This window comes from Nostoc sp., assembly GCF_036917375.1.
GTDB lineage: Bacteria > Cyanobacteriota > Cyanobacteriia > Cyanobacteriales > Nostocaceae > Nostoc.
This window is the reverse complement of sequence record NZ_JBALDN010000105.1, coordinates 172,357-230,027: the sequence shown is the minus strand read 5'-3', so window position 1 is coordinate 230,027 and position 57,671 is coordinate 172,357. Positions and strand designations below refer to the sequence as shown.

Annotated in this window: 25 protein-coding genes and 1 pseudogene (2 of these 26 only partly in view); 3 read left to right on the top strand and 23 right to left on the bottom strand. The window is 42.2% G+C overall.

Going from position 1 to position 57,671, the window contains the following annotated elements:
• Window positions 1-268: the 5' portion of a YtxH domain-containing protein gene (locus V7K45_RS29205; RefSeq protein WP_335008884.1), read on the bottom strand. Its footprint begins 83 nt before the window's first position; 268 of the gene's 351 nt are visible here — the first part of the coding sequence; it begins with the start codon at window positions 266-268; its stop codon lies beyond the left edge, outside the window.
• A 407-nt stretch (window positions 269-675) separates the two neighbouring features.
• Window positions 676-1,011, bottom strand: a complete 336-nt coding sequence (locus V7K45_RS29200) for a hypothetical protein (protein WP_335008882.1) — start codon at window positions 1,009-1,011, stop codon at window positions 676-678.
• A 772-nt stretch (window positions 1,012-1,783) separates the two neighbouring features.
• Between V7K45_RS29200 and V7K45_RS29195 the strand changes: the two genes are divergently transcribed.
• Window positions 1,784-2,776 carry a metal ABC transporter solute-binding protein, Zn/Mn family gene (locus tag V7K45_RS29195; protein WP_335008880.1) on the top strand — a complete coding sequence of 331 codons (993 nt, stop codon included), beginning with the start codon at window positions 1,784-1,786 and terminating at the stop codon, window positions 2,774-2,776.
• Between the two features lie 198 nt (window positions 2,777-2,974).
• Here V7K45_RS29195 and V7K45_RS29190 read toward each other — a convergent pair whose 3' ends face one another.
• The 3 genes from V7K45_RS29190 to V7K45_RS29180 form a co-directional block, all read right to left on the bottom strand.
• Entirely contained in the window at window positions 2,975-3,472 is a 498-nt protein-coding gene (locus V7K45_RS29190; protein ID WP_335009021.1) for a DUF427 domain-containing protein, read from the bottom strand.
• A 109-nt stretch (window positions 3,473-3,581) separates the two neighbouring features.
• On the bottom strand, window positions 3,582-5,165 hold the full coding sequence (locus V7K45_RS29185; RefSeq protein WP_335008878.1) for an HlyD family efflux transporter periplasmic adaptor subunit: 1,584 nt from the start codon (window positions 5,163-5,165) through the stop codon (window positions 3,582-3,584).
• A 113-nt stretch (window positions 5,166-5,278) separates the two neighbouring features.
• Window positions 5,279-8,290 (bottom strand): peptidase domain-containing ABC transporter, encoded by a 3,012-nt coding sequence (locus V7K45_RS29180; protein ID WP_335008876.1) that lies wholly within the window; start codon window positions 8,288-8,290, stop codon window positions 5,279-5,281.
• 828 nt (window positions 8,291-9,118) lie between these two features.
• Between V7K45_RS29180 and V7K45_RS29175 the strand changes: the two genes are divergently transcribed.
• Window positions 9,119-10,182 (top strand): ISKra4 family transposase gene (locus V7K45_RS29175; protein ID WP_335008874.1). Its coding sequence is split into 2 segments (ribosomal slippage): window positions 9,119-9,275 and window positions 9,275-10,182, totalling 1,065 coding nucleotides; the frame shifts between segments, so codons are not numbered across the junction.
• Window positions 10,183-10,279: 97 nt separating this feature from the next.
• On the opposite strand, the gene V7K45_RS29170 is transcribed toward V7K45_RS29175, so the two are convergent.
• The 16 genes and pseudogenes from V7K45_RS29170 to psb34 (V7K45_RS29095) form a co-directional block, all read right to left on the bottom strand.
• On the bottom strand, window positions 10,280-12,748 hold the full coding sequence (locus tag V7K45_RS29170; RefSeq protein WP_335008872.1) for a putative Ig domain-containing protein: 2,469 nt from the start codon (window positions 12,746-12,748) through the stop codon (window positions 10,280-10,282).
• Window positions 12,749-13,199: 451 nt separating this feature from the next.
• Entirely contained in the window at window positions 13,200-15,638 is a 2,439-nt protein-coding gene (locus tag V7K45_RS29165) for a beta-propeller fold lactonase family protein (RefSeq protein ID WP_335008870.1), read from the bottom strand.
• Between the two features lie 257 nt (window positions 15,639-15,895).
• Window positions 15,896-20,191, bottom strand: coding sequence for an amino acid adenylation domain-containing protein (locus V7K45_RS29160; RefSeq protein ID WP_335008868.1), 4,296 nt, complete (start codon window positions 20,189-20,191; stop codon window positions 15,896-15,898).
• Window positions 20,191-23,457 (bottom strand): annotated as a pseudogene (locus V7K45_RS29155) (non-ribosomal peptide synthetase); the annotation flags it as partial. The pseudogene V7K45_RS29155 and the gene V7K45_RS29160, both read right to left, overlap by 1 nt.
• 66 nt (window positions 23,458-23,523) lie before the next feature.
• Entirely contained in the window at window positions 23,524-24,672 is a 1,149-nt protein-coding gene (locus V7K45_RS29150) for an acyltransferase family protein (protein ID WP_335008864.1), read from the bottom strand.
• Window positions 24,673-24,910: 238 nt separating this feature from the next.
• Window positions 24,911-25,909 carry a cupin-like domain-containing protein gene (locus V7K45_RS29145; protein WP_335008862.1) on the bottom strand — a complete coding sequence of 333 codons (999 nt, stop codon included), beginning with the start codon at window positions 25,907-25,909 and terminating at the stop codon, window positions 24,911-24,913.
• Between the two features lie 82 nt (window positions 25,910-25,991).
• Window positions 25,992-30,923 (bottom strand): aminotransferase class III-fold pyridoxal phosphate-dependent enzyme, encoded by a 4,932-nt coding sequence (locus V7K45_RS29140; RefSeq protein WP_335008860.1) that lies wholly within the window; start codon window positions 30,921-30,923, stop codon window positions 25,992-25,994.
• Window positions 30,924-30,935: 12 nt separating this feature from the next.
• Window positions 30,936-32,963: a non-ribosomal peptide synthetase gene (locus V7K45_RS29135; RefSeq protein WP_335008859.1), complete on the bottom strand. Its 2,028-nt coding sequence runs from the start codon at window positions 32,961-32,963 to the stop codon at window positions 30,936-30,938.
• A 736-nt stretch (window positions 32,964-33,699) separates the two neighbouring features.
• The gene (locus V7K45_RS29130) at window positions 33,700-36,375 is read right to left on the bottom strand and encodes an alkaline phosphatase family protein (RefSeq protein WP_335008857.1); all 2,676 of its coding nucleotides are present in this window, start codon (window positions 36,373-36,375) and stop codon (window positions 33,700-33,702) included.
• 392 nt (window positions 36,376-36,767) lie between these two features.
• Window positions 36,768-41,537: an esterase-like activity of phytase family protein gene (locus tag V7K45_RS29125; RefSeq protein ID WP_335008855.1), complete on the bottom strand. Its 4,770-nt coding sequence runs from the start codon at window positions 41,535-41,537 to the stop codon at window positions 36,768-36,770.
• Between the two features lie 461 nt (window positions 41,538-41,998).
• Window positions 41,999-47,461 carry a phytase gene (locus tag V7K45_RS29120; protein ID WP_335008853.1) on the bottom strand — a complete coding sequence of 1,821 codons (5,463 nt, stop codon included), beginning with the start codon at window positions 47,459-47,461 and terminating at the stop codon, window positions 41,999-42,001.
• Window positions 47,462-47,570: 109 nt separating this feature from the next.
• A complete protein-coding gene (locus tag V7K45_RS29115; protein ID WP_335008851.1) occupies window positions 47,571-51,734 on the bottom strand; it encodes a choice-of-anchor I family protein in 4,164 nt (1,387 codons plus the stop codon).
• A 391-nt stretch (window positions 51,735-52,125) separates the two neighbouring features.
• The gene (locus tag V7K45_RS29110) at window positions 52,126-52,908 is read right to left on the bottom strand and encodes a COP23 domain-containing protein (RefSeq protein ID WP_335008849.1); all 783 of its coding nucleotides are present in this window, start codon (window positions 52,906-52,908) and stop codon (window positions 52,126-52,128) included.
• 238 nt (window positions 52,909-53,146) lie between these two features.
• Window positions 53,147-53,872: a Uma2 family endonuclease gene (locus V7K45_RS29105; RefSeq protein ID WP_335008847.1), complete on the bottom strand. Its 726-nt coding sequence runs from the start codon at window positions 53,870-53,872 to the stop codon at window positions 53,147-53,149.
• Window positions 53,873-54,081: 209 nt separating this feature from the next.
• The gene (gene psb34 / locus V7K45_RS29100; protein WP_335008845.1) at window positions 54,082-54,252 is read right to left on the bottom strand and encodes a photosystem II assembly protein Psb34; all 171 of its coding nucleotides are present in this window, start codon (window positions 54,250-54,252) and stop codon (window positions 54,082-54,084) included.
• Window positions 54,253-54,484: 232 nt separating this feature from the next.
• Complete coding sequence (psb34, locus tag V7K45_RS29095; protein WP_289798921.1) at window positions 54,485-54,655, bottom strand: photosystem II assembly protein Psb34; 171 nt, start codon at window positions 54,653-54,655, stop codon at window positions 54,485-54,487.
• A gap of 162 nt (window positions 54,656-54,817) precedes the next feature.
• Here psb34 (V7K45_RS29095) and V7K45_RS29090 point away from each other — a divergent pair, with 162 nt between their 5' ends.
• Window positions 54,818-54,964, top strand: coding sequence for a hypothetical protein (locus tag V7K45_RS29090; protein ID WP_335008843.1), 147 nt, complete (start codon window positions 54,818-54,820; stop codon window positions 54,962-54,964).
• A 64-nt stretch (window positions 54,965-55,028) separates the two neighbouring features.
• Here V7K45_RS29090 and V7K45_RS29085 read toward each other — a convergent pair whose 3' ends face one another.
• Together V7K45_RS29085 and V7K45_RS29080 are read right to left on the bottom strand one after the other, a co-directional pair.
• Window positions 55,029-56,657 carry a mucoidy inhibitor MuiA family protein gene (locus tag V7K45_RS29085; protein ID WP_335008841.1) on the bottom strand — a complete coding sequence of 543 codons (1,629 nt, stop codon included), beginning with the start codon at window positions 56,655-56,657 and terminating at the stop codon, window positions 55,029-55,031.
• 121 nt (window positions 56,658-56,778) lie between these two features.
• Window positions 56,779-57,671, bottom strand: the 3' portion of a protein-coding gene (locus V7K45_RS29080; RefSeq protein ID WP_335008839.1) for a LysR family transcriptional regulator. Its footprint extends 49 nt past the window's final position; 893 of the gene's 942 nt are visible here — the last part of the coding sequence; its start codon lies off the right edge, out of view; its stop codon occupies window positions 56,779-56,781.

Genomic DNA, 57,671 nt, shown 5'->3' with positions numbered 1-57,671 from the left:
TGGCATCAACACCTGCTGCGATCGCTTCCCGTAATCGATCTAAAGTCTCATCCCAGTTTCGCAGTGCGCTAGCAGAGAGACGATCTGCCTGAATTTGCACACTCATTGATAAATCTTCTGCCAATTCTGGGATAGCATTGGCAGATTTTTTCAAAATTTTACGCGTTTCGCGCCCTGTGCGTGGAGCTACGAGTAAACCGGTCAAAGCACCGATGGTAGCTCCCAGCATCAAACCGCCAAAAAATACTCCAGAACGGTTATTAGACATCTTATTGTTTCTCTCCTTACACCCATTTTAGGTGGGTTTTCTCCCCTTGTAAGACTCAACCGATTTTATTCAGTTAATCTATGGTGACAAAATATCAGCCAGAAAAGTTGCTTTTATTCATTAATACTAAAAGCATTAATTACTTGTAATTCAAAACTCCCCGTATCTCTCAACGTTTTGATACCTTTAGTGGGCGTCTCTTGGTGTTATGTCTTGGGTAGTTCCGTACCCTTCTGCTGAGGGAGACGCTCTTAATAAAAAGCTTTGAAATGGAAAGAGGAAGCGATGCCTGCGGCGGGCTATGCCTACGCTAGAAGCTAATGCAGCCTATGGAATCTTACTACGGATCTTTCTGTGTGTTCTCCCGTCATCCTTAATCATAAATGTTCATCTGAACCAGACATAACTCATTTTGCAACTGTTCTTTTCCCAGATATTAACTCTAGCTTCAGAAAATAACGCTGCCAGATTTGCCGTCCTAGCAGAAGTAGACTGATAATTTGCCGCACTTGTTGAATTTGTATTTGTAGCGTTTGATTTCTCTGCCGTAAGTTATAAATATTCTGTTGGCTGAGATAAATATTTTCGGGTGCTTTATTCAGTGCTGCATTAGTACAACTTTCATAGGTGGTTAACCTATCTGCTATATATGCTAGCTGCTGCTTAAGTTGCCACATCCGCCAAGCCACATAGAGTAGTATCAGTGAAATCAGGGTGTTAATTATGACAACTAAAATTACCATTGTTTATCTTGACCAATAGTTAGCTTTGAGGAATTGTTCTATATACTTGATTTGGCTCTTATTGAATGATGAAAAAACTAGAGGATAAAATTTATGCCACAGAGTACATCCTGGATTCTGGCAGTAAAAAGTAGTTAGATAATGCTATAAGCGATATTGAGAGGCTTTACTAAGTGAAAATTAGTGTAACAAAGGCTGATGGCTAAAAAATCACCAATTTGCCAATTTTGTAACAATGATATGTCCACACCTCGCAAAACCACAGCTACAATTGCCTTAGATTCACCACTCGGTTTGCGAAATCAACCCGTATGCTCCATAAGCCCCATCATCACTACCTCTCACTTCTTAACTTGATAATCCTAGTCAATTTGGAGCTTTGTGGGATGTAAGCACAATGGTATAGACCCTTCAACAGATGGTGAGAGAACTACACTACCCTCCTTCGATACTCTCCAGCATTGCTTTTATTATTGTGCTTCTACCTCTACCAGTTTTCCAGTTTGTCGTGTGCAGTTAACTAATATTTTGCCTGCAAAAACCTCACTAGTGGTTCACCAACCAAAAATTGCTGGGTGTGGACTTGGGAAACAAATAAGTGATAGAGGACAAAGTCTCTTAATTCCTCTTCCGTTAATCTTTACCCCTTTCTTTGCCGAAGGCTTCCCTCTCAGCGCTTAATCTCTTCTTTGCTGAAGACTTTACCCTGGTATTTTACTAATACTTTACCAATAATGATTATCTTTTTTTATACATCCAGTAGGAGTTGAGGATGTCAAAAAAATCACCATTGAATAATTTCTTCCCAGTTATTCTTGCTGCCTTGACAATTGGATTTGTTGGATGTAGAAATCAAGCTGTAAGCACTACATTCACTCAGACTAACACCCAGGTAAATGAGAATCTTCCCCAAGTTGTAGCGACTACAAGCGTATTGTGTGACTTAACTAGGCAGGTTGCCGGAAATACAGTTAACCTTACCTGCTTAATTTCCCCTACCGCCGACCCCCAATTTTATAAACCAAAACCGGAAGATCGTAAAGCCATTGAACAAGCTAATCTTATTCTTTATAATGGTTACAATTTTGAACCAAATCTGATCAAGTTAATTAAAGCGACTAAAAACCCTACACCAAAAATAGCCGTCGCTCAACTGGCAGTACCTAAGCCACAAAAATTTCAGGCAGATGGTAAGAATATAACCGATCCTCATGTTTGGCACAATACCAAAAATGCTATCAGAATGGTGGAGGTAATTAATAGTAATTTAAGAAAATTGCAATCTAGTGATGCAGAGGCTTATAGCAGTAATACTAAAAAAATTACCAATGAACTCACTCAACTAGATAGCTGGATTAAGTCAACAATTGCCAGTATTCCTACCAAAGAACGTAAGTTAGTTACAACCTCTGATGCACTGAGTTATTACGCCAAAGCATACCGTATTTCATTGACAGGAGGATTGCAAAGTATTAGTACTAATGAAAATCTGACAACCGAACGAGTCAAAAATTTGGCTACAAACATTAAACGGGCTAAAGTCTCAACAATTTTTGCTGAGGTGGAAATTAATCCTAATTTGATTCAATCTGTAGCCAAAGAAGCTGAAGCGAACATTTCTGACAGAAAGCTGTATGCTGAAGGACTAGGTGAACCAGGAAGCGACGCGGACACTTATCAGAAAATGATGATTGCCAATACACGCACAATTGTAGAAGGGCTAGGAGGGACGTATTTGATGTTTGAAAGAAAAGCTGCTAGGTAGCCATAACATCAATTTAGTAATCCTAAAAACTCAGTTTATTAGTAGCAAGTTGGGTTGAGGAACCAAACCCAACATTTAATCCTTGTTTATGTTGGGTTTTACTGCCGTTCAACCCAACCTACATTGATAGATTTTATTATTCAAAATTTAAAATCGTTAGACTGAAAATTCACGACAAGTCCAAAATCCAAAATTGGCTCACCATCCCCAAGTACCAGGAGCGCCTTTAAATGGCCCAACAATATCACTGGTTATCCAACCGCCGTAAAAGTTACCTGGTTGTGGTTGCACCTCTTCGCCATTAACGTAGCATTTATCCATTAAATGAGCATAAAAAGCTACATAGTCCTTCATAGATTCGAAGGCTGGTGTGGGTTTGGGGTAGAACCAGGCAGCATTATGGACTTGTTTCTCACCAACTCGGATTGTGTAGTAACCAGCATTTCCCTTCCACTCACAAAAGCTAGATTGCGGAGTCATCTGTAGATATTCCATTTTGATATCCGCTGGGGGAATGTAGTAAGAAGGAGGATGACTAGTTTCTAAAACACGTTTGGCGCTGTGAGTATCTACAATTACTACTCCGTTAAAGACTATTTGGATATGTTTGGTTGTGTCCTCCAAAAGAGGAGGACGGGGATAATCCCAAACTGATTCTTGTCCGGGAGCGGGTTCGATGCGTTGAAAATTAACCATCATCAAGAGTGTTGAGTGCTGAGAGAGGAAAAAGTACTCAGTACTAATGTACTTAGTGAAGCAGCAACTCTCCTTGTGGAGTGACTGCGGTCTTTTAACTCAACCCTCTTTATCGTACCTGTTTAAGAGCATCAACTTGCTTGGTAAACAACTCCGTGAATAAACTCAGCACAGTCCGTTCTTCGCGCACTTTTATATTGGCACTGATGGACATACCTGATTGCAAGTTAACTTTTTTGCCCTTAATCACTAGGGATTGTTTATCTAATGAGACTTTTGCCGGAAATCTGTAAAACTGATGGGTTTGGTCTGGCGGTAATGCGTCTGAACCTATCTCATCCACTTTTCCCTTAATATCGCCAAACTCGCTGTAAGGAAAGGAGTCAATTCTGACATCTACTTTCATCCCTTTTCGCACAAACCCAATATCTTTGTTAGTGATGAAAACTTCAGCAATATAGTTTTCTTTGGGGACAATTTGCAACAGTTTTGTCGTTGGAGTTGCGACAAATCCAGGATTTTTTGCTTGCAAGTCGAAAACTGTTCCAGCTACAGGTGCGCGGAGTTCTTGATATTTAACGTTTAACTGTGATTGAGATATTTTACTATTGACATCTGCCAAACGCTGCTCATTCTCCAGCACAACTTTCATGAATTGGCTATCAATTGTGGCAATCTGCTGTTTGTTCTGGGCTATCTTATCCAAAATGTTTTTATCAGAAACAGCCACTGTATTGCTTAACTCTTGTTGTCCTTTTTCTATATCAAACTGGAGACGTTTCAGTTCCTCACCTAGTTGCGCTACTTCTGCCGTGCGGTTTTGAACTTCTTGTTGCTGGTTGAGATACTGAAGTTGAGAAATTCCACCTTCTTCTGCTAATATCTTCAGCTTATTTAAAATCCCCTCTTGAATAGCTAAACTTGATTTACTATCTTCTAGTTTAATTTGATTTTGAACCAGTTGTTTTTTGGTTTTTTCTACTTCTAATCGTGCTGCGGAAGACCGAGAGTCTAATTCTTGTTTGGCAACTCGTAGAAGTTGTTGTTCATCAATTCCTACTCCAGAATCTTGACCAGAATTTCTTAATTGAGTGCGGAATAATTCATTTTCTGCTACTAATGCTGCCCGACTTTTCAACAGAAAAGCAGTTTCTTGTGGTAAGTTACCGCGTAAATATAATAGTTCAGATCCATTGGCAGTACTTGCATTCATCAATCGGCGATAAATCTGGTTTTCTTTCATTAATGCAAGGCGAATTTTATTCAAAGAATTTAATTCGGCAACAGAGGCTATGGAATCAAAAGTTAGCAGTAAATCACCTGGCTTTACTTCTTGTCCATCTTTTACATTAACTGTTTTCACCACTCCACTCACAGGAGCCTGAACTTCTTTGACTGTTCCTTGGGGTTTTAATTGCCCGGTTGCTGGTACTACTTGTTCAATTTTTGCAAAATAAGTCCAAGCAATACCAAAGCAGGCTAGCCCCACTAGTGTAATCATGATTGTACGCGACCAAATTGGAGATTGGCGCAAGACAATAGATTGCTCAAATTCCAGATTGTTTAAGTTAGTTAAAGACTCTTGAGCAGCTTTTTGTTGTTTTGTCAGTACCTGTGAATCGTGCTTTACTCCATTTTTGTGATTGCCGTTTTTGTGATTGCCGTTGAGATGATTCCCATTAAGTTGAGTCATAACGATTTTGGGTTTTGGACTTGTCGTGAGCGTTCAGTCGAACGATTTTGAATTTTTAGTAGGTTGGGCAATGTTTCCCGATGCCAAAAACCTTTGCCCTCAAGAATGACTAATTACAAGTTTACATCTTGTTGCTGATACAGGTAATAATAATGACCCTTAGTAGCCATTAATTCTTGATGGCTACCTTGTTCTATAACCCTGCTGTTATCCATCACAACAATCATATCTGCATTACTGACGGTATTCAGTCGATGGGTAATAAAAAATACTGTATCGCCCTTGAATGCTTTGGCTAAATTGAGACATATTTGCCGTTCTGTGGGATAGTCTAATGCGCTAGTTGCTTCGTCTAAAACTAATAATTTTGGTCGTTGTAAAACTGAACGAGCGATCGCAATTCTTTGTCGTTGTCCACCTGAAAGTGCAGAACCCCGTTCTCCCACCCGCGTGTTGTAACCGTTGGGTAAGTTCATGATAAACTCGTGGGCGCACGCAACTTGAGCCGCTTCGATAATTTCTTCGGTTGTAGCATCGGGATTGGTTAGGGCAATATTTTCCTGAACGCTACCGTCAAACAATAATGTCTCTTGGGGAACTACGCCAATTTGTCGTCGCAACGAATAAAGTTCCACTTTGGCAATATCATAACCATCAATCAAAATTCTGCCAGACTCAGTTTCGTAGAGTCTCAGCAGTAATTTCATCATCGTACTTTTCCCAGATCCACTTTGTCCGACAATGCCAACAAATTTCCCTGGCTCAAATTCTAGGTTGACATTAGAAAGTTGCAGAGGGCCACTTGTGCCAAAACGAAAGGAAACATTTTCATATTTCACTGCTCCCTTAATCGTCGGTAAAGGTATATTGTAGCGGTCTGTTTCTCCTTCTTGTGGGGTATCAACAATATCGCTTAAACGCTCTAGAGACAAGGCAGTTTCTTGGAAGCTTTGCCAGAGTTGAGCTAAACGTAATATTGGGCTGGTGACATAACCCGATATAATCCTAAAAGCAATTAATTCGCCTAAAGTTAATTGTTGTTGCAGTACTAAATAAGCTCCTACCCACAGAACTAGTAAGCTGCTGAGTTTGTTGAGAAAGTTGCTGGTAGAATTGGCGAGGGTAGAAGTTACAACTGTTTTAAAACCAGCGGCGACAAATCGAGCATAACGCTCTTGCCAGGAAAAGCGCGATCGCAATTCAATATTTTGCGCTTTTACTGTTTGAATGCCTGACATCACCTCCACTAAATAAGATTGAGTTTCGGCGTTGCGTTCGGCTTTGGCACGTAACTGTCTGCTAATGGTGGGAGAAGCAACTAAGGTGATAATCACAAATATTGGAATTGTGCTTAAGCCGACTAACGTGAGTTGCCAACTGTAAATCAGCATCACACCGATATAAACCAGCGAAAACAAAGCATCTAATCCCACTGTTAAAGCAGTACCAGTCAAGAATTGGCGGATATTTTCTAGTTCGTTAATGCGAGTAGAAAGTTCACCCACCGGTCGGCGTTCAAAATAGCGTAGCGGTAGACGTAGTAAATGGTCAATGATTTGCGACCCTAAACCCATATCGATCCGGTTCGTGGTATCGACAAATAAGTAGGTTCGTAAAGTAGTCAAGACTGCTTCAAATAGCCCGACTACTAATAGCAAAACACCCAAAATATGTAGTGTGCCAATGCTATTTTGAGTGATAACTTTGTCGATAATTAACTGAACGACTAGCGGATTTGCCAACGCTGCCAACTGCACGAAAAAGGAAGCGATAAAGACCTCTATCAGGACTCGACGGTGCTTTGACAAGTAGGGCAGAAACCACCGTAAACTAAAGCGTTCTTGAGGTGTTTGGTTGGTAGCAGTCAGCAGTAATACCCGAACTTTGGGCGGAAAGTCAGTTGGATCGACATCTAATTGTTCAACCAATTGAGCGGGTTTGCAGCGCACAATTCCTCTGGATGGAACACCTACAACCACGGTATTGGCATCTACTTCATATAAAACGGCAAAATTATCACCGTAGCGAATCAGCGCTGGTGTCGGAATGCGCGTTACTGAAGCGACTGGTAACTCTATCAACTGCGCCTTAAGTCCGATTAATTCTGCTAGGTAAGCAGTAACTTGAAACGATATAGTTCCCTGACGTTTGATTTGCTCAGTTAAAATGCGGCGAACCACCTCTCGACGAAACGGCATTTCTAGGTGCTTCGCGATCATTTGGAAGCAGGCGAAGGCTGTATTTAGTTCTCCTTTCCCGCCAAAAAATGGGTATTTTTGTTTCGACGAATTTTTGGAGTTTTGAGGGGCTGTCTGTGGAACTATTTCGTCTGATGCGTAGGGAATAATATCTAGGTCGTCAGCGCTATCTCTATCTACTCTAGTTTCAGTTACCGCAAGTTCTATCTCATGACTATCTTCTAAAATCAAATCTGACGGATGTATACTAAGCAAGCGTGCGGGGTTTTGACCAATGACCTGGATCTTGTCTCTGTCATCTTCCGCTTCTAGGCGATCGCCAGGTGAGAAATTGGTGACTGTACCACCGCCACTTACAAACCAAACGCTTTTGCTATCCAGTTGGTTGAAGGGAGTTTTTCCGGAAGGGAGATAATGTATTTTCGCCTGTGGTAAGGCTTTTTCTGCCAGTTCTCTGAGATTTAAAGTGGCGATCGCTTGCTTTTGCCAATAAGAACCGAGAATATCGAAAACTTCTACCAAATAACTGCGGTTCTTGCGAGCTTCGGCAAAGGCTGGGTATAAAGCCAGAAAGCTAAAATATGCTGATGCACTCAAGGTTAAACATACTACTTCGGTGGAAGCGATCGCTGTTTCACAGGGGACATCGCGCAACAAACCAATTTCGCCGATAATTTCCCCCGGTTGTAATAATTTTAGGGTAATTGGCATTTGCGTCTGGGGGTCGTATCCCAACAGGCGCACTTGTCCCTCATAAATGATGGTGATCCGTTCTGGGAGACTTTCTTTACCGATGATTTTTTGACCTATACGATAGCGCCAGGCTTGGAGTTGTTCTGATAGATTAGCGATCGCTCCATCTGGCAACTGCTCAAACCCCTCTAGGGTGGTGAGAAATTCGGGAAAAGTGTTCTTAATATAAGTCATATAAAACTAGTTAAAGTGAGGAATTAAGTCGAAAATATTAGGGAGTATCTCTTTTACTAACAGTGGCAGTGTTTGGTTTTATGCCAGCAATGACAAGACTTCTGTGGTATTAAGGTGTTCAAATATGTAAAATCACAGAGGGCAAGCTCGTCTAATTGCAGACCTGTATTTATATCACACGGTGACGATTGTTATACGTTTTTCAAAATAAAGCATACTCTAAATAGATCGAGGACAAGTTATCACTTGGTTAACGCTACATAATTTATACAAAATTAAAATTAACATCTTAGTATTGCAACTATGCAAGATGGATACTCATCACCAAACCAAAACACATAAACGTGGTTGTTAAATTTAGCGCTGCATATTTTACTTTATGATAGTCAACATGAAAATATCACAGATGCTTTCCTAAGTAAATATCCTAGTTAAGAATTATGTAATAAAAAAAACTTTAAATTTCTGAATTATTTTTGACAAATTCTTGAATACAGGGATTAACAATATCACTAATGGCGAAAAACAGGAGCTTTTCTCGTTAAACATCACCTATACGCTAATTATGAAATAATTCTCCATCACTTTTTTGCTAGCTTAATTTAATAAAATTTAACTTGAAAAGTAAAGCGGAAGATTTTTTCACCCTAGAGGAGTCAACTATTAAATTTATGAAGGAAAGACAATAAGTGCCTTCAGTAAATTTACTAATTTAATTAATAGCTAGTCCATCTCATCACTATGCACAAAACGGGAGCATCCCTTTTTGGCAGATATACCAGTTGTTGGGAGAATGTAGGAGAATACCTAAACCGCCCATCGAAAAACATGACACCCGAAAAACAAGCACGTCTAGAAGCCTGCTTAAAAGAACTAGCAACCCTGTTGTATGAACAGACGGACAAGAGTAAACTAACTAACCTTGAAAGCATTGAAAAAACAGTGCGAACTCAGATGTTGGAACTAGTGAGTCCCGAAATCGCCCTTTTTTTATTGAACAAACAACAGGAACCAAAATAGGTAAACTCCGAAGAGTGAAAAGTTGTGTGGGGGTGCTGAAGTTGAAAGCGAAACAAGCACAACGATTAGGATTGAAGCCACGTAGTCAACTCAGTCCTTTATTGGAAAAATGTTGCTTACGACTGTCTGCAAACGAGTCATATCAAAATGCCGAAGCCGAGATAGAGGCGTTGACGGGGGTAGCCGTGGGTCACTCAACTCAGCGCATACTAGTGCTACGGCAAGATTTGCAATTGCCACAAGCACTTCAACCCGTCTCAGAAGTGAGTGTGGATGGAGGAAAAATTCGACTGCGGGGAAAGCCAAAAGAAGGTTGTTACTGGCGAGACTATAAAACTGTGCGTTTACAAGGCATATACTATGGTGCGTTTTTTGACTCGAATCAATCATTAATCGATTACGTCAACAGTCAACCCTTGATCAACCCGCTTGTATGTTTAGGAGATGGTCATGAAGGAGTATGGAATTTAGTTCGGGAGTTTGCGATCGCCAACCAAAGATGGGAAATTTTAGATTGGTTTCATCTCAAAGAAAATCTCTATAAAGTTGGTGGTTCCTTAAAGCGGCTTAAAAAAGCTGAAGTGCTGTTGTGGCAAGGGCAGGTGGAAGCAACACAGGCTTTGTTTATCAATTGTAAAGGTAAGCAGGTACAGAATTTCTCTGCTTATCTAGAGCGCCATCGCCAAAGAATTGTTAACTACAGCTATTGCCAAGCTGAACAAGTCTGTTCTGTGGGTTCTGGAGCAGTGGAATCTGCTATTAAGCTTCTTGGTACAAGGATTAAAATTTCTGGAGCGCAGTGGAAAGTTGACAACGTTAATTCAATACTTTCTGTTCGTTGTGCTTATCTCAACGGAACACTCGCCATTTGATGTTTTCGCCAAAGAGGGATGCTCCCCACAAAACAACCTCACCCTACAACCAGGATGAGGTTGCCCGATTTTGCTAAGTAATTACTCGTGTTTGATACTAAGCAAGATTAACACTCAAATTGACCTGCACAATCACATCGTTGTAATCTTTATCACCACCATTGGCTAAATCTTCAAAACCAAAGGTGTTATTTCCCAATAATCGAATGTGATCTACCTTATCTGAATTAGCACCCAAGAATGTGAAGTAAACATTTTTATTGGCATTACCATTGAGAATTGCATCGGGTTTGCCATCCACAATAATAAATGGTGCAAATAAAGAATTCGGCCCGAAAGTGCCAGTGTAATTTGCAGTGCTTTGGTTGCCCACTGCCAAGTCAATGCCTGCAACACGCCCGCGCACAGCGGCTTCGGTGTAACCAGCCTGACCAACAAGAATATCTGCTGTACCATCACCGTTGGTGTCAATACCACCATTTTCATCAGCCACCTGATAGAAGCCGACAAAGTTATTGTAAGCTGCCTCTCTGTTGACTGCAAACTCAGCTGTTACCGATTGCGTCACACTCCCTAAATCAATCAGTTCGCCTTGATATTCGCCTTGCAGACCAGTACCTAAAGATACTTCTTGATTGGTTGGCTGAATATTCACTACCAAATTCTGAAAATTAAGAGAAAACCCTTGACCTTCTATGTCGTTATTTGTAGCTGAGGAAAAAAGCACACTTGAGAAGGGGGTTTTTCCAGACAGCACAGACTGAGTAGTACTGTTGGATACCAGATAAAATCTGAGTTTGGTATCAGAGTCGAATTCTAATATGCTTTTCAGGTCGGCAAGATTAAAACCATTAGGCAGATTGGCAAGAGCGGAGAAAACCACCTTTGAACGCAAAAGAGCCGCTTGCGTATAGCCTTCTGCACCAGGGGCTATGCCGTTAATCCTACCTTGTTCATCGTCAACAGTAAATACATTTAGTTCGTTCACCTCTTTAGAAGTGTTGTTTCTAATCTTGATTGAGAGTTTTCCTTTATCACCTTTAATGTTCAGCTTAGTCTTGACACTAAAGATATCACCTGTAATTTGTGTCACTACAGCGGTATCGTCAGTAACCGCAAGTTTAAACACATCACTGGCTTTCTCTCCAGCAACATCCTTAGCTATGACTTTGATGTTCAAACTACCTACATCTTTATTCTTAGGATTACCACTGAAGGTGAGGGTAGTAGGATTAAAGTTTAACCAAGTAGGTAGTAGGTTATCATTTTCTAAGGTTGCAGTGTAGGTGAGGATGTCTCCAACATCCGGATCGGTAAAAGTGTCATCTGGGATGGTGAAATTGAAGAGTGTGTCTTCAGTAACTTGTTGGTCTGCAATTTCTTTTACCAAGACTGGAGGATCGTTGACATTATTAATCGTGATTTTAAACACATCACTGGCTTGCTCTCCAGCAACATCTTGAGCAGTAACTTTGATATTTATACTACCTACATCCTGATTCTCAGGAGTGCCACTGAAAGTCTTGGTAGCAGCATTGAACTTCAACCCATTTGGCAGAGGCTTATCGTTGTCCAGAGTTGCAGTATAGGTAAAGCTATCTCCGACATCTGGATCAGTGAAAGTGTCATCTGGTACAGTGAAACTGAAGAAAATACCTTGGGTTGCTTGTTGGTCTGCGATCGCCTTGGACAAGACTGGAGGAGTATCAACAGTAAGTTTAAACACATCACTGGCTGTTTCTCCACCAACATCCTTAGCGGTAACTTTGATGTTTAGACTACCTACGTCCCCATTACCGGGAGTACCACTGAAAGTCTTGGTAGCAGCATTGAACTTCAACCCATTCGGCAAAGGCGTATCATTGTCCAGAGTTGCAGTGTAGGTAAGGCTATCTCCGACATCTGGATCGGTGAAAATGTCATCTGGTACAGTGAAGCTGAAGAGAATACCTGGGGTGGCTTTTTGGTCTGCGATTTCTTTTCCCAAGACTGGAGCAGTTAGTACTGAAGCGTAGGCTGCCATTACTTCTGGCTGAAACGCCAAAGTAGGAACAATTGCCCCCGTAGAAACTTTTAGTTTCCAGTTACCACCTAATGCAGTACTCCCCGTTAAGTCATCAGACGCCGCTACTACTGCACCTGTCAATTCACTCAGGCGCTGTACAAATGCTTTACCTTGCTCTGTTTGCCCGACTTCGCAACCATACAATAGTAATTGTGCATCGGCACTCAAAACATTTGCCCAGTCCATGAGTTGCCAAGCATAATGGTTGAGGGTTTCGTAGCTGAGTTGACTGTTTCCCAGATAAACTTGCCCTGGTGCGCCGTGAGAAACAATGTGTAGGCTGTTGATTTCCCGATGAGTTGCCAGGACTTGGCTAATTTGTTCAATGCCATTCTGGTCAGGGTCTAAGACTACAACAGAGGTGTTAGGCAGTACACCTGCTACCAGACTTTGGTAGTTCTCAACCTGTGAGTCGATGAAAACTAAGTGAGTAGCAGGTATTTGCTCATACAAATCTTGAGTTGGCTCTTTTGCGATCGCTATCGGGATGGTGTCTGACATAATTACTCTTATTAATTAATGGTTTTTTCGTGACAGCCATTACGTTCCATATCCTGTAAACACGTAGAAACAGGATTTTTTTGGTATCGTAAAGGAGTCAATTATTAAACTTATATAAAAGGCTAATAGTCAACTCCAGTAAATTTACTGCCTAAACCTGCGGATCAATATTACCATTGCCATCGCAAATAGCATCATATTTGCCATCAACAATAATAAATGGCGCAAACAGCGAAGCAGCTTTGAAAGTCGCAGTATAATTTGCTGTCCTTATTCACCGTAAAAAAATGCCTGTAACATGCCTATACATAGCTTTAGACTGATGCAAAGACTGTATTTGCGATCGCATTTATACATACATGAGTCCATGTAATCGCTATGCAGAAAACAACCTCACCCCGCAAACGGAATGAGGTTGTATTATTTTTCTAAGTAATTACTCGCCTTTCATCTAGGCAAGATTGACACTCAAATTTAGCTGTACAATCATATCGTTGTAATCTTTATCACCACCATTGGCTAAATCTTCAAAACCAAAGGTGTTATTTCCCAACAGTCGAATGTGATCTACCTTATCTGAGTTAGCACCCAAAAATGAGAAGTAAATCTTCGGATCGTTATTAGCATTATTATCGAGAAACTTATCTGCTTTACCATTGATAATAATAAAGGGTGCAAATAACGAATCAGTTCCGAAAGTGCTGGTAGATGTTGCCGAACCTTGATTGCTCACCGTCAAGTCAACGCCTGTAACACGCCCACGCACAGCGGCTTCAGCATAACCTGCTTGTCCAACGAGAATATCTGCTTTACCATCGCTATTGGTGTCAATGCCACCATTTTCATCAGCCACCCGATAAAAACCGACAAAGTTGTTCAGTGCAGCTTCTCTATAAACCTTGAAGTCAGCTTTTACCGATTGTCCTACACCCCGTAAATCAATCAGTTCGCCTTCCTTTTTGCCTTGCAAATTTGTACCCAAAGATATTTCTTGATTTGTTGCCTGAACCGTTACAGCAAAATTTTGGAAGTTAAGAGAAAAGCCTTCCTCTCCTATGTTAGTATTTGTGGCTGAGGAAAAAACGACACTTGAAAAAGATGCTTTTCCAGACAGTACAGCCTGAGTAGTACTGTTGGATACGCTATAGAATCGGAGTTTGGTATCAGAGTCAAATTCTAAGACGTTATTCACATCGTCATGCTTGAAACCCTTGGGCATATTAGCAAGGGAAAAGAAAATCACCTTGGAGCGTAAAAGAGCAGCTTGTGTATAGCCTTCTGCACCAGGGGCTATGCCATCAATCTTACCTTCATCATCATCAACATTAAATACACACAGCTCATTCACCTCTTTAAAAGTGCTGGTTTTAATTTTGATGGAGATTTTTGCTTTATTGCCTTTAGTCTTCAGCTTAGTCTTGACACTAAAGATATCGCCTGTAATTAATGTGAATAGAGTAGTAGGAGTATTTTTATCGGCAACCCCAAGCGTAAATATATCACTAGCCTCCTCTCCAGCAATATCTTTAGCAGTGACTTTGATGTTTAGATTACCTACATCCTTATTTGTGGGAGTCCCACTGAAGGTAAGAGTAGCAGGATCGAACTTCAACCAAGTAGGCAGTAGGTCATCGTTTTCTAGAGTTGCAGTGTAAGTCAGGGTATCTTCAACATCTGCATCGCTAAAGGTGTCAACTGGAAGGGTGAATTTGAAGACACTATCTTCGGTGGTTTCTTGATCGAGAATTTCATTTTCCACCTCTGGCGCATGATTGAAAGGCGCACCAAACACCGCCACTGCCGAGTCATCAGACCCAGCAGTATAAAGGTATTTGCCATCGGAGCTGAGAGTTACAGAAACCGCACCACCAAGTCCATCGACACCATCTGTATCATCTTTTTGAACTTCCACAAAACTCAGTTTGCCTGTGGTTGTATCCCGCTCAAACACAGCTACAGCCGAGTCATCATATCCAGCAGCATAGAGGTATTTTCCATCGGGACTGACGGTGAGGGATTCAGCACCACCAAGCCCATCGACACTACTGATACCATCTTTTTGAACTTCCACAAAACTTAGTTTGCCTGTGGTTGTATCCCGCTCAAACACAGCTACAGCCGAGTCACTATATCCAGCAGCATAGAGGTATTTTCCATCGGGGCTGACTGTGAGGGATTTAGCACCAGCAAGTCCATCGACACCATTTGTATCATCTTTTTGAAATTCTACAAAACTCAGTGCGCCTGTGGTTGTATCCCGCTCAAATACCGCTATCGCCGAGTCACTATATCCAGCAGCATAGAGGAATTTTCCATCGGGGCTGACAGTGAGAAATTCAGCACCACCAAGCCCATCAACACCATTTGTATCATCTTGTTGAACTTCTACAAAACTCAGTGCGCCTATGGTTGTATCCCGCTCAAATACCGCTACAGCCGAGTCACTATATCCAGCAGCATAGAGGAATTTTCCATCGGGGCTGACGATGAGGGATTTAGCACCACCAAGCCCATCGACACCATTTGTATCATCTTTTTGAACTTCTACAAAACTCAGTGCGCCTGTGGTTGTATCCCGCTCAAATACCGCTACAGCCGAGTCATTATATCCAGCAGCATAAAGGAATTTTCCATCGGGGCTGACTGTGAGAGATTCAGCACCACCAAGCCCATCGACACCATTTGTATCATCTTTTTGAACTTCTACAAAACTCAGTGCGCCTGTGGTTGTATCCCGCTCAAATACTGCTACAGCCGAGCCACTATATCCAGATGCATAGAGGAATTTTCCATCGGGGCTGACGGTGAGGGATTTAGCACCAGCAAGTCCATCGACTCCATTTGTATTATCTTTTTGAACTTCTACAAAATTCAGGATTTTCTGTGTCATATTTCCCTTGAGATTGCAAAATAGTTTGTAAAAGTAATCTTCTTTTCTAGCAAAGTGAAGAATGTACTATATAGCTTATTGTCTGATTTTTATTCAAGCCTCAGTAGATATACTATGTATTTTCCAGCTTATAACTGATGCAAGGGCTTTAGTGGCGCTCAAATTTATACATACATAGTTAAAGTTATTACCCACAAATAAAACAACCCCATCCCGCAAGCGAGATGAGGTTGAAAGCTATAACTATTTCTGTAAATTTAGATGTCTACAATAGCTCGATCTATACAAGCCCTCATCTTTTCAGATAGAGTTCGGACATTGGGTTCTCTAAAAATAGAGTCGTGGTTTCCTGGAACATTTTGAATATCCAAACCTCCTAAGACCATTTCACTCCAACCCATTTGGGGGTCAACCTTGCGTTTTTCCAATGCAACGCGCTCTTCTGCTCGGAATACAGTGACTCGACCTGGATAAGCTTTTAGAACGTATTCTCTGGCTGCCTGTTTATTGGCCTCTTCGATTGTTAATTTCCGGTAGTTATAAGGTACAGTCCGCCAAATTATTAAGGAAAATTTAAAGATCAATTTTCGGAACTTTTCTTGAAGTTTATACTTCAGCCAAGAGCTTTTGTTCCTGATTTGCTCAAGCACGTAATTAGTCCCAAGTTTTGTCAGGTTGTCCCAATGCTGAGAAACTCGCTTTTCTAATGGCGCTTGTTTAATATAATTTGGACCAGTAGTATCAAATAAAGCTAACAGAGCTACTTTTTGACCTTGTTTTACGAGTTGTTGAGCCATTTCCCAAGCTACTAGTCCACCAAAGGAGGAACCACCCAAAAAATAAGGGCCTTCAGGTTGAATAGTTTGTATCTCTTTGATGTAATGAGCCGCCATTTCTGTAAGCTTGGTAAAGGGAGCTTCTTTCCCATTTAATCCTCGTGCTTGTAGGGCATAAAATGGCTGATTTTCACCTAAATGAAGTGATAAATCTCGGTAGTAGAGGACACTTAAACCAATTGCATGGATGCAAAAGAGCGGTGGCTTGGAACCGTTGGGCTGCATTGGTACTAGTGATGACCAAGGCATCGGTTTTTCTGAATTGATACTAGTATTACTCTCAATCTGATTATGGCTTTCTGGCAAAAACCCTTGCTGGCGAATAAAATTAGTTAATTGCTCAATGGTTGAAGATTGCAAGAGAATAGCTAAGGGCAGATTTAAACCAAATGTCTTTTCAATCTGAGAAAACAGGTGTACTGCAAGTAGTGAGTTTCCACCCAAATCAAAAAAGTTGTCTTTTATGCCAATGGGATGAATACCTAAAAGGTTTTCCCAGATTTTAGTTAACTGAAGTTGTAATGGATCTTCTGCTGTGGCAAATGTTTTTTCTATTTTAGAATTAGTTGTATTCAGCGCAGATAAGGCTTTGCGATTGACTTGGTTATTAGCATTCAATGGCAGAGAATCGACGATGAAAAAGGCAGAAGGCAACAAATGTTCAGGTAACTTTTGCTGGAGAAAACTCAGCAGTTGCTCGCTCCCAAAAGTCTTTCCTTGTTTGGGGACAACATAAGCAACTAAAATTTTATCCCCAAGAACATCTTCTTTGGCAATCACCACAGTTTTTTGTACGCCTGGATATTTACCCAAAATTGTTTCAATTTCAGCCAACTCAATGCGAAAGCCGCAAACTTTTACCTGATTGTCTAAGCGGCCCACAAACTCAATGTTGCCGTCGCTTAAGTAGCGTCCTAAATCACCAGTTCTGTAAAGGTATGCTCCAGATTCGCTGCTAAAGGGATTGGGGATAAATTTCTCAGATGTTAATTCGGGACGATTAAAGTAGCCTTGGGTAACACCGATACCGCTGATGTAGATTTCGCCAGTCACGCCAATAGGGAGAAGTTGCGATCGCCGATCGAGGATGTAGATTTGGGTATTGGCGATCGCTTTTCCTATGGGAATTTCTGACCGAGTGTTACTGGCTTCAGTGGCAGTTTCCGGATCGTAAACCGTGGCGGTTAAAGTTGTTTCTAGCGAGCCATAAGCATTCAACCAACGTACTCGCTTACCAACTTTTTCTACCCAAGTTAGATAAGCATGGCGTGAGACTTTTTCACCACCAACCATGACTAAGCGCAAGCTGGCTGGCAAATTTTGTGGAGATACAGATGGCTCTTTAATTAACTCATACCAAAAAGCAGTAGGTAAATTAACAACAGTAATTTGTTGTTGAGCAATGAATGGGAAAAACTGCCCCGTCGATTGCATCTCCTGAGATTGGAGAATTGCAGTAGCACCAGTAATCCAAGTGGGAAAGAGTGATTCAATGAACGTATTGCAGCTGATACTAGGTATGAGTAGTAGGCGATCGCTCTGAGTCAACTCCCAAGTTTGGCTAATTGCCAAGCTGTGGCTGACAAGATTATGGTGGGTAATAGCTATACCGTTGGGTTTTCCATTGCAGCCGGACACATACATTACACAAGCGAGAGTCCGATCTGTGCCATAACTTTCTGGATTTTCAGTCACGTGTACGGCAATAACTTCCCAATCTCTATCCAAACAGATAGCTTGTGCCTGATGCTCAGAGAGCTTCTCAACTAATGAGCTTTGGGTTAACACTAAAGATATTTGGGCATCTTCTAACATGACAGCCAGATTATCTTGCCCAGATGTCGGAGCGATCGGTACGTAAGTTCCACCGACTTTCAAAATACCCAACAGCCCCACAATCATTTCCAGGGAAGGCTCTAGATAAAGACCGATGAGTACCCCCGATTCTACCCCTAAAGTTTGCAAATAGTAGGCTAGTTGATTTGCCCGTTGGTTAAGTTCCTGATAAGTTAGTTGCTGATTTTTAAAACTGACTGCAATATTATTTGGAGTTTTTTTAGCTTGAGTTTCAAACCACTCATGGATACAAGTATGCTGGGGATAATCAGCTTGTTTGCTATTCCACTCAACTAACAATTGATGTTGTTCAGGTGCTGTCAACAGGGGTAATTCAGCAATCGGGCGATCGGGATTAGCAACAATACCTTCGAGTAAGGTTTTGAAGTGTCCCAACATCCGCTCTATTGTACTGGCATCAAACATCTCGGCATTGTAATCAAATACCATGCCTAGACCATTATCCTGTTCCCGCAAGACCAATGTCAGATCGTATTTGGTTTTGCCATGATAGATGTAGCCAAATAGAGAAGTGATAGTCAAATCAGGTAGTTGTACTGATGCCATCCCACGACCATTCGACCAAGGAGGATTGAGGGAGAATTTTACCTGAAACAGGGGTGAACTATTGCGACTTCGCTGTTCTGGTCTAAGTTCTTCAATTAGCTTTTCAAAGGGTAGGTCTTGATGGGTATAAGCCTCTAAGCAATCCTTACGCACTCGGTCTAATAATTCTCGGAAAGTTGGGTTGCCTGCAAAGTTACTCCGCAGTACAAGAGTATTAGAAAAAAATCCAATCAGCCCCTCCGTTTCAACTTGTCCCCGACCTGCACTTGCAAAGTTAATTAGTAAGTCTTCTTGTCCAGAATAACGGTAGAGCAATAGCTCGAATGCTGCTAGTAGAGTCATGAACAGGGTGACACCCCATTTTTGACTCAGGTCTGTCAGGGCATGGTTCAGCGCCTTTGATAGCAGCAGGGCCGCGCGATCGCCTCGATAGGTTTGCACTCCTTGAGGACGAGGGCGATCGTAAGGTAACTCAATGATGGGTAAATTACCTTCTAGCTTTTGCTTCCAATAATTTACCTGTGACTCTAAAACCTCTCCTTGGAGCCATTGATATTGCCAATTGGTAAAATCAGCATACTGTACTGGTAAAGGAGTTAAAGGAGAAATCTGACCTGCTGATAATGCTTTATAGATGGTAATCAGGTCTTGATAGAACAGATCGGACGAAGCACCATCACAAACTATGCAGTGCATATTCCAGATCAGCAGATGTTCGCGATCGCTTAATTGCAGCAGTAACACCCGCAAAATTGGCCCATTGCCTAAATCAAAGGGTTGATGAGCTTCTTTAGTTGCCAGTAGGTGAGCTTCCGCCTCTCGTTCTTCATCTGGTACTTGCCGCAAGTCAATTATTGGCAGTGTCAAGGAAACATCGGTAGCAATGACTTGAGTGGGTTTTCCATTCACTGCTGGAAAAGTTGTTCGCAGAACTTCATGGCGACGGACGACTTCTCTCAAACTTTCCTCTAAGACAGCAACATTCAGATTCCCCGTAAAACGCACGACAACTGGCATATTATTTGAGGAACTATCAGGTTCAAACTGATGGAGGAACCATATCCGTTGCTGACCAAAGGAAAGCGGCAAGTTGCCATTCCGTTCACAAGCGACAATTGGGGGAATCTGTGAACTGGCGGCTGTGGCAATTTGTCGGAGAAAGTTGATGATTTCGGCTTTTTGAGTTTTTAACTCGGTTAGCAATTCCGGTGTGAGACTATCTTTTGCGGCCCGATAGCGTAAGCGTTCGCCCTCTAGCCAAAGTTTGACATCGCGCTGACGTAGCTCAGATAGTAGTTCATCTAATGTTTTCATAGCTCACCTTCCTCGTAATCATCAGCTGTTTCACTCTCAGCAGCCTGAACACCTTGGGTTGCCCACCGCAGAGTTTCCACTCGTTCAGCCAAATCCGCTACCGTTGGTAATTCAAATAAATTGGACATCAGAATTTCTGCTTGCAAGGCTTGGCGAACTCGAGAAACCACTTGAATTCCTAGTAGAGAATACCCACCCAATTCAAAAAAGTTGTCGTTAATCCCAACCTGCTTGACATTAAGAACCTGCGCCCAGATATCTGCAATCTGCTGTTCAATGGGAGTGCGAGGCGCTACATAATTTGCCTCCAGTTCTGGGCGGGAAGCATCAGGCTGTGGCAATGCCTTGCGATCGACTTTGCCATTGGGGGTTAACGGCATAGCTTCTAGTGCCATAAAGATTGTTGGCACCATAAAGTCAGGAAGTTGTTGTTTCAAGAATCGACGCAATTGTGAAATCACTTCCAAGCTATCTTGACCAGTTTCGGCAACAATATAACCGACTAAACTAGTCTCATTAGGAATGTCTTCTCGAACAATTACAACAGCTTCTTTTACTCCTGGATGTTGCAGGAGTGCGGTTTCAATTTCACCCAATTCTATGCGGAAACCACGCAATTTTACCTGATAGTCGATACGACCCAAGTATTCAATATGTCCATCTGGTAAATAACGAGCTAAATCTCCAGTTTTATATAAGCGCGATTCAGGGTTTGGGCTGAAGGGATTAGAAATAAATCTTTCAGCAGTCAGTTCGAGACGATTCAGATATCCTCTTGCTAGTCCTTCGCCACCAATATACAACTCACCTGATATACCAATAGGAACGGGTTGTAAATGGGAGTCTAAAATGTAGATTTGTGTATTAGCTAGAGGGCAACCAATGCCTATTGCTTTATTTGCCGTTGTCACCTTGTAGCCTGTTGACCAAATCGTTGTTTCTGTAGGCCCGTAAAGGTTCCACAGACAAGCTCCCTTCGGTAATAATTGATTTGCGAGGTCTTTAGGTAAGGCTTCACCTGTGGAAATCATCTTCAGTTGAGGACTACCTTGCCATCCGGCTGCCAGTAATAGCCGCCAAGTAACTGGGGTCGGTTGCATAAAGGTTGCCCCGGAGGTGGTTAGGGCTTTTAACAGTTGTGTGCCGTCAGCCGCAACTTCACGGCTCACCAACACCAACTTCGCACCTACCGATAGGGGTAGAAAAATTTCTGAAACGGCAATATCAAAGGATAGGCTAGTAACAGAGAGGAGAGTATCTTCAGCAGTTAAACCGGGTTTTTTAGCGATCGCATTCAGGAGATTAACAGCACTCTGATGTTGAATTTGAACGCCTTTCGGTTGACCTGTCGAGCCAGATGTATAGATGACGTAGGCTAAGTTTTTGGAAGTGACGTTATGTGTTGGGTTATCTAACCCATAATTATTTATGGACTGCCAGTTGGTATCAAGGCAAACAATCTCTGCTTGATGGTTGGGTAGCCCCGACTTTAGCTTCTCTTGCGTTAATAACACTGACACCTGAGCATCTTGCAGCATGAAAGCTAAACGTTCTTGAGGATAAGCATAATCTAATGGTACGTATGCTCCCCCGGCTTTGAGAATGCCTAAAACTCCTACAACCATTTCCAAGCTGCGCTCGACACACAGACCAACCAGAACTTCTGACCCGACTCCTAAGCTTTGGAGATAATGGGCTAGCTGATTGGCTCGCTGATTCAGTTCGCGGTAGCTAATTTGTTCATTTTCAAAAACTACAGCGATCGCATCTGGAGTCTTCTCTACTTGAGTTTCAAACAGCTGGTGAATGCAGATATCTTGGGAATAAGCTGTTTGAGTATTGTTCCATGTTGCTAATAACTGTTGCTCAACTGCTGGCAAAATTGGCAATTTAGCAATAATTTGATTAGGGTTAGCAACTATGCCCAACAACAAAGTTTCAAACTCTGCCATCCGGCGGCGGATAGTATCAGCGTCAAATAAGTTAGTGTTGTACTGGCATTCCAGAATAAGTTCACCATGCGATTCCGTAGCATTGATAAACAGTTCAAAATTCTCGAATGCGCGGGGATTGGAGAAAAATTCTACCTCTAAATCGATAAAGGGAAGTCGATCGCTGTCTAAGGCTTGATCGACATTAAATATAATTGGTACTAAGGGAATGCGGCTAGAATCCCGTGGCAATACTAATTTTTTGACCAGACTGCCAAAGGTAAATTGTTGATGGTCATAAGCATCTAAGACAGCCGATCGCCGCGTTTGCAAGTAGTCACTGAACGATTTTTCGCCATTAATCTGGCTACGCAATGGTAGTAAATTTACACAGTGACCTACAAGATTATATTGCCCTAAAGCAGCTTGTCCGGCGGCAGGAATACCTACAACTAAATCGTTTTGTCCTGTCAGACGGTGCAGCCAGACCTCGAATCCTCCCAGGATCGTAGTCATAAAGCTACAACCAAGTTTTGTTCCTAGTTGTTTGAGGTTGGTAACTAGTTCGGAATTTAAATGCCAATCTTCGCGGGCGGCGTTAAAGGTTCTGAGTGGGGGACGGGGGCGATCGCTAGGGAAATCGAGTACAGGTACAGAGTCAGCGAATTGTTGTAACCAGTATTGTTCTGTGGCGATCGCTTCTGGACTATCCGCCTCTTCTTCCTGCAAAATCGCATATTCACTTAAGTAGTCTGGTTCTTCTAATTCAGGAACAATACCCTGTTGCAAGCTAGAATAAAATTTACCCAAATCTGGCATCAGCACTGCCCAAGACCAACCATCACAAATAATATGATGTGCTGTCAAAATAGCTAAATGCTCCTGCGGCTGCAATTTGACAATCTTTGCCCGAAATAGAGGGCCATGTTCCAAATCAAAAGGTTGCTCTACCTCTTGTCGCAAGATACTAGCTAATTTTTCCTGTTGTTCCTGTGGTTTTAGATTAGACAGTTCAATAATAGGAATTTCAATTTGCCGAGAAGCAACAATACAGAGTGTATTACCATCGGTACTAAAAGTTGTTCGTAGCGCTTCATGACGTTGTACTAACTTTTCCACCGCAGATTGGAAAATTTTGACATCAAGTTCGCCTTTTAGTCGCAGAGATTGAGACTCGTTATAAGCACAATTAGCAGCATCGCCCATTTGCACAGAAGCCCAAATTTCTTTTTGTGATTCTGTAGCGGGGGCGGTTAGAAGTAATTCTCCATCTGCAAATGGATCAAAATCAACCGCAGTTAATGTCGATTGGTAATCTACAGGTGATAAGGTCATAAAACTCTATTATTTTCTCAGTTTATTGAATGTGGATAAATCTCAATCTTTTTTAGATTACTGACTTTAAATATCTTGTTTAGCCAAGATTGTAGACTTTAAATAATTACGTGCCGGTACTTCTACATATCTATAGGTCAATGATGCAGCCAATAAGACAATCATAAGAAATACTCCTAAAGATGTCAACGATTGATATTCTGTGAATTCTTTGCCAAAAACGTCGTGAAATTTATAAAACCAGAATAATTTTAACAATTCTTGAACAAACCAATGAACCATATAAATTGAGTAAGATATAGTCCCGATATATAGCATTAAACCTGAATTTAAAATTTTTGATATTACGCTATTATTATTGATGGATACAGCTAAAATAAGTAAAGAAAAAGCTGGTAAAATTAGCCAATCATGAATATTACGAAAATGATGCCAGTAGTAATGCATAATCAAAATTATCCAAGTTATAGCTATAATTGCCAAAAAATTAAGATGGAAATACTTTTTATAATTACCTATATGATAATGATAAATTTTGTAAGTTATAATACCAAGGATGCATTCTAGCCCACATCTAGCTATCGAAGGTATGCCAATAATAGTATCTAAATTTCCACGGGTAAAAGTGATTAATAATAATATGCAAAAAAGAGTAGAAATATAAATTATCAAATCAATTTTGGAGTTATTTTTTAATAAAATTAATAATAAAGTTGGAAATATGGAGTAGATAAAAAACTCTACACTTATTGACCAAGCTGGCTCATTCCAATAGGTATTACACCACAACAAAGGTGGACATTTTATGTCAAATGCTTGGAGAAGAAAAATATTGGAAAAAAGAGCCGTTAAGTTAAATTTACCAGTAAATGCAGAAGTGTTTAGTAAAAGTAATTTTACAACCTCTAATCCAACAAATAGAGAAATAATAAATATATGCAGAGGATAAATTCTAGCAAAACGCGAGAATAAATATGAACGATAGTTCTTTAAATTGAGTTTTAAACAAAAAGTTTTTGCATAAACGTGGGTCATGATAAAACCACTCAAAATAAAGAAAAAATCAACCCATAAATATCCATTTTGAAAAAAATTAGTATAGGCTGACAAAGTTGAACCTGTTTTTGGTAAACCGTAGTAAGAAAAATGGTGTATAACAACAACCAAGGCTGCAATACCGCGTAAAGATGTGAGCGATTTGATGTGTTTATACATTGATATTTTTGGTTTTAGTTTCTATCTATAGCAATCCTATTTAAGTTGTAAAAATTGTTTTTAAACTAAACGTGTAATTGATTTATGTCGGCTACACAAAAGATGTAACAAACGCTTACTATTGTATGAAAAAACTACGCGAAGTGTCTAAAATAAACGATTTAACAAATGATTTAGAATTGCTATAGAACACCGATTCAGTATTCAGGCTAATTAATAATTAGTCATTGGAAAAAAATTATATTTTTTTGACAATCTTGTTGATAAATTGCTTTAACTTTCCCTCAAGAGATTTGAGTCTTAATACACCAGAGCGCAGGATCATAAATTTATTTTTCGGTTGGCGATCGGATAGAAGACCTAGAGCAAAAATTTTGAGCCGATCTTTCAAAGCAGATTTATCTGGTGGAGTGGGTTTTAATCCCAGTCTGCGTAAGTAGCTGTTGAATTGATATATTCTGGCTTTTAGATCGTAAGGTTGCAGATAAAATAGGATACTTAAAGCCACAGAGACATTATTACCATTTTTAGCCCAATGGGGTGCCAATATCGGATGATGGAGTCCCTTGCCTGGCTGCAAATGGTAAACCTTTGCTTTACTCTGATTTTCCTCTCTATAATTTGCTACATTCAGGTCGCCTACATAAAATTTTTCAATTTCCTCTTCGCTCAGTACAGAACGATCGCTTTGATTGAAGAGGCTCATATCTTTCTCGCCCTGAATTTGAAACAGGAAATTCAACTCACTATCGATATGGTAAGGTGTAATAGAATTTGGGGAACCAATAAAGATGTAAGCACCTAGCCAGGTCATCTGCTTCCGAAGGGGTTTACCTGTAAGGGTTTCAAGTTCAGTTAGAATCTGGTTGACCAAGGCAGCATATTCTGGGTCTACTTGAACATCTTCAAGCATGACCCAAGAATCCGATTCACCAATATGTGCGATCGCCTCGTTAATGTGCTTGACTCCAGGTCGCTGATTCCATTTTTGCTCAACAGGGACTTTGCTAATATAAGACTGGATTTTATTTGTTCTACCCTGACTTAGCATAGTATTTGCAAGCTCAACTAAGCGGGGGATCTCAAATAAAGGATGTCCTGCAAGATTATGCGAAAACATGAAGTGAGAAGAGTTGAAGTTTTCCCGAAAGTTTGAAACATCAGTTTCAATGATTTGTTCAGGAAGCTTCGGATCGGACTTAATAAAATTCGGTTCAAGTAGATTATCAACTGACATACAAAAATGGATGAGTATTTACTATTTGCAAAAATTACTAACGCTTACTACACTTTCTATGCACTTGATTTTTGAAAGTACTTCAGAAAACACTTGCAACTTGTAAATATTTCCCAGGACGATCGGTATCGGGGATATACCAAGCGGGGTTTCCTTGGGGATCTCGTCCTAATTTGGCATTAGGTTGCGGAGGACGATTACGTAAACTGTTATTGGTTTCGCGGTTTGTTACTTCTATGGGCGGTGCAGACAAGAAGCCAGCAGACTGCATTTCGGCAATACTTTCTTTAAAGGCTGCCATTACGAAAGCGAGATCGGCTTCGGAATGAGCTGTCGTCAAGAAGCAAGGACGGTGATCCCAAGTATGCACTCCCTTATCCCGCAGCAAGTAAAACAGTAAATCTCCGTAGGGAAACTCTGGTAAAGACTTCACCATGAACAGGGAGCCGAAATTATAAGCTGTAAACGGAGCCTGAACTTGCTGGAAATAGCCCATGAGTTCCGCTACAAACTTATCGGTTCTGGCATTGAGATTTTGCTGCAAGCTGGGGCCACTCTGTTTTAAATGCTGAAGTACTGCTTTGGCGGCTGCTAGTGCTAAAGGATGGCGGACGAAAGTGCCGGCGAAGTAAGTCACGCCTACTTCAGGAACAGAGTCATCGCCAAACTGCCAAAACCCACCATCTAAAGCATCCATATATTGTGATTTGCCAGCAATGACTCCAATTGGTAGCCCACCGCCCACAATCTTACCGTAGGTTGCTATGTCCGCCTTGATACCGAAATGTGCCTGAGCGCCACCTGGATGAATTCTGAATCCGGTAACGATTTCATCAAAAATCAGGGCAATACCAGCTTCTTGTGTGAAATCGCGCAATTGCTGGAGGAATTCTTTAGGCTGGTATTCAGGGCGACGGCTTTGCACAGATTCCACCATCACTGCTGCTAACTCATCAGCCCGACTTCTGAGGATTTCTAAAGACTCAGGCGAATCATAGTCCACCACCAAAATGTTCTCTACCATTTCGGGTGGGATACCAGGAGCAGCAGGAATTGACCGGAGTTTCTTTGTACCCCGAACAATTACTTCATCCAAAATCCCGTGATAAGCTCCAGAAAAGATGGCAATCAAGTTACGCCCTGTGATGGTGCGTGCCATCCGCATCGCTCCCAGCACTGCTTCCGAACCTGTGTTGCAAAAGGCTGCTCGGTCAAAGTTGGTCAACTCACACATCAGCTTTGCCACTTCTCCAACTAAGGGAGTTTGCGGGCCAATTTCCATACCGAGTTTGAGTTGTGCTTCAATTGCCTCAGTAATGAAAGGTGGCGACCAACCAAATAAATTCAACCCAAAGCCATTGCTTAAATCGACATATTCATTACCATCAACATCCCAAAGTTTAGAACCTGAAGAACGAGACGCCACGATGGGATAAACCATCTCTTTCATCGTCGGGTTAAACCCAGAAACAGTTCTGGGATCTGCTAAGTAAGGGCGATGAGTTTGAGTATATTCTTTAGATTTTTGAGTCCGTTTTGTATATCTTTGGATAATTTTGTCTAGATGAGTGCGTTGTTGCGCTGTTAAAGTTTTAGTCTGGGTCTTTTCAATTCGAGCAGCCGCACCAAATGCCTTTTTAGCACCATTTGACTCTGTTTCTACTGATGCTGATTCTTTGCTGGTTTGGGTTGGGGGAATAGAAGATACAGCATTTTGTGGCTTGACACCATTGCCATTATTTTGAGATATCGCCGCAGGTACAACTGGGACTGTTACAGATTGACTGCTATTACCCAATAGCGCCAATTGCTGGCTCATAATTTGTAGCTGCTGATTAATCACACCTTCTAGGACGCTACTAGATGCAGCAGGTTGGAGGGAAATCTTAGGTGCAGATCCATTTGACCCATTTGTATGAACTTCATGAACTACCAAGGTGGGTGATGTGGTTACAGGTGCAGGTTCTGGCAATGGGGCTTCTGGAACGATATCTGCAATGGTTTCTGTTAATCCTAATGCGGATAAAGTTTCGGGAGACAAGGCTGAATTGATAAAGTCGGCCAGTGTTCCTAAATTGGGGTAAATTTCTAGTAACTGCCTAAGTGTGACTTTGACTTGAAATTTTTTCTTTAACGCTAACCCGACTTGTGTTAGAGATAAGGAATCTAATCCCATTTCTAAAAATGTTATCGAGTCGTCAGCACTAGCAATTTCTAATCCTGAAGTTTCTTCGATAATTTCTTTAAGCAGGGGAATAAGCTTTTGCTGAGGAGATGTTGTCATAATTTGGGTCTTTTCTAATAATTGGGGATTTAAAAGTTTGGGAGTTGCTGCACGATTGGGATGAGGTGGAGGATCAATCCAGAAGCGTTGACGTTCAAAGGGATAAGTAGGTAGAGGAATTCGTTGTCGCGTTTCCCTTTGATAGAAGTTGCTCCAGTCAATAGATACTCCTGCTAACCACAGTTGTCCTACTGCCTTGAGTAATGCCGTCCATTCGGCTTCGTTCTCGGAGTTATCACCCAGAGAAGGAATCGCTATCTGTTGTTTAATATCTTTCGCTTGTTGGCGGGCTAAGGTCGTAGTTGTGATTCGCGGCCCCACCTCTAACAGTAAGCGTTCTGGCTGCTGCCATAGAGTTTGTACGCCCTCTGCAAATCGCACAGTCTGACGTAGATGTGTAGCCCAATACATCGGATCGGTTGCTTGCTGGGCTGTAATCCAGTCGGCGGTAACTGTGGATACAAAGGGAATTTGGGGTGGCAATAATTTAACTTTCCCAACTATCTCAGCAAAGGGGGCTATGATGCTATCCATCATTGGGGAATGGAAAGCGTGGGAAGTGTGTAAATGGCGACAGACAACTTCTTCGCTTTCTAATTGTTTTTGCAGAGATGCGATCGCCTCTATGGGACCAGAAACTACACACAGAGAAGGGCCATTAATTGCAGCGATCGCTAGTTCTGCACTCAATCGCGGCTCTACCTCTTTGGCTGGTAGGCGCACTGAGAGCATAGCCCCTGCTGGTAACTCCCACATTAAGCGACCGCGAGTTGCCACCAACATCAGCGCATCTTCTAAGGTAAATACACCCGCTATACAGGCGGCGACAAATTCACCAATACTGTGACCAATCATGGCTTGGGGCTTGACTCCCCAACTTTGCCACAGTTGCGCTAAAGCGTATTCAATGACAAATAATGCTGGTTGGGTAAAGCAGGTTTGTCGCAATGAGATAGCCGCAGTTTCGCGATTGCTCGGTGCTGGATAGATGATTTCTCGTAAATCCTTGCCCAGCAAAGGCTTAAGCATTTCAGCACATTCATCCACTGCTTCCTGAAATACAGGTTCGTGGTTGTAGAGATTCAGTCCCATGTTCACATATTGCGATCCTTGTCCGGGGAACATGAAGACAACGGCTGGATTGCGGATTTCTATGTGACGAGTATTTACTTGATTTGAATCTAAAGATTGCAGGGCTGCGATCGCATCTGTTATATCGTGACAAACTATACTGCGTCGGTAGTTAAAAGCTTTGCGCCCTCGCTGTAAGGTATAAGCTACATCAGCTAAATTAATTTCGGCATTGTACTGCAAATGCTGCTGTAAATTCGCTGTTGCAGCCTCTAAAGCTTCACTAGTTTTTGCCGAGAGCAACAATAGCTGCTGTGGGCGAGAAGATCCGGAACTTTGGATTTGTGGCGCTTCTTCTAGCACAATATGAGCATTAGTCCCGCCGACACCAAAAGAACTCACACCTGCTCGTCGCGGAGTTTCACCCTCCGACCATTCAGCTAGTTTGGTATTTACATAGAAGGGGCTGTTGGCAAGGTCAATCTTGGGATTGGGAGCCTCAAAATTTAAACTAGGTGGGATCTTTTTATAATGCAGAGCGAGAGCAGTTTTAATTAACCCTGCTACTCCAGCTGCCGCAACTAAATGTCCGACATTGCTTTTAAGAGAGCCGATCGCACAAAATTGTTTAGCATCTGTATGCACCCGGAATGCTTGCGCCAGCGCTTCAATTTCAATCGGGTCGCCTAAAGGTGTAGCTGTGCCGTGAGCTTCAATATAAGAGATGGTTTCTGGGTGGAAATTGGCATAAGCTTGCGCCATTGCAATGGCCTCTGCTTGTCCGTCTACACTGGGAGCCGTAAAGCTCACCTTATCAGCGCCGTCATTATTGATACCAGAACCTCGAATTACAGCATAGATGCGATCGCCATCATTGAGTGCATCTTCTAAACGCTTGAGGACAACTACTCCTGCGCCATTATTGAACATCGTACCCTGAGCGCTGGCATCAAAGGGACGACAATGCCCATCTCCAGAGAGCATACTGCCTTCTTGCGCCACATAACCACTGTTTTGAGGTGTAGTCATAGATACACCACCAGACAAAGCCAAATCGCACTGATAGCTGGTTAAGGCTTGACAAGCCTGAATGACTGCGACTAAAGAAGTGGAACAGGCTGTATTGACGCTGACGGCTGGGCCTTTGAGGTTGAGTTTGTAAGCAGCACGGGTGGTTAAAAAGTCTTTTTCATTGGCTAACATCGTTTGGAATTCACCGATGCGATCGACAATTTCCATACGTCCAGCAATATGGTTAGCAAAATAAGTATTTTGGCCACAACCAGCGTATAAACCAATCAAACCTTCAAAAGACTCTGATTCATAACCAGCATTTTCTAGGGCTTCATAAACCAACTCTAGGAATACTCTAGCCTGTGGGTCCATAACCACAGCTTCAAGTGGATTAATGCCAAAGAAAGCGGCATCAAAGGTTTCTCCCCCAGGAATTATCCCTCTAGCTTTTACATAGCTAGGATCTTTGCAAAGGTTCGGATCGATACTAGGATCTAGTTCTTCATCTTCAAAGAAAGTCGTTGATTCTAATCCCTCGCACAGATTGCGCCAAAATTCATCGACATTTCCAGCGCCAGGAAATCTTCCTACCATGCCAATAATGGCAACACCATCACTAGGATCTTGGTTATCGGATGCTTGCATATTTACCATTGCTTAAACACCTTGTTGATGATTACGGCGACGAGCACGAGCTGCTTGTTGGCGTTGGGCGCGATTTTGCAGCTTATCAGAAGACGGTTGGCTGTTCTGGTTTGAATGCAAATAGTTTGCTAAAGAGCCAATTGTTGAATACTGAAATAGCTTCACAGCAGGTAGCTCAATACTAAGTTCCTGTTTTATTCGCGCAGCAACTTGGAGAATTGAGATTGAAGTTGCTCCCAAATCAAAGAAATTATCATCAATCCCAACGCGATCGATTTTGAGCAGTTCGGATAAAATACCTGCAAGCAGACGTTCTAAATCGGTTTGTGGAGCAATGTACGCTTGTTCCAGTTGCGGACGTTCTCTACTTGGTGCTGGCAATTTATGTCTATCTACTTTGCCATTTGCAGTCAAAGGCAGTGATTCTAACATCACAAATGCCGATGGCACCATGTAATTAGGTAGTCGCTGTTGTAAGAAATCACGTAATTTATTGTGCGTATATCCACTGTTATAGCGAGGAACAATATAAGCCGTTAACTGTTTTTCACCGGCTTCATCCTGACGAGCTAAGACGACAATTTCCCGAACGTCAGGATGTTGTGCAATTTCTCGCTCAATTTCCCCTAGTTCAATTCGGAAACCGCGAATTTTTACCTGATTGTCAATACGACCTAAGAACTCAATATTTCCATCTGGAAGATAACGAGCTAAATCTCCCGTTTTGTAAAGGCGCGTTGCTAAATTGTTATCAAATGAGTGAGTAATGAATTTTTCGGCAGTTAAGTCTGGGCGGTTTAAATAGCCTCTAGCTAATCCATCACCACCAATGTACAATTCACCAACTTCTCCAATTGATACTGATTGGAGGTTTTTATCTAATATATAAACTTGGGTGTTAGCAATTGGACGACCAATAGGAATCGAAACATCTGGTTGTAGTGGTGCTGTTATCGGATGGCAACAGGTAAAAGTTGTATTCTCAGTTGGCCCATAACCATTAATTAGTTGACAGTTTTCTACTGTTTGGAGAAACTTCTGCACATGAGGAACAGATAAGACATCACCACCAGCTAAAAGTTGACGCAAGGATTTTAAAGCATCAATTTTTTCATCTACTATCAGGTGAAATAAACCGGCTGTCAGCCAAAGAGTAGTAACTTGGTATTGCTGAATAATCTGCTCTAATTCTTCTAAAGATGGTGTATTAGGAGGGTAAATTACTAGTTGCCCACCATTAAGTAAACAACCCCAAATTTCAAAAGTGGAAGCATCGAAGGAAATAGGAGCAAGTTGCAGAATTACTTCTTCAGGCGTGAGGCGAGCATAATTAGTTTCTTTGACTAACCTAACTACACCACGATGGATAACGCTAACACCTTTGGGTGTACCTGTAGAACCTGATGTATACATGACATAAGCCAAGTTATCAGCAGTGACACTAGTGCTTAAGTTATCTTTTTTATTTAGGGCGATTGTATTCCAATCTGTATCTAGGCAAATTACAAGTGCTGCGTGAGTAGGTAATTTGGTAACTAGTTCTTTTTGAGTTAGTAGTACAGATACCTGTGTATCTGACAGCATGAAAGCTAAACGTTCTTGTGGGTACCCTGGATCTAATGGTACATAAGCTCCACCTGCTTTAAGAATAGCTAAGAGTGCTACAACCATTTCTAAGGAGCGCTCTATGCAGATTCCTACAAGAATTTCTGTTCCTACCCCTAGTGATTGTAGATATTTTGCTAGTTGATTAGCACGATTATTCAAATCTCTATAAGTAAGATGCTGATTATTAAAAATTAGTGCTACAGCATCAGGTGTTTTCTCGACTTGTGCTTCAAACAACTGATGAATAGACGCTTGTTGAGGATAATCAGTTTGAGTATGATTCCACTCTATTAGTAGGTTATTTTCAGATTCTTTCAAAATAGGTAATGTTAAATTATCTCGTTCTAGGTTGTTTTCTGATGATGAAGTTTGACCATTAGTCATCAGTAATTCATTTTTATTTTGCAGCAATGAATTAGTTATTAGTTTCATTTTTAACTTGAAGCAAAAATATTTATATCAATGAGTAACAAAGAATTGAGTATCTTTCAATTTAAGATGAGATGTTTATTTTCCGTATTTAGATAAACAGATAAAATAAAAAGTGTAAAAGCGTTTTTATATGTTCGTTTTTTAGTATTTTTACGTAGGATATATAGTTACATTGTTAGCTTTTAAATTATATTAAAAGATTAATTTCACAGAAAATTATGCCGCAATCTTACAATATTTGTGTGAAAGGGCACTGACTCTAAGATTTAGTTCTCTCATTCTGACCTATTTCCTCAAAATCGTAGTTAGTTTCAGTACATCTTCATTGAAAATTAAAACTTTAGAGATGTTTGCAATGGGAATATTAACTGTACGCAGGCTTATTTTGAGATAACAAGAAGAATTAATACCTTGAAGAATAAAAAATACTGCGATTTTAGTAACTGATAAGTAATGTAAACTCTTCGAGGTAGATTGGACTCCAGCGAAACGAGAATAGGGTGGACATTACAATGCCCACCCCATAATAACCAACTATTTGCTGTAGTCTACGTAATTGAAAACCGCTGTTTCAACTGATAATTATTTCTGCCGTGCTGCACTAGTAGTCTGCCAACCCAAAAATGTTAGGTGGAGGTTGGGTAAAGGTTAAAGTGAAAAGGGTAAGGGATTTAAACCCTTTTCTCCTTCCCCTTTACCCCGCCAAGTTGCCTTGGCGTACCACTAGCCCAACAGACTAAGCCACAACACTAGCGGAGAAAACGAAGTCATTTGCTGTCAGGTTAGTTGATGTAATTTGTAGTAATGAAGCCAACTCTGTATTTCCGATTTTTACGATAGTGTCAGCACCTTGTTGCAATAGGGTTAGAGCACTAAACTGAGTGACGCCAATCCCGCCCAGCCCGATTTTATCAATACCGATCGCAAAATCAGTCACAATGTTCTTACTAGTTGGCAGACCGGCGTTAGCAATCCAGAACTGGTCAGCACCAGTACCACCACTCAGGGTATTACTACCCTTTTGACCAGCAAATAGCACATCATCACCATCGCCACCAAATAGTGAATCATTCACACTGGAGAAAAGCTTGTCATCACCGGAACCACCGTAGAGACGGTTATTGCTACCGTTACTGGTGAGGGTGTCGTTACCTGAGCCACCAAAGGACAATTGACGCGAACCTTCAACTACTGTAAGAGTATCAGCACCTGCGCCTCCAAACAAATTATTACTACCATTGGCTTCGACTACGGTAACTTTGTCATCACCAGCACCACCATCGGCAGTAGTATTGTTAGCAGGGCCATTTGCGCCAATTAAGACTCGATCGTTACCGTCTCCTGTGGACACTGAGGAGTCACTACCGACTACCACCGTGTCATCACCGCTTCCAGTGACGATTGTGTTAGCTTTAGTACCTTGTACAAAATCTGCTCCGTCACCTGTAAATAAGGTTTGATTTGCCTTAAGGGTGACATCATCACTACTGCTAGAACTAAATTGAAGGTCTAGTGTTGTTAGTCCAACAGTGCGACTATCAAACCCTGCGGCTGTAAAGTAGTGAGTATTGCCTACACTCTGAGAATCCAGAATTGTTGCTTGACCATTAGTGGTTTTTTCTGAAGTCAAGACTTCCTTAGCGGAGGGAACTACATCCGGGCCCCCCACCAAGGCTTCTGTAATGGCACGACCTTTCAAATCGCCATTACTGGGAATATCTAACCCTAGAATCCGAGCAAGTGTAGGCGTTACATCAGCATTACTGACGGGCGCATAGTCCACATAGCCTTGTTTAAAGTCGGGGCCAATAGCCTCCATGTTATTGAAGGTATCACCTCGACCAAAGCTGCCATGCATTCCCTGTCCTTGCTGTAAAGTTGTATCAGCAATCTCTACCTGAGCTTGAGGGTTGTTTGGGTTGCTTGGATCTGTGCTAAAGCTTTTAAAGTTGATAACTATAGATGGAACTGGTGTTTTAGCATCACCTTTTAGCCCGATCGCACTCAGAGGTAAAGCACCTGGAATATTTCCATAGGCATCGTCTACGAAAATACCACTGATGTAGTCCTTTTGCGAGAGCAAATTCACTACCTGTTTGGCTAAGTCAGCATTGCCATTGGGCAGATAAATCAAGTCAGAACCACCATTGGCAGCTACAACGATCTTTGTACCTGGGTCAAGTTGGCCATTAATTACCTCACCTGTACCGCCAATTACACCATTCCCAGAAATAGGACGTTGACCTTTTGTAGCATCAACAGTTGCATACTGGATCTTGTTGAGGTCTGGGGGAAGGGTTGTAGGGTTAGGATCGTATAAGGGTAGGCCTAGATCGTGAGCCAAATCAATCGCAACAAAGCCTGCTGGGAGAAACCCTGGATTTACGCCCTCGTATGTTTGGGTGGCAGCATAACTTGTAGTTTTTGTGCCTTGGCTATCAATAGCTTGTTTGCTGATGGTAGAAAAACCGTGGTCGGAAGTAACAAAGACATCAGTAGTCTTGTCCAAGCCTGTACTCTTGAGATAGTCAAGAAGCTGTTTTAAATTATTATCAGCATTTTTCACCCCAGCTTTTGAAGTAGGGCCATTGATACCTGGTGTCAAGGTGTTTAAGCTATCACCTTGATTATGTTGAGTACCATCGGGATCTCTTGACCAATACACCAATGCGAATGGTTTACCGTCTTCCTGAAACTTGGGTAAAATTACTTTGGTAGTGGCATCTGCAAAGTATTGTTGTTGAGCCACATTGGCATTCAGGGTGCCAGGAGTTGTGTTAGTACCAGCTGGCTGGACTCGCGGTGTCGGTTTTACATCTAGACCAGCTGCTTGTAAGCGATTGACAATATCTGGATCGAGTGGAACACCAGAAGGCGAACCGGCGGCTGTAGGCGGCGGTGTTGCACCATTTGTAGTGTCATCAATAATAATTGTATCGGGAGTAGGAATAGTACCTGTAGTACCACCTTCTCGGTTAACTTGGGTAACATCTTGGATCGCAACTGGCCCTAATTTACCAACTGCTGCTGTGTTGAAACCCTGCGATCGCGCGTAAGCTAGAAGTGACTCTTCATCTAAAAAATTGTTACCGGGGAATTTTTCATCAATATCCCCCAAAACCGCATCATTTTCGATGAATGGTGTGACGCTACCATTGGCATTAGGACTAGGAAAACCAGTGTAAATGGTGTTGCTAAAGTCACCTGTATCACCAAGATAATGCCCTGTGGCGATCGCAGAAGCATTCGGCGTAGTAAATGTCGGAAAGATCGAATGACTATTGGCAAAAGTAACTCCCTGCTGACGAATGCTATATAAAGTTGGGGTATCAATAGGGTTTACAGAACCGTTACGCAATCCATCTGCAACAAAAATAATGACATTTCTACCATTGCCATTTGTATCAGTCATGCCGACTACTCCTTAAGTATTATGAGCTACGAGCGATGCCTATGGCTGGCTACGCCTACGCAGCAATTGTGTGTCTATATGAGCGATTAATTACACTCAACCCAAGCGAAAAATTCTTGGTTACAGAAACCTGAGTAGTATTTGGCGACAAAATGCTTAGTGTCCACATAAATCAGTGGAGGCAATTAAATGAATGTAACTCTGGTCACTGTCTCAAAAGATAGTTGTTCAATGTTTAAGGAAAGTTATAAACAAGTTAAGATTTTGGACAAAAAGCAGAAGGATTTTTACAGACATAGATATAAAAAGCGAGGGAATATCATTCCCCCGCATTAGCAAAATCGCTACAGCTTAATTAATGATGTTGAATCTAAGCTGTAATCATCTTTCGGCTAGACACTAGTAGAAAAAACGAAATCATTTGCTGTGAGGCTAGTTGATTTAATTCCTAGCAATGAAGCCAACTCTGTATTTCCGCTTTTTACGATAGTGTCACTACCCTGTTGCGATAGTGTTAAAGCACTAAACTGAGTACCACCAATCCCGCCCAGCCCGATTTTATCAATGCCGATCGCAAAATCAGTCACAATGTTTTTACTAGTTGGCAGACTGGCGTTAGCAATCCAGAATTGATCGACACCAGCACCACCACTGAGGCTATTACTACCCCCTTGACCAGCAAATAGCACATCATCACCATCGCCACCAAACAGCGAGTCATTGACATTAGAGAAGAGTTTGTCATCTCCAGAACCACCGTAGAGACGGTTATTGCTACCTTGACTCTTGAGGGTGTCGTTACCTGAGCCACCAAAGGACAATTGACGCGAACCTTCAACTACTGTCAAAGTATCATTACCTGCTGCCCCAAGTAAATTATTAGTACCATTGGCTTCAACTACGGTAACTTGGTCATCACCAGCACCACCATCAGCACTAGTGTTGTTAGCAGGGCCATTTGCGCCAATTAATATTCGATCGTTACCGTCTCCTGTGGACACCGAGGAGTCACTACCGACTACCACAGTGTCTTCACCGTTTCCAGTCTGGATTGTGTTAGCTTTAGTACCTTGTACAAAGTCTGCTCCGCTACCTGTGAATAAGGTTTGATTTGGCTGAACGGTAATATCATCGCTGCTAGTGGAGCCAAACTTAATTTCTTCTGCTTGTGGTTGACCTAAGCCAGGAGCAAGATTAAGGGGCTTCTCTAACTTCAGTTGTAGAATCTCATTGTTGTCTATAACTGGATTTTGAGGATCGTTCCCAGGACGACCTGTAGAGAAGGGATAATTGTTGTCATTAGCTACCAAAATGGTATTTTTGTCAACAACTAAAACATTTTCAATAGTTTGGAATGGGAAGTCGAAGGTGGTCTTACCATCCCCATTCAGGTCTTTGGGGTCTTGAATATTTAACAAGTCTGCAACTTCTTCTTTAGCAACATAGCCATTAGAATCTGTTTTAGACAAATCTATTTTGTAGATCCTCTTAAATTTAGCCGCAGCTCCTTGATTGTTATCCCGTTCAATGACTAGGTATTCATTATCATTAATGACTGCTAAATCCCCAATGGAATTTGACGGATTATCCAATCTGTAGTAACGCAACTGCTCGCTGTATTTGTGGCTAGCTAAATCAAATTCGTTAATTCGCAAAGCCCCAGGAGTACCGCCTTGAACCGTACCTTCTAGGAGGAAATAAAGCTTGGTTTTGCTGGCGTTAATTGCTCCACCTTCAAAACCTTTGGAACTACTCAAGTTAGCAAAGGCATCTCCTGAAAGCACATCGGGGTTTTGTGGCGATCGCACGATATTATACTGAGGATCGTCTCTGAGTCGATCGCGTACTTTATCCGCGATATCTGGAAAATCTGAGAAGAGTGCATCTACCCCTAATTGATAGAACTGCTGAATTTCTAGTGCTAGCTTGCCTTTGTAATCTGCCGCTAAATACTGGTCTTCCGCCCGGAAGGTGTAAGGATGAACCTGCAACCCTGCATTGTGAGCATCTTGAATTAAGGTAGAAGGAGGTAATGTTGTCTTATCAGCATCATTGACTGCTCCATCCCCATTCACATCATCGGCTTTGCCATCACCATTAGCATCAGTGCCTTTGACACTAACAATCATCCGCTTCCAAGGGCCAATGCCATCAGCATAAGTGGCAACTTCAGTCAAGCCTTCTGGAGTTCGTAAGTCGCCATAAGTGCGAGTGTCCCCACTGACTTTCAAATCATAAGGCTGACTCTCAATGATTTTACCGTTGATGTCAATGTCACTGGCATCTAGAAGTTGGATCAGTGGAATATCTACGCCTGCCGCAGGCATAATGCGATCGTGCAGTTCTTTGAGGTTAGATACTTCAAAGGACTGGATAAAGATACGATTGGGGTCAGTGAAGTTATTTGCCTTCAGCGTATCGATTAGTAACTGACTGATGTTTCTATTAATTTTGTCCGTAGTGCCTACATAAGTGGCTTCATCGGCAAAATAGGTTGGATGCTTAGTTTCAGGATAGATGCCAATCTTTTTACCTGTCTCGGCTTCTACTTGCTTAACCAAGTTGATGACTTCCGTGAAGGTAGGAATTTCAAATTTATCGTCAAAGGAATGATCGCGGAAAGGTAGACGTTCTTCTGCGCGTAAAGTCTTGATTTCAGCTAAGGTAAAGTCTTCAGCAAACCAACCTGTAAGTGTGTTTCCATCTAAACTTACCGTTTTCTTGCGATCGGCAAACTCTGGATGTTTGTAAACATCTGTGGTTGTGTTACTGAAATTGACAGTGCCATCAGCGTTCAAAACTGCTAAAGCAGGCTCATGGCGAGCAATTAGCACACCATCTTTTGTAACTACTAAGTCAGGCTCAATGAAGTCAGCGCCGCGTTCAATTGCTTGTTTATAAGACTCCAAGGTGTGTTCTGGACGATAGCCGCTTGCACCTCTGTGACCAATAACTTTAGGTGCTTCTCCATCTAAAGTTTTGAATTGGTCGGGTGTAGCAATGGGAGCCTCTAATAACTTACCAGTGGCATCAAAATGCAGCAGGTAAGGGCCAAACTCGTCTCCCACCCAGATTGTTCCGTCTTTATCAAAGACGAATGACTCTACATCAAAGTCTGCCCCAGTCAGTAATCTTCCAGTAGTTCCCTCATTCACAATTTGGAAAGGAACTTTGTTGTTAGGGTCAGACAGTTGGATGTAGTCTAAAACTTTAACGCTACCATCGCCATTTTCTGTTCCCTTAAAATTCGGGTCTAGACGATTGATCCGCAGTAGAAAATCTGCACTATTGTCTTTGCTACCGTAACCATTGTCTGAGAGGAAGTAGAAAGAGTTGCTGTTAGCAAATTGAACACCGCTAAAACCCTGTATTGGCTGTCCTGGAAACGGCCCGGTTCTGCCGTTAGCGGAAATATCCTTACCAGAAGCTGGCCCATCACTAAAAGTATCAGCAGGTAAAGAAGCAAAACCTACTAACTCAACTTTTGGCACTATTGAAGCAAACATCGTTTGGTAGATGTGGGTTTGATCGTTTAAACCCGCAATCCCTGGAATCTCAGATCCGTAGGCGTTATAACCTTTACCTACCAAGCTATTTAACACTTCAGAACCAGCACCTTGGTAGTAAACAGGTACGGGACGGTTGGTGTGAGTTCCCCAACCATACTTGACATTGGGATCGGGCCCCCAGTAATGTCCAACTTCTGCTGGAGTATCCAAATTGGTTAATGCTTCAGCACCTTGATTTTTTACTAAAGTCGGAAAATTACCGTCAAGAGTCAGGTAGTGATCGTGGTCAGCAGTAACGATTAGTAGGTTTTCATCCCAACCACCATTTTTATCGATCCAGTCAATGGTAGATCCAACTGCTTTATCAAAGTCCAAGGTGGTGCCGATCAAGTTATCTATATTGTTATCATGGGCAGACCAATCAATGTCACCACCTTCAACCATTAACCAGAAACCATCGGGGTCTTTACCTAATACATCTAATGCAGCACTTGTCAAGTCGTTGAGGGTTGGGTTTTCGTTAATCTCTTTGGCAATGAAAGATGCATCAGTCTCTCCGGGAAGCAGCGGACGCGTGGTGTCGACTTTGGCGTTATCACCTTGGTTAGTGAAAACACTGAACATATCTAAACCAGTAGTGCTGTAGTCGCCGTTGGCAGAACTTACAGGCAAGTTACCATTTTGACCGCGCGCACCGTATAGGCCGAAGAGGCGATCGCCTTTTTCTGGATCGATTGTCGCCGCGGTTTGGGCTAGTTTCTGGGCGGCATTCTCACCGCGCTCTAAAAAGGTGTAATCGTAGAGGTTGTTTGTTGGTTTAGTACTAAGTTCTGTGTAGGTAGATTGACTAATATATTCATTGCTCGTGTTCGGCTCAACCCCGTTTGGTAATAAATCTCCAGGAGCAGAGAGTGGGTGTCCACCACCAAGTAATACTGTTGGTTGATAGACACGGAGTTGCTGTTGCAAGATGTTGTCTAATGCCGGATAGTCAGCATCATACTTGCTGCGACGGTTAACGTTGGCAGCAGCAGCAGCAGGTGTTGCATGGTCAATGGGGACTGAAGTTACCAAACCAGTAGATTTACCAACTTCGTTTGCAGTTTTGAGAATTGTTTCTAGAGGATTCTCGAAAATATCAACGCCAACAGCGTTGTTGTAGCTTTTAACGCCAGTGTACAGAGTTGTCGCAGTGTTTGCAGAGTCAGGATAGCTGTACTTAATATATTCAGGATCGTTACCGGGAGTCCAAGGATTAACGCCACCTTTGGTAGGATCGTAACCTACTAGGTTTCCAACAGCACCATCACTGACTTTTGCACCACCTGTTGGGGTATTACCTTGGTTAAAAGTTGGATCGAAGGTGAAACCAGGGCGAACTGGACTTTCTCCTGTGATCGGATTAGTCCCGTCAAGGGCGGAATTAGCAGTACTAAAAACTCCATTACTATCAGCGATCGTTGTCCCGTAGGTGGTTGCCAAACCGTAGCCTTGGAGTGTTTGAAAGTTGAGTCCTTGACCCTTTCCTTGTGTATAAAAATCACTCAGATTAGCACCTGTCTTACCATTTTGAATCTCTTTGTAGATGGACGCAGCACGAGCCATTTCCCAGCCCATACCATCCCCAATCATAATAATGACGTTCTTAGCCATGAAAGAGAATCTCCCTGTGTTTAATTGTTGAGATGGTCTTCGCTCTAGTGAAATCAAAAAAGTAATATGGTGAGGAGAAACTAATAGTTTTAGGCTTCAAACATGTAATTGACTTGTAAGCTTGTTGAGTCTGAACTATTAAATATCAATCACCACTACAATTGACATTTATTTAGAGCATTTTGGTATCAAAATTAACGATAAAAAATGCATATTAATTAACATACATAGCTAAAGTTGTGAAAAAATTGTGGGCTGGTTAAGAAATCTTGTATTGCAATCTTTTAGCTAATATGTTATGTACAAACCAATACATATTTTTGACGATCTAAAAAAGTTTTTTGCGTCAGAAACTCATTTATTTCTAATTTTTATCTATAGACGCTTTCGCAATAACTAAATACAGCTTCATTAACTTTGACTGTGTAATGAAGCTGTAAAACTTACGTTAGACAAACAGGCTAAACTACACTAGCAGAGAAAACAAAGTCCTTTGCTGTGAGGCTAGTTGATGTAATTCCAACTAATGAAGCCAATTCTGTATTTCCGATTTTCACGATAGTATCACTACCCTGTTGCAATATTGTCAGGGTATTAAACTGAGTAACACCAATACCGCCCAGCCCGATTTTATCAATGCCAACTGTAAAATCAGTCACAATGTTCTTGCTAGTTGGCAGACTGGCGTTAGCAATCCAGAATTGGTCAGCACCAGCACCACCACTCAAGCGATCGCTACCTCCTTGACCAGCAAATAGCACATCATCACCATCGCCACCAAACAGGGAGTCATTGACATTAGAGAAGAGTTTGTCATCTCCAGAACCACCGTAGAGACGGTTATTGCTACCGTTACTGGTGAGGGTGTCGTTACCTGAGCCACCGAATAATGATTGACGAGAACCTTCAATTATTGTGAGATTATCATCACCTGTCGCCCCAAACAAATTATTACTACCACTGGCTTCTACAACGGTAATAGCATCATCACCACTGCCACCATCGGCACTGGTATTTTGAGCCGGGCCATTTTGACCGATAAATATGCGATCGCTACCATTTTCCCCGGAAACTGAAGAGTTATTCCCTGCAAGCACTGTGTCATCTCCGTTTCCAGCCAGGATTGTGTTATCTTCAGCACCTTCTACAAAGTCTGCTCCATCACCTGCATTAAAGAATTGTCCTGGCTCAAGATTGACAGTATCGCTGTTGCTAGAACCAAAACCGTTCGGGAAAGTAGGCTCTACAGTTGTCAGATTATTGGGTAATTCGAGAATACCGAGTTTTTCAGCAGCCGTATTACCCGTAATATTGAAATCGTTGTCGTTAATCAAAGCTAGAGTATTGGGTGCTACCAATGCTAGACCTTCTAATTTTTCCACCCCGGTGTAACCCAACTGAGCAGCATTAGCAATCAAACTCTTGCTGACAGGGGTAATATTGGCAGCAGCTAACTCCGTAGAGGTAAGTTGTTCAATAGTTTTACCAACTGGCAAGGTAAAGTTAGCAGGGTTGTTGATGTTGGTCGCCCCAGCTAAATCAATTTGGTAAATTAATTTATTGCCAGTAGACGTATCATTGTCATCTCGTTCAACTACTGCAAATTTGCCGTTACCCAAAGAAACTGCATCGCCAATCTTATCGGTTCCTGGTAGACCTTCTAGGCGATATAAATACTCTCCTGTTACCTGCTTGCTGACAATATCAAACTCCACAATTCGCAGGTTGAGAGAGTTCTTGGAAGTCGCATCATTGGCGACATCTGGATTATCGATCGCACTCTGAATAAAAGCATATAATTTATTACCTTCTAGTGCGACAGCTTCAAATCCTCGATTATTGCGGCGTTGAGCATAAACTGCTGGCAATATTTCCGTACCAAAAGTTCCGACTGGTCGATCTGGGTTGGGTGCTGTGGCAGTTCCTTTGGGAATAAAGCGGTCAATCAACTTACCATTAGTGTCAAAGTGGTAAATTGCCGGACGGTATTCATCCACTAACCAGTAATCTCCATTTTCTGCAACGACAATACCCTCTAAATCAGCACCCAAAGGATCGTTAGCTAGAACATTGTTGTTTAAGTCAATGGCAATTTCATCTGTGTAGGCTAAACCGTTTCCTACAGCTTGCAAGTTAGGCAATCCCGTTAATGGGGTCGTTCCATCTTGGCGGAATAGTTCTGTTCTGTTGGTAATGTTGATTTCACCTGTGGTGCGGTTGAGTTCAAAGCTGACTATTTCTGGTTGGAAGTCGGGTAATAAAAATGGTCTTTTGACACCATCAGGTTCTCCATTGGGGCCACGATCGGTGTTGGTAACAAACTTCAGGTTGCCATTTGCTGCAAACCCTTGGAAATACAACCCAGAAAAACCACCCAAGAAAATATCTTGATTTTCAGAGGTTGTGCCTAGTTTGGGTAAGTTTTCAAATTCATAAATAGTCAGCTTGGGTTGGGCAACAGGATTGCGAGGATCGTAACTAGTGGTATCGATATTTAGAGAATTGGGCAAGGCATTGGCTATATTCTCCCAAGGCACCAGTTTAAAGTTAGAACTGACGTTTTCACCATCGATTGTTTTGGCAGGTTCATTAGAGCCGTCTTGGGTGACAAATAAACCAAATGGGAAGTTAGGCCCCAGTGGCACATTAATTACATCAGCCCCATCTGACTCTTGCACGCTGTCAATTGACCCATTGTTACCAATGGCAAAGTTACCCACGTATTCGTTGTTACCTTCACGTGTGTAGGCAACAAAGGTGCTATCGCCTTGGCTGGATGCTAACAAGTAGCCTGTGCCGTTTTTGCCGTAATAAATAGTCAACCCTTCGGCATCATCGGTAAGGTGAGAACCACCCTCAAAACGGACGCGATCTATCAGCCTGCCTGTTGTGCTACCGTTCGGTTCTGTCTGGAATTTCCAGATGCCCACATCTTCTTGGGCTATGTAGAGAAAGCCGGTTTCTTGGTCAACAACCATACCCTCTGTTTGGGGAGAACGCCCTTCTGCGATCGGCGATGGGATGGTAAATTCCCGCACCAGTTCAGCGCCAATTTTGCCATTCCCTTTGTCAATCAATTTGAACTGAGCTATATCTCCAGTTTCTCGCCGACTGGTAAAGACATAGTAATCATTAGTTATGGGGCTACGGTATAAGGTAACTCCGTAAGAACTGCGAGTTGATGCAGAATAGGGAGGTTCAAAAGGTGATGCTTGGAAGATTGTACCAATATTGCTATCAGTGATATCTTCCAAATATTGACCGGGGGTGGTTGGATTGGGATTGATTTTGAAGATTGCTAGTTTATCATTGTTGCGATCGCTAGCGACAGCAATATCAACAGATTGATTACCTAATTTAAAACCGTATTGCAGGTCAATATTGTTGTAGCGAATATCACCAGGATTAACTGTTTGCAACAAATTACCAGACAAGTCATAAACCCGCAGTCCAGCATTTTTGACTGAGGTTAGTACTAGGCTATCGGCAGAATTTGTGGCATTGACATAGATGGCAGGATCGTCAGCATCAGCATTTCGATCTACAGCAGGTAGCGCTGGATCTTCATCGTCAAATAAACTGGGGCGGGTTTCAACTGTGGGTGCAGCGGTCGGAACTAAGTCTGCACCCAAAGTGAGGATTTGGGTATATTGGGTACTACCAAAGTTGTTGTCACTTACCAGCATAATCGACTGACGACCATCTGCTAGTTTGGGGCCGAAGGCAAGACCTTCTATATTATCCACTCCTGTAATCGGGTGGTTCGCATCAGTAGGCAGATTCAGGTCAGTTAAATTCAACAGCAGTCGTTTTTGAGCGGGTTTAATAGCTGCTAGTTGTTCAGTACTGAGATTGTTGAGAGAATCGTAGAAGCTAATGTCAGTTGCACCTTGCAAAGAAACTTCGTAGATTTTGATGGTGTTGCCTACACCTTGGGCAAAGGAACGTTCTAACGCCAGTAATGTGCCACGATTATCTATTGCTAATAAGTCTGCTAAACCATTGTCAGCTGAACCTGTGCTAGGGTTGGGTGGTTGAGCGATCGCATCGGTAATATAAAGGTATTCCTTTTCTGGTTGTCCACTAACCAGATTGTATTGCAGAATTCGGGAAGGGCTGCCACTGGTGAGTGAAGCCTTTAATCCATCTTGGGACAGCGCGTTTTCGGTGGCGGTAAATAAGGTTTTCTGGTCGGGTGTAATGGTGAGGCTTTCAAAGGCTAAGTTATTGTAAACACCTGATGTCTGCGTATCGTCGGCATCGACAATACCGTTGCCATTACTGTCTTCTACTACTGGTAAAAATTTGCGGGGGACAAATAGCGAAGCTACTTCTTGCCCTGTTGTCAAGGAAAATTCTTTAATAAAGGGATTGGTAACGCGACCAGCAGCAGGATTGACTTCGCCCTCTGAAGATATAAAGACTGTTCCATTATTGGTTAAAGCAATGCCTTCTGGGTCAAGGCTATTGAGTGCAAAGAATTTGCCACTGGTATCTTTCAGAGGTGTGACATTGGTAAAAGTCACTCCCGTTGTAGAAATAGTACCTGGGTCAGCAGTGAAGGTATAAAAGCGGGCAGGGGCAACTTGGGAGCGATCGTCTGAGATGGCGTAATAGCGATTATTCACAGCATCGTAAGTGACACCAGATAGTCCGCCTAGTGGAGTTTGTACCCCATTCACCGTTCCTGCTACACCAGCAGGAATAAACCCTGTGGGAAAAGTACTCTGCCCCACAAATCCAACATTGGGAATGATTTTACCTGGTTCGGTTGCTCTAGTTTGCACATCTGCAAATACTAGACGATGGTCAGAACTGGGGAATGGAAAAGTACCTACTAAGGGAAACGTTGAATCAGTATTTAGAGGCCAAAATACTCCTGAGTTGGCAATTGTTAGGTCAGTAGAGGGTAGCACATAGTCAGTCCGTAGGTTTCCGGGAGTGTTATCAGCAAAGTCTGCGGTGTCAAAGCTAGGATTACCATTTTGGCTAGCGTTTGCACCACCCTGTAAGTCTGCTTGTTGGCGCGCACCCAGACTGGTAGGGATGACATTAGTATTGATATTAGGATTTTGCAACAGTTGGCGAATAGCGTTGTCAAAACTATCACCATCTGACGGATCTGCATTTTGGTCGCCCATAATCACAAAGCTTGACCCAGCAGCAATACCGCCAGTTTTACCTTCATCATCGTAAATGTAATTACCATTACCAGGGGTAATATAGTCCGCCCAAAAGCGGATCTCGTCGTGGTTGCGTTTGCCGTTGCGATCTTCCGCGCCATCAAAGGTTGGGGGTGTGGGGTGGCTGGCGAGGATGTGAATTGTCTCGCCGTTTACTTGGATGGGTACATCCCAATGACTTTTGGAGGAGAGGCGTAAAACTGCCATCTCCTCGTCAGAATACCAATCATTTGGCTGTGGTGTTGTCGGATCGTCGGGAAGTAAGGCATTTGGCATATCCTTCCAAAGGAAGTTTTGGAAGGTGCGGACGTTGGCAGTGTCGATGGGATATTTGGATAACAGCAACATCCCATATTGACCAGGAAAATCACCGAATCCGAAGGCATCATCGCCATATCCTGGTTTGCCTGGGGTTGTAACTGCTGTGCCATTGTTGTTCAAGTCAAAACCAGAGGCAATACCCGTATTGGAAGGAGTGATGTAGAAGTAAGGGTAGTCAACGGGTGTTGTACCATTCTGGCTGACGGCTAGGTAATTTTGTCGGAATAGTTGAACTGCCTCCGGGGAGTAGTCAAACTCGTTAATTAGCAACACATCCGGATTATTACGCTGGATGATTTCTGCAACTGCCTTTGCTTGAGCATTGTCAGGGGTAGACAAATCGCTGACTAACTGACCTTTGGCATTACGATTCAAAGAAGCGTTGAATTGAGAAAAACGAATTGTATTAGTAGTTACCATGTTTAATTCTGAGATAGATTCTAGATATGAGACTGCTTTGAAAATTGGGAATAGGGAACCGCAGAGGCGCAGAGTACACAAGAGTTGTCGGAGTTCGATTAAATCTGCGTTAAATAAAGACGAAACGAGTATCTGTTGCCAAATTTGCATTGCGGTTTAACCCGTTTTCCACAACAGCAATTAATTCCGTTCCATTGTTGGTGAAAATGCCTACAGCCGATCTAACTGACCCTAGTAAGTAATTGTTAGCAACTCCCTTAAGCTGAATCCGATCGCTTGCTTGAAAGTTGAGAATATCGGCATAATCATTATTGCGAGAACTGATATAGAAAGCTGAAGTGGCATCACCTAAAACGTAAGTATCTGCACCTTGTTCGCCGTTGAGGAGGTCAATTTCGTTTGTGCTACCGCCCCAACCAACTAAGCGGTCATTGCCATTGCCTCCAGAAAGTGCGTCACTGCCAATTCCACCTAAGATTGTGTCATTGCCATCGCCACCAAGGAGTACATCTATGCCTCCCTTGCCATCTAGGTAATCATTGCCTGTTCCACCGTCGATTAATTCACTGGTATTAGTGCCGATGACGCGATCGCTTCCTGCTAGAGCATTAACTATGTATTTGTTAAAACCAGTAAGTTCGCTGACAAAGATGATGTCGTTGCCAGATGTCGCCTTGTTATTAGCAACAGTCAAATCAAAGGTGTCGCTAACATTACCGCCTTTACCATCAGCAGCGGTAACTGTAACTGCAAAAATGCCGATTTGAGAGATAGTGCCGGATATCACACCTGTGCTGACAATAATACTAGAACCAGTGGGTAAACCTGTAGCACTGTAAGTCAGAGTGTCGCCTGGATCTATATCAGCAAATTTGTTACTGATATTGAAAGAAAAAGCTTTATTGGTAGAAATGATTTGGTCGTCAATTGGCTGTACTACCGTAGGAGCATTGTTTTTAGGGAGATTAAACCGAGCCACGCTAGGGTCATGATCGCTATCCTGGTCGGCAAACTCTGAGTTGATGTGAACTACATCATACCCATCCAGCTTGTTGAGCAAGTTGTTACTAACTAAAACGTGGTCAAGGGTTTGGGCGTTACCTTCAAAGTTGTAGGTGTAACGCTCATTTTGCGGCAGAGTTTCAATTAAGGAAGTCAGTCCAGCGCTTTTTAGGGTGTTGACGGGGTTGGAAAATTCAAAGTCATTTAAGTCACCCGCCACTACTACATTGGCATTGGGGGCGATCGCTAAAATAGACTCGACAAAGTTTTTCACTAGGGTAGCTTGTTGTTGGCGCTGGGTTTCACTACTGAGGGTTGGTGGTTGATTCGGCCCAAATAATGGTTGGTCGCCACCTTTTGAATTAAAGTGGTTGCTAATTACATAAACAGTTTCGCCATTGAAAGTAAATTCACCAACTAACGGCTTACGACTGCTAGTAAAGGCGGAGTTGGTGGGGTCGATTAAACCAGGACTATTGGAAACTGTAGGAACACCAGAGACATTGGTAACTGTGGTGCTAGTGGTGGAACTACCACCAGGGCGATCTACAAAGTTGACACGATTGGGATTAAATAAGAAACCTACCCGGATATTTCCACCAGATTCACCGCCGTTTGTATCGTCTACTGGGTTAATTTGGCGATATTGATAGGTGGGGCCGCCAGCAGCAGTAATTGCATCAATTAACTTTTGGAAGGTAGTGTTGGCATCAACGACGCTATCATTTGTTGCACCGTTATTGTCCTGAATTTCTTCGAGACTAATGATATCTGGTGATTTGAGATTATTAACAATGCGATTAGCCAGGTTGTTAAACTTGGTTGGATCGTCACCTGGATCGAGGTTCTCGACGTTGTATGTAGCGATCGTCAGTTTGTCAGTGGTAGAAGTTAGGTTAGTGACTTCTTTTTGAATGTTACTGTTCTGTACTACTGTGGGAGCAGCCGATACTAGAACTTCATAGTTGTTAAAGCTGTAGTCAACAACACCGACAATATTGCTAAGTTGCGTACCAACATTAACTTCAGGTAGCACTAAGGCATTGTTGAGATCGTCAATCTGAATCCGCTCAGGATTGAAGTCTGAAGCACTAATCAGGCTACCACCGCGAACCGTTCTACCTGTGGTATTTCCGCCATTGTCTGCTAATATCCAAATTTCCTCTGATGTGCCAAAGTTTGCAGTGGGTGAAGTAGTAATTGGGTTATTCACCTGTACCAGCATTCCTTCTAAGCTTTCATAGAAGTCGATGCCATCCTGGGCCGGATCGAAGGTGGTTGTTCCAGTTTCGATATTAGCGATCGTGTCGTTATCGATTACCGTTGTCGGGATAGTTCTGCCACCATCACCAAGGATTGTAGCAGTGGGTAGATCGTTGCCACTAGAAACGGTAACAATTGTGGGAATGGTAATTTGTGTTTTGGTTAAATTATTGGCATCGTTGCCAGGACGAAACTCTGTAACTGTTCCACTGACTAATACCGAATCGCCGACGGATACGGTTGGTGCTGATGAGGTGAAAACAAAAATGGCTTCGGAAGTGCGCTCGTCGCTGTCTGGAGTGGGATCTTGCAAGTAAAAACCGTTACTTGCTTTAACCGTGACAATTCCCGCTACATTGCTGACAGGCTGATTTCTAAAGGATGAGATATGCCCCGTTCCTTGAATGTCGCTAATCCGAACGGATGGAGTTACTTCAAATACCGCAACCGTCTTGCTAACTTCGGCTGTAGTAACTAACAAAGGCTTGCCTGTGGGACTGTCAGCCGCCGAGACAAAGGTTAGCCCTTCGATCGCAACATCTTCGGGAGTATTGATATATTGAACGAAACTTGGTTTATTGGGATTTGTCACTTCGTAAACGATGACATCGCCAGTGCGTTCTAAACCAATAAAAGCATAGGTGCGGTTGTTGATGACTCCAATCGCCACGCCTTCGGGTTCAGGCCCTTTGTTATCGCTGCGGGTGTCAAAGGTATCAGCCGCACCATCTGAGTTAAACAGAGTTGGTACTTTGGTTGCGGTGATTTGTTCAAATTGGTCGCCACTGTCGAATATCTGATTGCCGCTGGCATTCCAAATCGAAAAGGAACGTCCCCCAAATGCTTCGATGCGGTCAAAATCCCCGTCTCCGTCGGTGTCTCCTGTGGCATTTGCAACGGTTAACCGCCCCAGGTTGGTATTTTGCTTTAGGGTAGCCGCATTGGGAAAAACAGTTGGATCTAAAACATATCCGGCTGCGCCAACCCGGATTTCCTCGCTAAAACCAGTGTAGTCGCGGGAATCTCCTTCGTTGGCAGTGATGTAGTAAGTCTGTCCGTTGGTGGTGAAGCTAGCGATCGCATCGGGTTGATATAACCCAAATACTGGCCAATTCTGAATATTAATTTTACCATCCCGATCGCTAGCATCTAATCCATTACCTGGAAGATTGTAATTCTTCGCACCAAGGGGCAAAATATCGGTGATGGTGGCGCTGGCAATATCCAGAATAGCGATCGCATTGTTTTCTTGTAAGGCAATCCGTGCAGTTTGACCGTCTGGAGATACAGCAATATACTCTGGTTCTAAGTCTTGTGCCACCGTCGAACCGGGGCCAGTAATCCGCACACCTGCGGCTTTGAGTGTAGCGATCTGGCTATTGAAGCTGGTAAATGGGGCTTGGGCAACGGTTGCATTAGCCACGCCACCGGAAATGTCAATAATGCTAACTGAACCTTCAGGATCTAGCGAATTTGGTTGCCCGTAGCTGTTGGGTTCTCCCTCATTTGCTACTAATACCTTCGTGCCATTGGGCGTAAAGGTGAGCATATCGGGTAATGCACCCACCGCCACTGAGTTCAAAAAGTTACCATTGGCGGCATTGTAGAAACTCACCTGTCCTGTCTGCTGGGCGTTTGTGGTGGTGTTTTGAATGGCGTAGGCGACTGCGACAATACCATTTTTTACCGCAACGCTGTTGGGAATAGCTTGTGTCCCTGTGGGAGGCGTAAATCCTGTTGTCAAAGAACCAGCTGAGGTTAGCGTGCCTGTATTGCTGACATTATAAATTTCAACTATGCTGCCAGCAACCACAAATAAGCGATCGCTTCCAGAATCAAAGGCGGATATTTCGGCTCCATTAGTACTGGTAAAGCCACCAACTTTCTGCAAAATGCTGGAGTTATTGTTGGTAATCGTAATATTTTGGGAAGTGGTGCTGTCCATAGACCAGCCATCTTCATCAGCATTGAAAGAGATAAAAGTAATATCGCCTTGTGTCAAAGCCATTAATAACGTCCCCTTCAATTTATTTTGTATTGTTTGAAAATTGTCTAAAAAGCTGATGTTCAGTAATAATTTGCATATATAATCAAGTCACATTGACAATCGTAATATCACTATTAATGAAAACCATTTGATAGTTAAAAAAACTACAATTTTTACTAGTATTAATCCATATTCAGCAACCTCAAGTTATCTCAGCAACGTTAATAAACTGCTAGCAAAAGGTTAAAAGAATAAATAATATACAGATGGATTTAGATCCCCGGCATCTCGAAGAAGTCCGAGAGACAGCAATTTTACGCCCATAAAAAAAGACGGACAAGATGTCCGCCCCACAATAAGTAGTTGGATATTTTTTATTTGAAAGTCATTTTGTATTAAAAGCCACTCTTGCTTACCGGAATTTACCAGGGCTTAAACGAACGCCGTTAGGTTGAGACTGACGACGAATTGCTACTCCACCCCGCAAATTGTTTCCAGTGCCACCATCTTGACGATCGAGGAAAGGTTTCAGATTAATCCCACTTCTAGATGAACTAACCCGATTATTGCCACCGCCTAGAAGTGTGCGTCCTAAATTATATAATTCGTTGCTTCCGCTACTGCGATCGCCATAAGTGTTAACGGCTATAGTCTGTTGTCCACTGTCAGCAGTAGTCAAGTTTTGGAAAATGCTATTGCGGATAACATAGGGATCTTTGCCACGTGGGACTGTCAGCACAATTCTACAGGTTGGGTTGGTTTCAGTTGTGACGCAGACAATATTTTCGTTATTTTCTACGGCTGTCTGGAGTTCTTGTAAACCATCTGGGCGATAAAGTTCCAAACGACTGGCAATTGCTGCACAACGCCTTTGTGCGTCCCAACCACCACCTAAAGCCGCAGGTGCTGCCCAAGGAAAGAATTGCCCTGGTTGACTTTGTGGCTGATACATGACGGTGTATTGACCATTGTAAGTCTGACAGGTAAACCGAGTTGTACCATCAGCTGAGGGTGAAGGTGGTACACCTGTCGATGTGTCTATTGGAACTGGTGCTGATGTGCCGCCTGATGGTACTGTTGGTACTACTACACCATCGCCATTAGAATCATATTGCGCCATTGCTGCTGAATTGCCCAGACACAAAGATAAGCCAAGACTGCCCAAAGATATCAACCGCAGCATTTGTGATGACATAAATCATCCTCCAGGAGAAATTAAGTAGGGAATTGATAGTTTAAGTGACGAATAATTCTGGCTTTTGATTCAGCAAAAACCTATTTTTTTTCCTCTCGTGCTTTTTTCTTTGCGAGTAGCTTTTTCACCCGTGCTTGAATTTCTGCATGACGCTCCACTCTTTGATAGGCGTAACGGTTGTAGCACTTATTTGCTTAAACTAAGTCACTCAAATACTTGAAAATTTTATTTGTATATGCTAGGGCAAATTATTTGGATCGATACCTTGAGATTGTAGATAAGCAATTAGCCGTTCTTTTTGCTGGCGTTCCTGTTCAATTTGTTCCACTGCCCAAAGTAACAAATTACCTGCCTCATCCCACCAGCGCAACCAGTAACCAGTTCTGGCTTCTTTTTTTCCTTGCCAGGTTCCTAGAAATAAACCCATTGAATCAATCCAATGACGACCATTTTCATCAGGTTGCTTTAACTCGTAGCGCCTGTTTTCGAGTTGGTAAAATTCTAATAAACCACCATTTTGGTCAAAAATTATGTAAATTGGGACTTGAAGAATCTGCTCGTAAAAAAACCATTTTCCTGGTGGATAGGTTCGTTTAAAAGAGTATTCTCCACCTTCAGTGTCAGATAGAAATTCCATCACAACTGCTGGAATATCTCCATCTAAATTGGGTGTATAGCTTTTGCGTTCTCCTAAAACCTGATTTACCGATGGCACATAAACCCAGTCGGGTGCTTTAGCTATAAATTGCCCGTTTATCGTCGCACAAAGTCCAAAATTTGAGGCTATTAACATCTGCGGTTGGATGAAACCGTTTATCTCAAGGCTTTCGCGCAAAGCACCAGCCAATAGTGGCTGACCTGTATTTTCCACTGGTTCATCCTCTAAGTGAAAATCTGCGGGCAATGCTTCCCAAGATACTACCAGTTCTATTGAAGATTTAGCTTCACCGAGTTGGGTTGCCATAACACCCCCTTTTATTGATTTGTCTTTATTTTATGGCTAACCAATGGTTTGTTGCGAGGCGTAATGCTGTTATTTTAAAACGCAATATAAAACTCACACTTTGGAATGGAATGCATAAAACACACACAAAAAACCCCGACTAAATTAGCCGAGGTAAAGTCGAGAAGTGAGATTGACGATGAGATACAGTGATACCAAAATTTAAAATCTTAGCTAACGCTAAAACCAACCAAAACTAAAGTGGTGACAATTAAAGTTGCAATAAGACCCTGTAAAACATATTTACGTTGTTCCCAAATTGCTGGGTACTCAGCGTAGTACATCTTGGGTTCTGCTGCGTAGTTGTTGAGAATGCCTTCTTCGTTAGTGGTGGTGTACATAATTTTTTCTTTTCTTTGCTTTGTTATCTTATGTAACTAAATATAACAGTTTTGTTACAAATTGCCAATCAGACTTGACAAAAAAATACTAATGATAAATATAAAACTGACTTATCAGCACACCACTGCGTTTGGAATACGTAAAAAACAAAAAACCCCGGCGAAACTAACCGGGGTTACAGAGAGAAGTCTGAATGACGATGAGATACAGCGATACTAAAATCAAAAAATCTTAGCTAACACTCAAACCAACCAAAACTAAAGCGGTGACGATTAAAGTTGCAAAAAGACCCTGTAAAACGTATTTACGTTGTTCCCAAATTGCTGGGTACTCAGCGTAGTACATCTTGGGTTCTGCTGCGTAGTTGTTGAGAATGCCGTCTTCATTAGTGGTGGTATACATGGTTTTTTCTTTTCTTTGTTTTGTTATCTTATGTAAATAAATATAACGTTTCCGTTACAAACTGTCAATGAGACTTGACAAAACAATACTGATGCTAGCCATAAAGCTAACTTATCTGCGATCGCAGATTCTAGCAAAGCGGTTCTACACAATGAAAGCAGCTTGTCCATACCCTCTTTTACCAATCAGTTTGAACTGTGGTTGAATATTTGGGGAGAGTTCACGGCAATTGCCTATATTGAACAAAAAAATCAAGAAGCATTATGGCTGACTCGCTATCTCGATCTGCCAGGATGCCCACCAAAGTAGTTTTTTGATATAGAACGAAGTAACACACTCTACTAAATATTAGAGAATTTATTTTTGGGATTCCCTAAATATCTAACCCAACTACCATTAGGTCAGGTGGATGTTCAACATTAAACTGGTAATATATCTCTCGCCGTTCTTGGGCTGGAAGAGTTAACAGCCATTCTAAAATCCCCATTTCACCGAGTTGAATTTGTGGGTTGCTGCGACTGAGGCGTACTTTAATTTGCTCATTGCGGCTGACTGGCAATTGTTCAGTTAATTTTAGATTTACTTCTTTCTCTAGTAAGTTAGTAATTATCAACCGATAACTATAAGTAATCCGGCGCTGGTTGCTAATTAATCTTTTATCTACTAGGCGCTCAACTAAGTCGCGCTCAACTTTTAAACCTTCGTCAATTCCTAAGTTCAGTTTGAATTCTTGCCCTGGTGCAATATTTTCTAACCCAGTAGTACCGACAAAAACGTTATCGCGGAAAATATTCGCTTTGCCTGGTAACAAAGTCGCACCGTTAGGACTATTTTTCACATTCGCTTGTAGATAAGCAAAACTTACCAAGCGCGGCATTGCCACATAATCGAAGCTACAAGGATAATTATCGTTGAAAATCGTAGTTTTATGAGGTGCGCCATCGCTGGGAATATTACCGCCACTATTCAATTTAAAGGTAACTACACTACCTTCTTTAGATACTTCTGCTGTAACGGTTTCTGCTGGAATCAGACTATCCTCTGCAACTTCTTCTTGTTCTTGCCAATCAGCTCTGGCAGCAGAAGCAGGCGGTTCTGGTATGCTAGGCAGCAGTGGTGGCTGGGCAGCAAATCGTCTTCGCGCTCTTTGAGGAAGTGGTATATCAATATACCAGGGTTCAAGCTTGGGTGGGAGTGTACCTAATCCCGGTTTAGCGGTAGAAAGGGTGAGATTTGCACCAATCCAATCTTCGCCAGTGCTTTGAGTGATTTCTGCAAGGTAGCTTAGATGCACAATATCGCTAGTAGTGCTAAAGCGCAAGTCATAAAGCGGATTCCAGCTAGCGCGATTTACTATATAAGACACCTCTAATTCAAATTCGCCTTCACCCGCGACTTCAACGGCTACAACTAAACTAAAACTCTCTTTAGGATGGGGTGTTTGGATTATTTGCAATGAGGTGTGGAGTGCTTGGAGTTGTTTGTCTAATTCCTGCTGTTGAGTTTTGCACTCTCCAGATGCGATCGCATATTCACTATACTGGCTTCCGAGAAAGTTCAAAAAATCCAAAGTTTCGCTAAGGCTGAGATTTTTCCGAGACAAACTTTGTGCAAAGGGTTCTTCTGTTTTTTCACGTAAGCCAGCGATAAAACTAGATTGCAATGCTAAAGCATCTACTTGGGCTTGCAGGTGGCGTTTTTCTGCTTCTAACTGCTGAATTTGCCTGGTCAAATGTGCTACTCGTTCCGCTACTGGTTCAGTAGTGTAGATGCGATCGCTACTAACCCCCATCAAGCGCACCCCTACCGTACCTGTACCGCTAACCCGAACAGACTCAGTTTCTAGAGTCATTGGCACTGGGGTAATTACTAATTCCTGTTCAATCCCTGTTAAACCAACTACACCTCGCCGTGTAACCAATGCTCTGTCAGCATACACAGTAACAGCTACAATCTCGCTTTGTACTGTTTTGCGCCAAGACGATATTTCCGGGTTAACCACTGCCAGTTTTCCCCCATTTTTAATAATTCTGCTGGTTAATTGTCAATGTTTACCGGTCTAACAGTCAACCCCTTTAGAGAATTCGTAATTCATAATTACCAACTACGAATTACGAATTCTCTTATCCATGAATTGGTTCAAACGTGCTATGAGCGGTATCAGCTTTTTGCTCGACAAAATTCTTTGCCGCCGCTAGTAGATACTCATAATAGGCACGAGCGACGATAGATAGCTGCTTGCCAGATGGGTAAACCATGTACCAGTGCCGCTGAATGGGGAAGTGTTGCACATCTAAAATGCTGAACTCTGAAGCGTCTGATAGTAAGGTATGACGGGATAAAACAGAAATTCCTAAACCACCTGCGATCGCTTGTTTAATTGCTTCGTTACTTCCCAATTCTAGCTTGACTTTTACTACTACCCCTTCTTCTTCAAATAGCTTTTGGACGGCGCGACGAGTTCCTGAACCTGGTTCCCGCATAATAAAAGGTTCGTTAGAAAGGCGTTGTATAGGAATATTTTTTTCTTTGGATAAAGGATGATTAGTCGGTGCAAAGACTATCAAAGGATTTTCTAGAAATGGTTCACAAGTCACATCGATATTGTCTGGAATTTGACTCATAATATATAAGTCATCCAAATTTTGACTCATCCGTTCTAAAATTTGTTCGTGATTTGTGACTTGTAGCGAGATATCAATCCCTGGATAAAGTTCGCAAAATGGCCCTAACAAACGTGGGATAAAATATTTTGCTGTTGTAATTACTGCCAAACGTAATTGTCCCTGTTTTAGCCCTTTTAAATCTGCCACCTTCATTTCATACTGGGCTATATTGTGAAAAATCTGCCGACAAGTCGCAAACAATTCCCGTCCTGCCTCTGTCAGATACAATCGCTTCCCCACTTGCTCAAATAATGGCAAACCTACTGATTTTGTGAGTTGCTTGATCTGCATAGAAACGGTAGGTTGGGTGAGAAACAATTCCTCAGCAGCACGAGTAAAGCTACTGTGCC

Bases quoted from the DNA above. Each gene is read 5' to 3' on its own strand.
- V7K45_RS29140 (WP_335008860.1), bottom strand. From the start codon at position 30,923: ATGCAAGCATCCGATAACCAAGATCCTAGTGATGGTGTTGCCATTATT.
- V7K45_RS29200 (WP_335008882.1), bottom strand. From the start codon at position 1,011: ATGGTAATTTTAGTTGTCATAATTAACACCCTGATTTCACTGATACTA.
- V7K45_RS29125 (WP_335008855.1), bottom strand. From the start codon at position 41,537: ATGGCTAAGAACGTCATTATTATGATTGGGGATGGTATGGGCTGGGAA.
- V7K45_RS29165 (WP_335008870.1), bottom strand. From the start codon at position 15,638: ATGACACAGAAAATCCTGAATTTTGTAGAAGTTCAAAAAGATAATACA.
- V7K45_RS29130 (WP_335008857.1), bottom strand. From the start codon at position 36,375: ATGACTGATACAAATGGCAATGGTAGAAATGTCATTATTTTTGTTGCA.
- V7K45_RS29170 (WP_335008872.1), bottom strand. From the start codon at position 12,748: ATGTCAGACACCATCCCGATAGCGATCGCAAAAGAGCCAACTCAAGAT.
- V7K45_RS29185 (WP_335008878.1), bottom strand. From the start codon at position 5,165: ATGACTCAACTTAATGGGAATCATCTCAACGGCAATCACAAAAACGGC.
- V7K45_RS29190 (WP_335009021.1), bottom strand. From the start codon at position 3,472: ATGGTTAATTTTCAACGCATCGAACCCGCTCCCGGACAAGAATCAGTT.
- V7K45_RS29145 (WP_335008862.1), bottom strand. From the start codon at position 25,909: ATGTCAGTTGATAATCTACTTGAACCGAATTTTATTAAGTCCGATCCG.
- psb34 (WP_335008845.1), bottom strand. From the start codon at position 54,252: ATGTACACCACCACTAACGAAGAAGGCATTCTCAACAACTACGCAGCA.
- V7K45_RS29115 (WP_335008851.1), bottom strand. From the start codon at position 51,734: ATGGCTTTGACACAAGGCGATATTACTTTTATCTCTTTCAATGCTGAT.
- V7K45_RS29105 (WP_335008847.1), bottom strand. From the start codon at position 53,872: ATGGCAACCCAACTCGGTGAAGCTAAATCTTCAATAGAACTGGTAGTA.
- V7K45_RS29135 (WP_335008859.1), bottom strand. From the start codon at position 32,963: ATGAAACTAATAACTAATTCATTGCTGCAAAATAAAAATGAATTACTG.
- V7K45_RS29120 (WP_335008853.1), bottom strand. From the start codon at position 47,461: ATGGTAACTACTAATACAATTCGTTTTTCTCAATTCAACGCTTCTTTG.
- V7K45_RS29150 (WP_335008864.1), bottom strand. From the start codon at position 24,672: ATGTATAAACACATCAAATCGCTCACATCTTTACGCGGTATTGCAGCC.
- V7K45_RS29195 (WP_335008880.1), top strand. From the start codon at position 1,784: ATGTCAAAAAAATCACCATTGAATAATTTCTTCCCAGTTATTCTTGCT.
- psb34 (WP_289798921.1), bottom strand. From the start codon at position 54,655: ATGTATACCACCACTAATGAAGACGGCATTCTCAACAACTACGCAGCA.
- V7K45_RS29110 (WP_335008849.1), bottom strand. From the start codon at position 52,908: ATGTCATCACAAATGCTGCGGTTGATATCTTTGGGCAGTCTTGGCTTA.
- V7K45_RS29180 (WP_335008876.1), bottom strand. From the start codon at position 8,290: ATGACTTATATTAAGAACACTTTTCCCGAATTTCTCACCACCCTAGAG.
- V7K45_RS29160 (WP_335008868.1), bottom strand. From the start codon at position 20,191: ATGAAAACATTAGATGAACTACTATCTGAGCTACGTCAGCGCGATGTC.